53 protein-coding genes (1 of these 53 running past the window's edge) are annotated in these 57671 nt (G+C 35.2%); 25 read left to right on the top strand and 28 right to left on the bottom strand.

Annotation, left to right across the window (positions count from 1 at the left end; translation table 11 throughout):
- Positions 1-326 carry the 3' end of an MBL fold metallo-hydrolase gene (locus LBU54_RS14115; protein WP_224531354.1) on the top strand. It extends 640 nt beyond the left edge of the window, so 326 of the gene's 966 nt are visible here — the last part of the coding sequence; its start codon lies off the left edge, out of view; its stop codon occupies positions 324-326.
- A gap of 203 nt (positions 327-529) precedes the next feature.
- Complete coding sequence (locus LBU54_RS14110) at positions 530-3937, top strand: methylmalonyl-CoA mutase family protein (protein ID WP_224531351.1); 3408 nt, start codon at positions 530-532, stop codon at positions 3935-3937.
- Between the two features lie 178 nt (positions 3938-4115).
- Here LBU54_RS14110 and LBU54_RS14105 read toward each other — a convergent pair whose 3' ends face one another.
- On the bottom strand, positions 4116-4511 hold the full coding sequence (locus tag LBU54_RS14105; protein ID WP_224531348.1) for a hypothetical protein: 396 nt from the start codon (positions 4509-4511) through the stop codon (positions 4116-4118).
- 118 nt (positions 4512-4629) lie between these two features.
- Here LBU54_RS14105 and LBU54_RS14100 point away from each other — a divergent pair, with 118 nt between their 5' ends.
- Together LBU54_RS14100 and LBU54_RS14095 are read left to right on the top strand one after the other, a co-directional pair.
- The gene (locus LBU54_RS14100) at positions 4630-5064 is read left to right on the top strand and encodes an Lrp/AsnC family transcriptional regulator (protein ID WP_224531345.1); all 435 of its coding nucleotides are present in this window, start codon (positions 4630-4632) and stop codon (positions 5062-5064) included.
- A 77-nt stretch (positions 5065-5141) separates the two neighbouring features.
- Positions 5142-5696, top strand: a complete 555-nt coding sequence (locus LBU54_RS14095) for a DUF2846 domain-containing protein (RefSeq protein WP_224531343.1) — start codon at positions 5142-5144, stop codon at positions 5694-5696.
- On the opposite strand, the gene LBU54_RS14090 is transcribed toward LBU54_RS14095, so the two are convergent.
- Both LBU54_RS14090 and LBU54_RS14085 read right to left on the bottom strand, forming a co-directional pair.
- Positions 5697-7289 (bottom strand): amidohydrolase family protein, encoded by a 1593-nt coding sequence (locus tag LBU54_RS14090; RefSeq protein WP_224531340.1) that lies wholly within the window; start codon positions 7287-7289, stop codon positions 5697-5699.
- 39 nt (positions 7290-7328) lie between these two features.
- Positions 7329-8540: an MFS transporter gene (locus LBU54_RS14085; RefSeq protein ID WP_224531337.1), complete on the bottom strand. Its 1212-nt coding sequence runs from the start codon at positions 8538-8540 to the stop codon at positions 7329-7331.
- A 233-nt stretch (positions 8541-8773) separates the two neighbouring features.
- On the opposite strand from LBU54_RS14085, the gene LBU54_RS14080 reads away from it, so the two are divergent.
- Positions 8774-9376: a DUF1684 domain-containing protein gene (locus tag LBU54_RS14080; RefSeq protein WP_224531335.1), complete on the top strand. Its 603-nt coding sequence runs from the start codon at positions 8774-8776 to the stop codon at positions 9374-9376.
- Here the strand turns inward: LBU54_RS14080 and crcB are convergent, their stop codons facing one another.
- Positions 9377-9742 carry a fluoride efflux transporter CrcB gene (gene crcB / locus LBU54_RS14075; protein ID WP_224531332.1) on the bottom strand — a complete coding sequence of 122 codons (366 nt, stop codon included), beginning with the start codon at positions 9740-9742 and terminating at the stop codon, positions 9377-9379.
- A complete protein-coding gene (locus LBU54_RS14070; RefSeq protein WP_224531329.1) occupies positions 9743-10762 on the bottom strand; it encodes an SRPBCC family protein in 1020 nt (339 codons plus the stop codon).
- A gap of 94 nt (positions 10763-10856) precedes the next feature.
- Here LBU54_RS14070 and LBU54_RS14065 point away from each other — a divergent pair, with 94 nt between their 5' ends.
- Positions 10857-12884 (top strand): dipeptidyl peptidase 3, encoded by a 2028-nt coding sequence (locus tag LBU54_RS14065; protein ID WP_224531326.1) that lies wholly within the window; start codon positions 10857-10859, stop codon positions 12882-12884.
- Positions 12885-12974: 90 nt separating this feature from the next.
- Here the strand turns inward: LBU54_RS14065 and LBU54_RS14060 are convergent, their stop codons facing one another.
- Complete coding sequence (locus tag LBU54_RS14060; protein WP_224531323.1) at positions 12975-14291, bottom strand: DUF5723 family protein; 1317 nt, start codon at positions 14289-14291, stop codon at positions 12975-12977.
- Positions 14292-14603: 312 nt separating this feature from the next.
- Between LBU54_RS14060 and LBU54_RS14050 the strand changes: the two genes are divergently transcribed.
- Entirely contained in the window at positions 14604-14990 is a 387-nt protein-coding gene (locus tag LBU54_RS14050; protein WP_224531317.1) for a pyrophosphohydrolase domain-containing protein, read from the top strand.
- Between the two features lie 4 nt (positions 14991-14994).
- Here the strand turns inward: LBU54_RS14050 and LBU54_RS14045 are convergent, their stop codons facing one another.
- Complete coding sequence (locus LBU54_RS14045) at positions 14995-16059, bottom strand: branched-chain amino acid aminotransferase (RefSeq protein WP_224531315.1); 1065 nt, start codon at positions 16057-16059, stop codon at positions 14995-14997.
- Positions 16060-16178: 119 nt separating this feature from the next.
- Between LBU54_RS14045 and LBU54_RS14040 the strand changes: the two genes are divergently transcribed.
- From LBU54_RS14040 to LBU54_RS14025, 4 genes are all read left to right on the top strand, one after another.
- Positions 16179-16682 (top strand): DUF4920 domain-containing protein, encoded by a 504-nt coding sequence (locus LBU54_RS14040; protein WP_224531313.1) that lies wholly within the window; start codon positions 16179-16181, stop codon positions 16680-16682.
- Complete coding sequence (locus tag LBU54_RS14035; RefSeq protein WP_224531311.1) at positions 16660-17118, top strand: hypothetical protein; 459 nt, start codon at positions 16660-16662, stop codon at positions 17116-17118. The genes LBU54_RS14040 and LBU54_RS14035 overlap by 23 nt, the downstream gene beginning before the upstream one ends.
- Before the next feature lie 3 nt (positions 17119-17121).
- Positions 17122-17808, top strand: coding sequence for a tRNA (5-methylaminomethyl-2-thiouridine)(34)-methyltransferase MnmD (mnmD, locus tag LBU54_RS14030; RefSeq protein ID WP_224531308.1), 687 nt, complete (start codon positions 17122-17124; stop codon positions 17806-17808).
- 228 nt (positions 17809-18036) lie between these two features.
- Positions 18037-18942: a TIGR01777 family oxidoreductase gene (locus LBU54_RS14025; protein ID WP_224531295.1), complete on the top strand. Its 906-nt coding sequence runs from the start codon at positions 18037-18039 to the stop codon at positions 18940-18942.
- 117 nt (positions 18943-19059) lie between these two features.
- Here LBU54_RS14025 and LBU54_RS14020 read toward each other — a convergent pair whose 3' ends face one another.
- From LBU54_RS14020 to LBU54_RS13995, 6 genes are all read right to left on the bottom strand, one after another.
- Positions 19060-19794 (bottom strand): hypothetical protein, encoded by a 735-nt coding sequence (locus LBU54_RS14020; RefSeq protein WP_224531279.1) that lies wholly within the window; start codon positions 19792-19794, stop codon positions 19060-19062.
- 104 nt (positions 19795-19898) lie between these two features.
- Positions 19899-20687, bottom strand: a complete 789-nt coding sequence (locus LBU54_RS14015; RefSeq protein ID WP_224531277.1) for a PhzF family phenazine biosynthesis protein — start codon at positions 20685-20687, stop codon at positions 19899-19901.
- Between the two features lie 124 nt (positions 20688-20811).
- Entirely contained in the window at positions 20812-21222 is a 411-nt protein-coding gene (locus LBU54_RS14010; RefSeq protein ID WP_224531274.1) for a RidA family protein, read from the bottom strand.
- 213 nt (positions 21223-21435) lie between these two features.
- Complete coding sequence (locus tag LBU54_RS14005) at positions 21436-21810, bottom strand: GerW family sporulation protein (RefSeq protein ID WP_224531271.1); 375 nt, start codon at positions 21808-21810, stop codon at positions 21436-21438.
- A 10-nt stretch (positions 21811-21820) separates the two neighbouring features.
- Positions 21821-22321, bottom strand: coding sequence for a hypothetical protein (locus LBU54_RS14000; RefSeq protein WP_224531268.1), 501 nt, complete (start codon positions 22319-22321; stop codon positions 21821-21823).
- A 128-nt stretch (positions 22322-22449) separates the two neighbouring features.
- Entirely contained in the window at positions 22450-25089 is a 2640-nt protein-coding gene (locus LBU54_RS13995; RefSeq protein ID WP_224531266.1) for a cation-translocating P-type ATPase, read from the bottom strand.
- A gap of 237 nt (positions 25090-25326) precedes the next feature.
- Here LBU54_RS13995 and LBU54_RS13990 point away from each other — a divergent pair, with 237 nt between their 5' ends.
- On the top strand, positions 25327-25959 hold the full coding sequence (locus LBU54_RS13990) for a hypothetical protein (protein ID WP_224531262.1): 633 nt from the start codon (positions 25327-25329) through the stop codon (positions 25957-25959).
- Here the strand turns inward: LBU54_RS13990 and LBU54_RS13985 are convergent.
- The 3 genes from LBU54_RS13985 to LBU54_RS13975 all read right to left on the bottom strand — a co-directional run bounded on the left by LBU54_RS13985 (position 25956) and on the right by LBU54_RS13975 (position 28617).
- Positions 25956-27134 carry an MFS transporter gene (locus LBU54_RS13985; RefSeq protein ID WP_224531260.1) on the bottom strand — a complete coding sequence of 393 codons (1179 nt, stop codon included), beginning with the start codon at positions 27132-27134 and terminating at the stop codon, positions 25956-25958. The two genes, LBU54_RS13990 and LBU54_RS13985, sit on opposite strands and share 4 nt — an antisense overlap.
- 149 nt (positions 27135-27283) lie before the next feature.
- Positions 27284-28060: an anti-sigma factor gene (locus LBU54_RS13980; protein ID WP_224531257.1), complete on the bottom strand. Its 777-nt coding sequence runs from the start codon at positions 28058-28060 to the stop codon at positions 27284-27286.
- Positions 28060-28617: an RNA polymerase sigma factor gene (locus LBU54_RS13975; protein WP_224531254.1), complete on the bottom strand. Its 558-nt coding sequence runs from the start codon at positions 28615-28617 to the stop codon at positions 28060-28062. The genes LBU54_RS13980 and LBU54_RS13975 overlap by 1 nt, the downstream gene beginning before the upstream one ends.
- A 129-nt stretch (positions 28618-28746) precedes the next feature.
- Between LBU54_RS13975 and LBU54_RS13970 the strand changes: the two genes are divergently transcribed.
- Complete coding sequence (locus LBU54_RS13970) at positions 28747-29259, top strand: fasciclin domain-containing protein (RefSeq protein WP_224531251.1); 513 nt, start codon at positions 28747-28749, stop codon at positions 29257-29259.
- A 167-nt stretch (positions 29260-29426) separates the two neighbouring features.
- Here the strand turns inward: LBU54_RS13970 and LBU54_RS13965 are convergent, their stop codons facing one another.
- Positions 29427-30083, bottom strand: coding sequence for a YceI family protein (locus tag LBU54_RS13965; protein WP_224531247.1), 657 nt, complete (start codon positions 30081-30083; stop codon positions 29427-29429).
- 147 nt (positions 30084-30230) lie between these two features.
- Here LBU54_RS13965 and LBU54_RS13960 point away from each other — a divergent pair, with 147 nt between their 5' ends.
- From LBU54_RS13960 to LBU54_RS13920, 9 genes are all read left to right on the top strand, one after another.
- Positions 30231-30785, top strand: coding sequence for a nucleotide exchange factor GrpE (locus LBU54_RS13960; protein WP_224531244.1), 555 nt, complete (start codon positions 30231-30233; stop codon positions 30783-30785).
- A gap of 60 nt (positions 30786-30845) precedes the next feature.
- Positions 30846-31958: a molecular chaperone DnaJ gene (gene dnaJ, locus LBU54_RS13955; protein ID WP_224531242.1), complete on the top strand. Its 1113-nt coding sequence runs from the start codon at positions 30846-30848 to the stop codon at positions 31956-31958.
- A gap of 245 nt (positions 31959-32203) precedes the next feature.
- Positions 32204-33130, top strand: coding sequence for an ABC transporter ATP-binding protein (locus LBU54_RS13950; RefSeq protein ID WP_224531239.1), 927 nt, complete (start codon positions 32204-32206; stop codon positions 33128-33130).
- A gap of 2 nt (positions 33131-33132) precedes the next feature.
- A complete protein-coding gene (locus LBU54_RS13945; RefSeq protein WP_224531236.1) occupies positions 33133-34455 on the top strand; it encodes an ABC transporter permease in 1323 nt (440 codons plus the stop codon).
- A gap of 1 nt (position 34456) precedes the next feature.
- Positions 34457-35281: a mechanosensitive ion channel family protein gene (locus LBU54_RS13940; RefSeq protein WP_224531233.1), complete on the top strand. Its 825-nt coding sequence runs from the start codon at positions 34457-34459 to the stop codon at positions 35279-35281.
- A gap of 34 nt (positions 35282-35315) precedes the next feature.
- The gene (locus tag LBU54_RS13935) at positions 35316-36179 is read left to right on the top strand and encodes a DUF6268 family outer membrane beta-barrel protein (RefSeq protein ID WP_224531230.1); all 864 of its coding nucleotides are present in this window, start codon (positions 35316-35318) and stop codon (positions 36177-36179) included.
- 3 nt (positions 36180-36182) lie between these two features.
- Entirely contained in the window at positions 36183-37346 is a 1164-nt protein-coding gene (locus tag LBU54_RS13930) for a sigma-54-dependent transcriptional regulator (protein WP_224531228.1), read from the top strand.
- A gap of 7 nt (positions 37347-37353) precedes the next feature.
- Positions 37354-38232, top strand: a complete 879-nt coding sequence (locus LBU54_RS13925; protein WP_224531224.1) for a PPK2 family polyphosphate kinase — start codon at positions 37354-37356, stop codon at positions 38230-38232.
- Positions 38233-38234: 2 nt separating this feature from the next.
- Entirely contained in the window at positions 38235-39638 is a 1404-nt protein-coding gene (locus tag LBU54_RS13920; RefSeq protein ID WP_224531220.1) for a M20/M25/M40 family metallo-hydrolase, read from the top strand.
- A gap of 11 nt (positions 39639-39649) precedes the next feature.
- Here the strand turns inward: LBU54_RS13920 and LBU54_RS13915 are convergent, their stop codons facing one another.
- The 6 genes from LBU54_RS13915 to lysA all read right to left on the bottom strand — a co-directional run bounded on the left by LBU54_RS13915 (position 39650) and on the right by lysA (position 46661).
- Positions 39650-40459 (bottom strand): M23 family metallopeptidase, encoded by an 810-nt coding sequence (locus LBU54_RS13915; protein ID WP_224531217.1) that lies wholly within the window; start codon positions 40457-40459, stop codon positions 39650-39652.
- 112 nt (positions 40460-40571) lie between these two features.
- Positions 40572-40700 (bottom strand): hypothetical protein, encoded by a 129-nt coding sequence (locus LBU54_RS15390; RefSeq protein ID WP_262899750.1) that lies wholly within the window; start codon positions 40698-40700, stop codon positions 40572-40574.
- Positions 40700-43396 (bottom strand): S9 family peptidase, encoded by a 2697-nt coding sequence (locus LBU54_RS13910; RefSeq protein ID WP_224531214.1) that lies wholly within the window; start codon positions 43394-43396, stop codon positions 40700-40702. Before LBU54_RS13910 ends, LBU54_RS15390 begins: the two co-directional genes overlap by 1 nt.
- A gap of 309 nt (positions 43397-43705) precedes the next feature.
- Positions 43706-44461: a hypothetical protein gene (locus LBU54_RS13905; protein WP_224531211.1), complete on the bottom strand. Its 756-nt coding sequence runs from the start codon at positions 44459-44461 to the stop codon at positions 43706-43708.
- Positions 44462-44497: 36 nt separating this feature from the next.
- Complete coding sequence (locus tag LBU54_RS13900) at positions 44498-45229, bottom strand: hypothetical protein (protein WP_224531208.1); 732 nt, start codon at positions 45227-45229, stop codon at positions 44498-44500.
- 229 nt (positions 45230-45458) lie between these two features.
- Entirely contained in the window at positions 45459-46661 is a 1203-nt protein-coding gene (gene lysA, locus LBU54_RS13895; protein ID WP_224531206.1) for a diaminopimelate decarboxylase, read from the bottom strand.
- 218 nt (positions 46662-46879) lie between these two features.
- Here lysA and sucC point away from each other — a divergent pair, with 218 nt between their 5' ends.
- Both sucC and LBU54_RS13885 read left to right on the top strand, forming a co-directional pair.
- Entirely contained in the window at positions 46880-48070 is a 1191-nt protein-coding gene (gene sucC / locus LBU54_RS13890) for an ADP-forming succinate--CoA ligase subunit beta (protein ID WP_224531201.1), read from the top strand.
- 157 nt (positions 48071-48227) lie between these two features.
- A complete protein-coding gene (locus LBU54_RS13885) occupies positions 48228-48572 on the top strand; it encodes a hypothetical protein (RefSeq protein ID WP_224531199.1) in 345 nt (114 codons plus the stop codon).
- Positions 48573-48704: 132 nt separating this feature from the next.
- Here LBU54_RS13885 and LBU54_RS13880 read toward each other — a convergent pair whose 3' ends face one another.
- Together LBU54_RS13880 and LBU54_RS13875 are read right to left on the bottom strand one after the other, a co-directional pair.
- The gene (locus LBU54_RS13880; protein ID WP_224531194.1) at positions 48705-48947 is read right to left on the bottom strand and encodes a DUF1456 family protein; all 243 of its coding nucleotides are present in this window, start codon (positions 48945-48947) and stop codon (positions 48705-48707) included.
- Positions 48948-48955: 8 nt separating this feature from the next.
- The gene (locus LBU54_RS13875; RefSeq protein WP_224531191.1) at positions 48956-49738 is read right to left on the bottom strand and encodes an alpha/beta hydrolase; all 783 of its coding nucleotides are present in this window, start codon (positions 49736-49738) and stop codon (positions 48956-48958) included.
- A gap of 174 nt (positions 49739-49912) precedes the next feature.
- On the opposite strand from LBU54_RS13875, the gene LBU54_RS13870 reads away from it, so the two are divergent.
- Complete coding sequence (locus tag LBU54_RS13870) at positions 49913-50314, top strand: TerB family tellurite resistance protein (protein WP_224531187.1); 402 nt, start codon at positions 49913-49915, stop codon at positions 50312-50314.
- Here the strand turns inward: LBU54_RS13870 and uvrB are convergent, their stop codons facing one another.
- The 3 genes from uvrB to LBU54_RS13855 form a co-directional block, all read right to left on the bottom strand.
- Positions 50315-52321 carry an excinuclease ABC subunit UvrB gene (uvrB, locus tag LBU54_RS13865; protein ID WP_224531184.1) on the bottom strand — a complete coding sequence of 669 codons (2007 nt, stop codon included), beginning with the start codon at positions 52319-52321 and terminating at the stop codon, positions 50315-50317. It abuts the gene before it with no gap.
- 35 nt (positions 52322-52356) lie between these two features.
- Positions 52357-57210 (bottom strand): T9SS type B sorting domain-containing protein, encoded by a 4854-nt coding sequence (locus LBU54_RS13860; protein ID WP_224531181.1) that lies wholly within the window; start codon positions 57208-57210, stop codon positions 52357-52359.
- A gap of 131 nt (positions 57211-57341) precedes the next feature.
- The coding region (locus tag LBU54_RS13855; RefSeq protein ID WP_224531179.1) for a T9SS type B sorting domain-containing protein at positions 57342-57671 on the bottom strand (330 nt) is incomplete at its 5' end.

Raw genomic sequence — 57671 nt, 5'->3', positions numbered from 1 at the left:
CGGCGTTATTTATTCCCGATATTGATAAGTGGGAAACCTGGGATAAATCAATTATAGAAGAAGTAAAAAAGGTAGATTATGCTTTTTTAGATGCTTCATTTTTTAAGGATGGTGAATTAGATAGAGATATGAGTAAAATTCCGCATCCTTTTACAACACAAACAACAACATTGTTTGAAAATGAGTCCATGGAGACCAAGAACAAGATCTACTTTATTCATTTTAACCACACCAATCCTACAATAAGAGATAGTCATCCACTTAAAGATAGCATTCTAGGTCTAGGATTTAATTTTGCCCGAGAAGGCGCAATCTTTGGATTATAAACTTAGAACTATCAGAAAAAATCATAGTCTAACAATTATAAATCATTACCTACCCCATAGCATTGAATAGTAGTTTTGTTAATTCAAAAATAGAGAATCTGTCCTGTTGATTTTATTAAAACGATTTAGATTATCGTTAATTATGAATACAGTATTTTGATTATTCCTTAAATTTGCATCTTAAATAAGACATTTTTTTACGAATGGAACAAATTGCTCCTTATAAACCAAAACACAAAGTAAGAATTGTAACTGCGGCGTCACTTTTTGATGGACATGATGCAGCTATTAATATAATGCGAAGAATAATTCAAGCAACTGGTGTTGAGGTTATCCACTTAGGCCATGATAGAAGTGTTGAAGAAGTTGTAAACACAGCAATACAAGAAGATGCTAATGCCATTGCAATGACTTCCTATCAAGGTGGGCATAACGAGTATTTTAAATACATGTATGACTTGTTGCAAGAAAAAGGAGCAGGACATATAAAAATCTTTGGCGGTGGTGGTGGTGTAATTCTTCCAGAAGAGATAAATGAATTAATGGACTATGGAATAACGAGGATTTACTCACCAGATGATGGTAGGGAAATGGGACTTCAAGGTATGATTAACGATTTAGTAGAAAAATCAGATTTTGCAGTTGGAGATGCCTTAAATGGCGAAGTAAATGTTCTAAACAAAAAAGATCCAAAATCCATTGCAAGAGTAATTTCATCTGCCGAGAATTTTCCTGAAATAGCAAAGAACGCACTAGAAACGATTCATCTTAAAAACAGGAACTCAAAAACACCTGTTTTGGGCATAACAGGAACAGGTGGTGCTGGTAAGTCGTCCTTGGTTGACGAATTGGTGCGTCGTTTTTTAATTGACTTTCCAGAGAAAACCATTGGATTAATTTCTGTAGATCCATCTAAACGTAAAACAGGTGGTGCCTTACTAGGTGACAGAATACGAATGAATGCTATAAACTCTCCAAGAGTTTATATGCGAAGTTTAGCAACGCGACAATCTAATTTAGCTTTGTCAAAATATGTCAATGAGGCTGTTGAGGTCCTAAAAGCGGCAGAATACGACTTGATAATTCTTGAAACTTCTGGTATTGGCCAATCAGACACAGAGATTTTGGAGCACAGTGATGTTTCACTTTATGTAATGACTCCAGAATTTGGTGCAGCCACGCAACTTGAAAAAATAGATATGCTTGATTTTGCCGATTTAGTGGCTATAAACAAGTTTGATAAAAGAGGCGCATTAGACGCATTACGGGATGTTAAAAAACAATACATGCGCAACCACAATTTATGGCATGAAGATCCTAATACAATGCCTGTTTTTGGGACTATAGCATCCCAGTTCAACGATCCTGGAATGAATACGCTTTACAAAGCGATAATGGATAAAATCGTTGAAAAAACAGATGCAGATTTGAAATCCTCCTATGAGATTTCAAAGGAAATGAGCGAAAAGATTTTTGTAATTCCTCCTGCACGCACACGTTACTTATCGGAAATTGCAGAGAATAATCGTGCTTATGACGCAACTGCCGAAAAGCAAGTTGAAGTAGCAGAGAAATTATATGGTATTTGCAAAACAATCGAATCTGTTATCGGTAGTGCGCCACATTTAACAAAGTCAGGAATTGAGACAGGTGATATTGATAAGGACAACAAAGGATTCATAAAGTTATTACTTGCGGAATTCGATCGTGTTAAGATGGACTTGGATCCCTATAATTGGGAGATTATTACAGGTTGGTACGAAAAAGTAAATAAGTACAAGGCGCCAATTTATTCATTCAAGGTTAGAGATAAGGAGATAAAGATTGAAACACATACCAAATCATTATCGCATACCGATATTCCCAAAGTTGCTTTACCGAAGTATTCAGCTTGGGGTGATATACTAAGATGGAGCTTACAAGAGAATGTACCAGGTGAATTTCCTTATACTTCGGGATTATATCCATTTAAAAGAACTGGTGAGGATCCGACACGTATGTTTGCTGGAGAAGGTGGACCAGAGCGCACAAATAGACGTTTTCATTATGTAAGTCTTGGGATGCCAGCTAAACGATTGTCTACTGCTTTTGATAGTGTAACGCTTTACGGAAACGATCCGGATTACAGGCCAGATATTTATGGTAAGATTGGTAATGCAGGTGTAAGTATATGTTGTCTTGATGATGCCAAGAAATTGTATTCCGGATTTAATTTGGCTGACCCTATGACTTCCGTGAGTATGACAATTAATGGTCCCGCGCCAATGCTTCTTGGCTTTTTTATGAATGCCGCTATAGACCAACAATGTGAAATTTACATAAAGGAAAATGGTCTGGAGAATGAAGTGGAAAAGAAAATTGAAGCGTTGTATAAAGGAAAAGAAAGACCGAATTATAACGGAGATTTACCAGAGGGAAATAATGGTTTAGGTTTAATGTTGTTAGGTGTAACAGGAGACCAAGTGTTACCAAATGATGTTTATGAGGAGATTAAAGCAAAAACTATTGCTCAGGTTAGGGGAACTGTTCAAGCTGATATTCTAAAAGAAGATCAGGCACAGAATACCTGTATCTTCTCCACAGAGTTTGCCTTGCGCCTTATGGGTGATGTCCAAGAATATTTTATCGAGCACAACGTCAGAAATTTTTATTCTGTTTCAATATCCGGATACCACATTGCTGAGGCAGGAGCTAACCCTATTACGCAATTGGCATTAACCTTATCGAATGGATTTACTTATGTAGAATACTACTTGAGTAGAGGAATGGATATTAATAAATTTGGTCCAAACTTGTCATTTTTCTTCTCAAATGGTATTGACCCTGAATATGCTGTTATTGGTAGGGTAGCAAGACGTATCTGGGCTAAAGCACTGAAGCATAAATATGGTGCAAATCCACGAGCCCAAATGTTAAAATATCACATTCAAACCTCTGGACGCAGCTTACATGCTCAAGAGATTGACTTCAACGATATTAGAACTACACTGCAAGCGCTCTATGCAATTTACGACAATTGTAATTCGCTTCATACAAATGCTTACGATGAGGCTATTACTACACCAACAGAGGAGTCCGTAAGACGTGCAATGGCTATTCAGTTGATTATTAATAAAGAGCTTGGGCTCGCGAAAAACGAAAATCCATTACAAGGCTCATTTATTATTGAAGAATTAACAGATTTAGTCGAAGAAGCTGTCTTGGCAGAATTCGACAGAATTACAGAAAGAGGTGGTGTTTTAGGGGCAATGGAGACCATGTATCAGCGTTCTAAGATACAGGAAGAGAGTTTATATTATGAAACTTTAAAACATAATGGAGAATTTCCGATTATTGGCGTTAATACGTTTTTGAGTAGTAAGGGATCTCCAACAGTGCAACCAGCTGAAGTTATTAGAGCTACTGAAGATGAAAAAGAATTTCAAATTAAGACTTTAAAAAACCTGCATGAGTTTCATGATACTGAGCAGCTTCTCAAGGATCTGCAACATACAGCTGTTAATAACAAGAATATTTTCAAATCTTTAATGGAAGTCTGTAAAGTATGTTCGTTAGGGCAGATAACGAGTGCACTGTTTGAGGTTGGCGGTCAGTACCGAAGAAATATGTAGTTAGATTTTCAGCGTTTGAAAGTAAAGGAACTCAATACTTTTAAAATGTCTCAGCATAAATGTGTCTAAGATTTAATACATTAATTAGTAATACAGAAAAGCATCGAAATTACCATCGTCAACTAGTATGATAGCATGATTTAGCTAATAAAACTTTAAAAGAATTCAAGACAGTTAATTACAACGTCATCATCCAGCTACGCTGTAACTTTTTAAACTTTTTAAGCTCTCCACGAAGGATAGGTAAGTAATCTCTCCCATTACTTTTTGAGCGTTCTAAACGTCTGCAATTACTATACAATTTTGACGTAATCCTATTCAGGCGTTCAAAGTGTTTGAGTTTTTTATCAGAGTGGCGCTCACGCTCGGCATTTATTATTTCAGGTGCTAAGCTCGTTGATTGTTGCACTATATCTCCAGTAAAATAAATATTTGTGTCTTCAGTGCCGTCAGCATTTAAATAAGACAAATCTTGATTTAGGTACGTCGAAATGCTTCTTGAAATCAAAATAATATCCATAGCCTTCCTGTAGATAGGTAAATCTGAGAGATGCGATGGTAGGTTATAATTCATTTTCTATAGCAAGAGTCACGAAATTACATACTTATCTTATTAGCGTACCTTAAAAATTAAAGCAATTAAGTATATTTGCTTTAATAATTATATTTAATTATAAAAATACTTTAAGATAATGGATAATTTGAATAGAAAGATTCTAAAATGTCTTCAAGAAAATTCACGTATGTCAAATTCTGAGATTGGTAGGCGTGTAGGTATGTCGTCGCCAGCGGTAAGTGAGCGTATAAAAAAAATGGAAGATGCAGAAATTATAGAAGGGTATACGACCTTTGTTTCACCATTTAAGGTGGGATACCAATTAAAAGCGCTGGTAACATTAAGAGCCTTTATGGGAATGCTAAAGCCATTTTTAGAAAAGGTAAAAACATACGATGAGGTGGTCAATTGTTATAGAATTACAGGTAATGAGAATATTGTTATGGAAGTTGTCTTAAAAAACCAAAAACATCTCGAATCTTTTATTGATCAATTAATAACCTATGGTGAAACAAAAACGCAAATAGTTTTGTCTCATGTGGTAAAGCATAGTCAGATAAAACCTTTGTAATGCCAGTTGTTTTATTTAGGAAAATAAGTTTAGATTTTATTACTTTATTTTTAATTATGAGCATTAACATAAAATCAATGAAAACAATTCTATTTGTATCAGCCCTAATGCTAATATCAGCAACAAGTATAAATGCTCAAGAAACTATTATACCACCATCAGAAGGTAAGGCGGTCATTTATTTTTTAAGAACAACAAGTTTAGGGGCATTAATGAATTTTAGATTTTTTGATGAGGGAAATTTTATCGGAAAATTTAATGATAGAAATTATCTAAGATACCAATGTGACCCTGGTGAAAGAGTTTTTTGGGTAAAAGCTGAAAATATTGATGTACTAAAAACCAATCTTGAAGTGGATAAGATTTATTTAGTTGAGGCTAACGCAGTTATGGGAGCTATGTCTGCTGGTGTAAAGTTTAAGTTAGTAAACTTTGATAACGAGAAACAAATGAAAAGAATTAATAAGTTGTTAGAGACCAAAAAGGCTGTAGAATTTACCCAAGAAGAGTTAGAAACCGAGCAAGAGAAGAGTAAACTCGTAATTCAGCACGGCATGAAAACAGTGTCTAAGAAATTAAAAAAAGGGAAACGCCTAAAAATTATAACACCAGATATGGCTTATAAGCAATAATTAATCCTTTACACCAGGTTGTCTTAATTCCCAATCAGATTTTGCTTTTTCTTCATCAACCATTTGCTTTACTTCTTTGAGTAACTGTTTTGCGTCATAAATAATTCCATCTTTGATGGTATACTTCACACCTCCAACTCTAATCACTTGGTTGTCTTCGGTTAGTTTTATGGCACCTGTGCCATAAAGCGATTTAAGATTTTCTAGTGGATTTTCTTCAACGATAACAAAATCTGCCAGTTTGCCTATCTGTATGCTGCCAATTTTATCGTCCCAACCCAATGCTTCAGCACCATTTAGGGTTGCAGAGCGTATCACCTCGAGAGGGTGAAAACCAGCTTCCCGTAGTAACTCTAATTCTCTTACATAAGCAAATCCATAAAGTTGATATATAAAACCCGAATCGGATCCAGTGGTTACGCGTCCGCCTCTATTTTTATATTCATTTATAAAAGTCATCCAGAGTTGATAGTTCTTTTTCCACGCTATTTCCTGTTCTGTTCCCCAATAATGCCAATAACTGCCATGACTCACTTTACTAGGCTCATAGAATTTCCACAATGATGGTAAGGTATAATCCTCATGCCATTCGGCCCGTCTTGCCCTATGTAAATCCCTACTCGCCTCGTATATATTAAATGTAGGGTCTAAGGTGAAATCTAGTTCCAAGAGTTCATTCATGACCTTATTCCAGCGCTCGGAATAGGGCTGAGCGGCTTGTTCCCACAATTTGCCAGCTTCTTCAAAGCGATGTTGTTCATTCTGATAATTATAATCCAGAGGATAGTCCTGTACTGTTCTATCATCAAAAAGTGCTTCTGGTAATCCATACCAATGCTCCATACTGGTTAATCCAGCCCTTGCAGAATGCAATACGTTCCATCTCGCAACACTCAATTGAGCATGATGGCAGGCAGATCTGAGTCCTAGTTTTTTGTTTTCATCTAGTGCCGCAGCCATTATTTCTGGTTCTGCACCAAAAAATTTGATGCCATCAGCGCCATTTTTGGCATTTGCTCTAACCCATTGTCTTGCCTGTTCAGGAGTGCTGATCGGTGTATCATTTAGCGGATTAAAATCTTTAGTCGTTTGTCCAAAGCCTGTGTAAGCAAATATCCTAGGAGCTACAATTTCATTCTTTTCGCTTTTTCGTTTTAAATCTAGGGTCCAATCAATACTTCTGCCACTTGGTTCTCTTATTGTTGTGATACCATGAGCCATCCAAAGTTTAAATACGTAGTCCCAATCTGCACCTTGAGAAACACCGCCAATATGGCCGTGCATATCAATGAATCCTGGTAAAAGAAACATGCCGTTGGCATCCAATTCTTTACCGCCTGGCTTAAGTTTTGGTCTACTGCTCTCATTTATTTCTACACCTGGATAACCAACAACTTTCACATTGGTAATCTTATTTCCTTCAACAACTATGTCCACGGGTCCACGCGGAGGAGAACCATCTCCGTTAATTAGAGTGACACCTCTAATAATTAGTTGACTAAATGGTCCTTCACTATTGCTTTCTTGGGAAAAAGATAGACTGATAGTTGTCAGTAAAACTAAAAGGAACTTGAAATTTTTTAGGATTTTCATTCGAATTGCTAAGGATGGTTGTCGCATTAAAAATACAAATTATAAATGGTTGTTTATTCTATTAATTAGCCAATAAGATAAAATAATACCAACCAATCCATAGCTGCCCGTTACGAGCCAATTAATTTGATATCCAAATTCATTTACAATACTTAAACCAATTTTAGAACTAAAAATATGTGATAATGAAAAAGCTATGGCATAGAGAGCGAGATAACTCCCTTCAATACCTTTTTTGGCTCTATTTAAAGCAAATTTATTGGTAAAAGGGAAACCAAGCATCTCACCAAATGTTATAATAATCATGTTTACTATTAAAATTCCAATCCAAAAGTTTTGAAAAAGGATGAAGAAGCTAATACACATTAGCGTACAAGCCATCATAATATGTTTGGTTACCGGTATAAATTTCTTTTCTAGGAAATTAAGTAATGGCATTTCCAGAATAATTATAATACCAACATTGATAATCCACATTAGGCCAATTTGAAATTCATTCAGATCGAAAATTTCTTCATAGTATAAAGGCATGGTAACGATAAGTTGGAAAAATGCCATTCCCATAAAGAAACAGATCCCTATAAAAATCCAATATGTATTGTCTTTGTAGACAAAATTCTTATTTAGTATTGGCTCTTCAGTATTTTTTTCAGCAATTTCTTTTTTAGGTGGTGCCACTAAGTATCTGAATAAAATAATTGCAATTATACACGTGATACCATCAATCCAAAATAATAATCCATAGCCCTGGGTTACAATTATGAGACCTGCTACTGTTGGGCCAATAGCCATACCAGCATTGATGGCCAATCTTATTAAACCAATGGCTCTTGTTTGATTTTCTGTTGTAGTATAGGCTTTAATGGATACATAAATTGCAGGTCTAAAACAATCTGCTATGCTCATTATAATAAGTATGGCAATGCATAAGCCCCAAAATGATGTGATGTATTGTAACATTATGAAGCATAGACCTGTTGTTAGAAGGCTAAATGTCATTACTTTATAAAAGCCAAATATATCAGTAAGCTTACCACCTAACCAGCCACCAATAACGGAGCCAATGCCAAAGAAAGCTAGTATCCAACCCGCGTCATCTTTGCTAAAATCCAAGTTCTTAGTTAGGTATAATGACAAAAAAGGAATGACCATTGTACCTGCTCTATTTACTAATGAAATTAAAGCGATATACCAGATTTCGTTTGAAAGACCTTTAAAGGATTCAATATAATTTATGTAGAGTTTTTTCATTTTGGTTGTTCTATAAATTTAAAAAGTCCGACGATACCGTCGGACTTTTACATAGTGTATAATAGTATATCTGTATTGCTACAATAGATAATGCATCCGAATGTTTTCCGAAAAAATCACGGTGGTTTGTTTGGTATATCTATTGACTTGTCGCATTGTCTTTGTCATTAATTACTTCAAAGCTACAATAAATAGTGATAAGTTGTATTTTTGACATTTGGAATTTTGACTAGATGAAGTATTTATTTCTTTTACTAATTGTGTCAGTGTCTTTCAGTTGTTCTCAAAAGAAGCAAAGTCTAAAAGGAGAATCGGAATGGCAGAAGCAAAAAAATGCTGTTTTTAAGGATGCATCGAAAACACCACTAAAACCAAAGGATCTAAAGAATTTTACAGGGTTAGATTTTTTTAGTGTCGATTCTTCATTTGTTGTCAATGCGTATTTAGAAAGAACTCCTAATACGGATTGGTTTAATATGAAAACAACAGATGATAGGTTGTCTAAGGAGCGTGTTTACGGTATTTTGAACTTTGAATTAAAGGGTAAGCCAATGCAACTAAAGGTTTATCAAGGTGAGGAAAATATGCAAACTGAAGGCTATGAGGATTATTTGTTTCTTCCCTTTTTAGATGATACCAATGGCGAAAGCACCTATGGAGGCGGACGCTATATTGATTTAAGAATACCCAAAGGTGATGCTATAATTATAGATTTTAATAAAGCATATAATCCCTTGTGCGTTTATGATGAAAAGTACTCTTGCCCTATAGTACCTAGGGAGAACTATATTAATGTCAAGGTAACTGCCGGAATGAAAGATTTTAAAGGTTCCTAGTTACTTTACCAAATACATTCCAGCAAAAACGGCCATGAATCCAATTATGAAACTGCCAATTGTGTAGAGAGCAAAACTTGTGAAATCTCCTGATTTTAAAAAAACATGGTTCTCGTATGCAAACGTAGAAAAGGTTGTGAAGCCACCACAAAATCCAGTTGCCAATAATAAAGTTTGGCTTTGTGTAAGACTATCGTTTTTACTTGCTAAGCCCAATATAATCCCAATAAGTAAGCTTCCTAGGATGTTGGCCAAAAAAGTTCCATAGGGAATTCCATTACTTGTACTATTAAGCCATTTCCCAACAAGATATCTGAGAACACTTCCAACGCCGCCACCAAAAAAAACCAAGAGAAGCTGTTTCATTTAGTCTTTAAGTGGAATATAAATTTCGGTTATCCAGTCACCCGGATTAGGAAAATCACCCGGATCATTAATGTAAACCTCAAAAGGTTTCAAATCTGACTGAACTAGAGCATTTTCCGTCAAATGATTCATTGTAGTTTCCCATGCCTTTGATAGATTTGTATAATTGCCTTGTAGCGTGGCTTTTAAGACTTTGGTTTTAGGTATGTAGCCTAAGGATACATCTGCGTCATCTGGAATTGTGTGTCGCTCGTTTACGGGTAGGCCATTGCTCATTATTACATTATCTTCTTCCATAATGTTATAAACCGTCATTGGCATACCATAAGGAACTATACCATTACTACCCATAAATTGCATTACAGCTGCAAAATTTTCTCCCATTTTAGAACTAATATTTGTAGCATTGGCATTTGTAGTTTTATAGATGTAAAAACCACCACCATATTCGGTAATACCATTTATTTTAATATTATAACGTGCCATATCTTTGGTTACCAAACTATCTAACTTATATAAACCACGTTCAAAATTTGGTCCTGTTTCTGACTCAATGGAACCCATTACTGTAGTAAACAACTTAGATACAAAATCTTGTTTGCCATTCATTGCCCATGTTACTTTTGTGCCATCTTCTAAAGCTTCAAAAGTCCAGTTAATATTTGATTTGGCTTCGAACGGAGCCGTAAATTCAATTAACTGAGAAATAGACTTATCTGCTTTCACAGCAAGGGTAGTCATTTGGCCTTCACCTAAAATATCACCTTTCCACGAATAACTTGCATTTTCACCAATACTAGATTCTCCATAAAAAATATTAGCATCGGGGTCTTGTTCCATCCAAGGTGAAAAACTAGGCCACTCTTTATAATCATTCACTTTTTGATAAAGCAACGCCGCAGGAGCATTTATAGTGCGACTTCTTTCAAAACTAAATTCATTTGGCTGGACCGCCACATAAATGGAAAATCCAATAATAAAAATTAGAAGTAGTAAAATGATATACTTAAGTGCTTTCATTGATTGTTTATAATTAGTAGTAAATCAAAGATAGTAATTTTATGATATGTTAAGGAAATGTTACTTTTGTTTGAAACTAATAAATAACTAACTCATGAAAGTAAAATCATTCTTAAAATACTGTTTAATAGCACTACTAATTTTTGCTTGTAAAGAAGATGCAAAAGAGGATACTTTAAAGGTAGCAGAAACAGAATTTGATTATAATGTAGAGCAGTTTGCAGATGTTAAAATTCTTAGATATAAAATTCCCGGTTGGGAAAAGCTTTCCCTTAAGGAACAAAAACTGGTTTACTACTTAACCGAAGCTGGTCTTGCCGGACGTGATATAATGTGGGATCAGAATTATAGACACAACCTTAAGATTAGAAGGGCTCTTGAAAATGTGTACACTCAATATACTGGAGATAAAACCACTGACGATTGGAATAATTTTGAAGTTTACCTTAAACGAGTTTGGTTTAGTAACGGTATACACCACCATTACTCAAATGATAAATTGAAACCGGATTTCTCCAAAGACTATTTAAATGAATTGTTTATTGCAACCAACACGAAACTTGATGGTGAAGCGTTTGACGTAATCTTTAACGATAAAGATTCTAAAAAAGTTAACCAGGCCAAAGGTGTTGATAATGTTGCGTTATCTGCTGTTAATTTTTATGGTCCTAATGTCACCACTGAAGATGTTATCAATTTCTACAAAGCTAAGAAATCACCAGACCCAAAGAGACCCTTGTCTTTTGGACTAAATTCCCAATTAGTCAAGGAAAATGGTGTTTTAAATGAACGTGTTTATAAATTAGATGGTCTTTATGGTGAAGCCATAGAAGAAATTATAAAATGGTTGGGTAAAGCAAGGGAAGTTGCTGAGAATGATGCACAAGGCGAGGCACTAGATTTACTCATAAAGTATTACATGACTGGTGATTTGCAGACTTGGGACGATTACAATGTGGCTTGGACTAAAGCAACAGAAGGTAATGTAGATTACATAAACAGTTTTATCGAAGTTTATAACGATCCAATAGGGTATAGAGGTTCTTACGAAACAATTGTACAAATCAATGATTTTGACATGTCACAAAAAATGGCTGTCTTATCTGAAAACGCACAGTGGTTTGAGGACAATTCACCTTTAATGGAAGAACATAAGAAGAAAAATGTTGTTGGTGTAACCTATAAAGTTGTTACGGTTGCAGGTGAAGCAGGTGACGCTTCGCCAAGTACGCCTATTGGAGTAAACTTACCAAATGCCAATTGGATTAGAAAAGAAGTAGGTAGTAAGTCGGTCTCTTTAGGTAATATTATCGAGGCATACAATAACGCTGGAAGTACTGGGCGTTTAAAGGAATTTGTTCACGATGAAGAAGAATTGGAGCTTGAAGAAACGTATGGTCAATTAGCAGATAAATTGCATACAGCATTGCATGAGGTTATTGGTCATGCTTCTGGTCAGCTAAATCCTGGCGTTGGTGAGACCAAAGAAACCTTAAAGAATTATGCTTCCACTTTAGAAGAAGGAAGAGCAGACTTGGTTGGATTGTATTATTTGTATGATTCAAAGTTACAGGAGCTTGGTCTTGTTGAAGATTGGAAAAAAGTTGGTATGGCTGCTTACGATGGTTATATAAGAAACGGGTTAATGACACAGCTCATTAGATTAAATCTTGGAGATGACGTTGAAGAAGCACATATGCGAAACCGTCAATGGGTGTCTGCTTGGGTCTATGAACAAGGAAAGGAAGATAATATAATTGAAAAAGTAACACGTGACGGCAAAACCTATTTCAATATTAATGACTATGATAAATTACACGATTTATTCGGTCAGTTATTAAGAGAAACGCAAAGGATTAAGTCCGAAGGGGATTATAAAGCTGTTGAAGCCTTAGTAGAAGGTTATGGTGTAAAAGTAGACCAAGACTTACATGCTGAAATTCTAGAGCGTAACAAACAGTTTACTTCTGCACCATATAGTGGCTTTGTTAACCCAGTTTTAGTGCCTGAAACAAACGATGCTGGAGAGATTACAGCAATTAAAGTTACACAACCAAAAGGATTTCCTGAGCAAATGTTAGAGTATAGTAAAAAGTACAGTCATTTGCCTGATGTAAATTAACATATGGAATCATTACAATAAAAAAAGCAACCATTATGGTTGCTTTTTTTATTCCATAAAATGGAAGTCTTATAATTATAGAATTGAAATTTATTTTCTGTACAAAGGAATTTTAAGACCAAAAAACACATCAGCTGATTGTGTCGAGTCTGATAAAAGATTACTCAGAATTGAACCAGAGCCAATACTTAAAGGTCCAAAACGTAGACCGGCACCAGCATTAAAGCCACCATATTGCCTTAAACTCACAGGTGCATAAAGACTAAACCATTTGCTCTCAAATCTTGGCATTAAGGTAATCGTATTAGAAATGGCATTATTTAATTGCTCATCAGTGGCAACCACAGATAAGTCAGCCTGTGCGCTAATAAGCCATTTTTTGGCCAATCTGTAGTCTAATAAAAGATGAAGTGCGGTTGGTAGTTGAAAACTTGTACTCTGGCTTTGTATTGTACTATCATAATTGTTATCCAAAAATTCTTGAAGGTCATCTTCATATGTGGATGTATCAACTGTATTATTCATGTCATATGTCGTAACTTCGCCATTATCATAATTTATGGATCCGATATCTGTGATTGATACACCAATTTTTAGTTTATAAGGGTCTTGAAAGTACCGCGTTTCTTCATCTTTTCGGTTAGGATGCCACTCATAAACAAACCCTATATCTAAACCAAAACCAGCCGTTAAGTTATCAAACTCGATATCATCCAGGTCAAAATCACTAGATGTACCATAGGTGAGCAAGCCATTTGATTGCAATAACTCAGTAGACCCATTATAGTTACCCTCTAAACTATTCGCTTTAGTAAATGCACCGCCTGCTCCTTGTAAATATTTAACTGTTACTCCTCCAGTTAATAAATGTTTGGGTTTGCTTATCAAAATTCTACCATATGATAAACAGATCTCTGCCCAAGCGTGTGCTGTACCAACAAAATTTTGGTTGTCAAAGTCAAAATCATCCTCATCACCAAAATCATCGGCAATTGTCTCAAAAAGCTCACCGTTAATATTATTGATATTTGACATGACTCGAACCCTTGATGTAAAGGCTATACTGTTTTTTTTGTTCAAATTAAACATGAATGAGGGACCAAGGATATCTGCGTTAATATTGAAATTATTTGCATCGCTTTTAAATCGTTCCAGGCTATCATCAAATTCATCCCCAATATCCGCAATATTACCTATACCCAATCCCAAATAGTCATTATCAATTAGTACGCTAGTCGAAATTAAATTAATATCTGCTCTGAGATTTGAGGCTACCACATTTGCCGGATTGTAAATAACTCCATGAATGCCCGCGAAATTATCCACTGTATGCCCAGTATAGCTTTGGCTAAAAATCACAAGGGAACATGAGAATATTCCAATGATTGATAGAAATATATTTTTCATAAGTTTTTATAACATTGATTTCAAAGCTAGGCAATGTAGGAATTATTTCAGAAGTTGAAATAATAATCGTTTATCTACATAAAAATAAACTTAACCGCCGCAATAAGTCCAATAAAACTAATAAAGGCAATTAAGATCCAAACAGTGCCTTTATAATATCTTTTATGAAGGGGAAGATCTTTCCGGTATTGATATGCAATAACAATAACAAATGCTATAAAAAATAATATTCCAAAAATCAATTGACCAGTACTAAACATCTGCTTATTTTTATACAAAAATAATACTTAAGCCAAATATAAACCAACTACTATGCAAGATAAAATCAATGCTGTAAAAGCTTTTCATACCGCTTTTAAAATTGGACACAGAGAAACACCAAAAGCAAACTTAGGAATTGAAAAAAATATGTTGCGCTATAAACTAATGCGTGAGGAAAACGAAGAGTATTTAGAGGCAGCAAATGACGGTGATTTGATTGAGGTAGCAGATGCACTTGGTGATATGCTTTACATTTTATGCGGTACCATAATTGAGCACGGCCTACAGTATAAAATTGAAGAGGTTTTTGACGAAATACAACGCAGCAATATGAGCAAGCTCGGCGAAAACGGGGAACCTATTTACCGCGAAGACGGAAAGGTTCTAAAAGGGCCAAACTATTTTAAGCCACATATAAAAGAAATTCTCGAAAACTAAATTATTAGCAAACCTTTACGCGCCAGCCAAAAGGGTCTTCAATCTTATTGGTTTGTATATCTGTTATGCGCTTTTTAAGTCTAGCGCCAAAAGTATCCTTTAGTTCTGGTAATTTATAGTCTTTGCCTTTGTATCCAAAAGCAGAAATCTGTGAAACAACTGCAGCTGTTCCCGCACCAAAAAGTTCCATAAGCGAACCGTTTTCTGCAGCCTCAATTAATTCGGCAACTTTTATTTTACGCACCTCAACAGCAATACCTTCGTCTTCGGCGATTTTAAGAATACTTTTTCGGGTTACGCCATCTAAAATTCGTTCGCTAGTTGGTACTGTTAATAACGTATCATTAATACGAACAAATATATTCATTGCTCCAGCCTCTTCAATATATTCGTGGGTTGTATCATCAGTCCAAATAACTTGGTGGTAACCTCTTTCCTTAGCTAAATGTGTAGGGTAAAATTGGCCCGCATAGTTCCCGCCAGCTTTGGCATAACCAACACCGCCGTTTGCAGCTCTTGAATATTTTTCTTCAATAAGCACGTTAACCTTACCAGTAAAATAAGGTCCAGATGGTGCAAAAGCGATAACAAATTTATAGGTATCAGCAGGCGAAGCGTGGAAGCCGTGACCCGTAGCAAACATGAAAGGTCTTATGTAAAGAGCACTACCTTCAGCAGTAGGAATCCAGTCTTTTTCAATCTTAAGGAGTTCCTTAAGCCCGTTCATGAAATAATCCTCAGGAATTTCTGGCATGGCAAGGCGCTTAGCAGAAATATTCATTCGCTTGCAGTTATCCATTGGTCTAAATAGAAAAACACTGCCATCAGCGTCTCTATAGGCTTTCATGCCTTCAAAAATTGATTGGCCATAGTGAAAAATCTTTGCAGCAGGCTCTAACGAAAAGGGCTGGTAAGGTACAATTTTAGGTTGTTGCCATTTACCACCTTCATAATCGCAAACAAACATATGATCCGAGAAGATTTTACCAAATGCCAAATTTGAAAAATCGACATCATGGATTTTTGTGTTTGTTGCTCTTTCTACAAGTATTTCTTCAGTATATTCCATAGCTATTTCTCTCCTTTTCCGGTGGCAAAAATACGGAATCATTACCGTTAAAAAAAGGTAAAATATCCTTTAATTTTGTAAATTTGCACCTCGATAGAAATCAATTAAATAGAAATAAAATGAAAAAATTAATCTGGGTTTTCGTATTAAGTATAGCTGTAATTTCATGTAAAAACGAAACTAAAACTGCTGCAGCAGAAGTAGAGACGCAAACTAAAGAATTGGCCTATGCTTCATTTGGAATGGAAATCAACGATAATGATGCCTTAACAACTGACCGTATGATGGAACATTACAAAGGTTTAAAGGCTGGTGATACTGTAAATGCAAAAATGAAAGGGAAGATTGTAGAGGTTTGTTCTAAAAAAGGGTGTTGGATGACATTAGATGCTGGCAATGATGAAACAATCATGGTTAAGTTTAAGGATTATGGCTTCTTTATGCCACTTAATGCAGAAGGTGACGTTGTAATTAATGGAAAAGCTTATGTTGCAGAAACTTCTGTTGATGAGTTAAGACATTATGCAGAAGATGCCGGAAAGTCTAAAGAAGAAATTGAGGCAATTACCGCTCCTAAATTTGAATATCATTTTTTAGCTGATGGCGTACTTTTGCAACAGTAGGATTGTTTTGATTTTTGGTGTTTTAGTTTTCGCTTTTCAAAGTTGTAAAGAACAAGAAAAGGTTGAGCAAAAAACCGTTGAAAAGAAGGTTGAATATGAGATGTACACACCTTCTGAAATGGCTACGTTTATGAATGCTATGTACGCCTATAATGTGCAATTAAAGCAACAAATTATCAAAGGAGAAACACCTGTGGTAATGCCTTTGGATCTCATGAAAATGCATACTGCAGAGATGAGCAATGGGCACGGAAGAACACCTGTCTGGAATAGCTTTGTTAATGTTTTTATTGAAGCACAACAATCGGTTGCAGATACCTTATCTAATGTTGATTTAAAGGAGCGTTATAACGATGCCATTAACAATTGTTTGGCATGTCATAAAACAGAGTGCACAGGGCCTATACCCAAGATTAAGAAATTGTTGATTCAATAGGTCTTGAAACGAAGGATTATTACAACTTCAGACGGTTCTAAGACTATAAAAATTGAAGATTGGAATGAGCAATACCATTCCATTCACGGAGCAATAAATGAAGCAAATCATGTGTTTATAAAACATGGGTTGCTTTTTTGTTGTTCAAAGATTGAGGCTATTCAATCTGCCAGTATGAATATCCTAGAAATAGGATTTGGTACTGGATTAAATGCATTTCTGACTTTAATTGAAGCCGAAAAAAAGCGGATAAATATCAATTATGTTGGTGTAGAGGCCTATCCTGTTTCCAGGCAGGAGATTGAGCAATTAAACTATGTTGAATTGACTTCGGAATCACATCGGTCATCATTTAAAAAAATGCACGATTCGTCTTGGGAAGTATCGCATCAAATATCCAATAATTTCAGATTAGAAAAACAAAAGAAGTTTTTTAAGGACATAAAAGATGAAAGCACTTACGATCTAATCTATTTTGACGCTTTCGGTGCTCGTGTCCAGCCAGAATTATGGACTGAAGAGATTTTTCAGCTTATGTATAGATCATTAAAGCCAAAGGGTGTATTGGTTACGTATGCAGCTAAGGGCAGTGTTAGGCGAGCTATGCAGACTGTTGGTTTCGAGGTAGAACGACTTCCTGGGCCTCCTGGTAAACGTGAAATGTTACGTGCGCTGAAAAGGCGCAAGTAACATTCAACGAACATAGTGAGCTAAATGCCTGTTTAGCAGAAAAGGCGCAAGTAACATTCAGCGCGCATGGTGAACTAAATGCCTGTTTAGCAGAAAAGGCGCAAGTACCATTCAGCGCGCATAGTGAGCTAAATGCTTGTTTAGCAGAACCAGTTGACTAAACGTTAAATCCAATTTAAATTCCATTATAGCGGTTATGGCCTTTAGTATCTTTGCCAAAAAAGATAAATGACCGTTTTAGTAACAGGCGCGACTGGATTAATTGGAAAGGAAATTGTAAAACAATGTCACGACAAGGGATATAATGTACATTATCTAACTACTTCAAAATCAAAATTAGCAAACGAAAAAAATCATAAAGGATTTTATTGGAATCCGGACGATAATTATATAGATCATAAATGTTTTTCTGGCGTTTCAGCTATAATTAATTTAGTAGGAGCTTCTATTTCTAAGCGTTGGACATCCTCTTACAAAAACGAAATAGTAGAAAGTCGCACAAAAACTGCTCGGTTGCTTCAAGATACTATTAAGACTCATAATTATAAGATTGATTACGTTGTTTCTGCTAGCGCAATTGGGATTTATCCATCAAGCTTTACAAACTACTATGAAGAAGATAGTGATGAGCAGTCGGATTCGTTTTTAGGAAAGGTAGTAGAGCAGTGGGAAGTTGCTGTTGACGGCTTTACAGCATGTGGTTGCAAGCTTGCTAAAATAAGAATAGGATTAGTATTGTCAGCTAAAGGTGGTGCGTTGGCAGAAATTGTTAAACCTATAAAATTAGGTGCTGGAGCATCTTTTGGATGTGGTAAACAGTGGCAAAGCTGGATTCATATTGAAGATCTCGCAGGTATATTTCTTTATGCCTTAAACAATAAATTAGAGGGAATATATAATGGGGTTGCACCAAATGCGGTAACAAATAAAGAGCTAACAAAAATGGCTGCGAAGGTATTGCAACGTCCTCTAATTTTGCCCAATATACCTAAAGTGGTTATGAAACTAGTGCTGGGTGAAATGCATATTTTGTTATTTGAAAGCCAACGCGTAAGTTCTCAAAAAATTGAAACCAAAGGCTTTTATTTCAAATATGTAAATTTAAAACCGGCATTGGAGGATTTGTTGTTGTGATTTAGTTTAAGTGAATTTCAAGTTAGGGCAAGCCTCCTAGATGATTCCAGGAGGTTTTTTTATTAAAGTCCATTTAGTTTTTCCAGTTTATTCTTGCTCAATATTTTGCTATAATTATTAATCACATAAATATTCATAAGATTCTTCTCGATTAATACATTCTGCGGTATAACCGTCCTCGTTATAGGAATATTCATTTTGGTCAGTATATAAGCTACTGTTTACATTCAACACATTGTTATTTGAAAAAAATCTTGGTTCAGGAAGGTCATAAAAGAAAAATGTATGAAACGTGATATTTTTCCACGGATTGTTGTGATCATCATAGGAGTATGTCACATCATTTGTCAATTCTGATGAGTTGTCATCATTTATAGTGTAATACTTTACATTGATAATATTTCCACTCGAATTATAATAATAATCAGCAAAACGAATATTATATAGCAGACCATCGTAAAAGTCTTGCTTTACTCTTATTCTATTTGAATTGTATTCAAATGTATAAATGTTGTAAGTACCGCTATTGTAATAGTAATTTAACTGAACTAGTCTTTGATCATTATATTTCATGGAGACTAATGGATTCAGCTGACTTGTACCACTTTCATTAATTATAGTAGAGTCAACAGAAATACCAATGATATCAAAAGTTTGAGTGGTACCAACTGTTCGTTTTATCTGTAGTATCTTGTTTTGATTGTAAACAAATTCTAACTCATAAACATCACCTGAAATTTTTTTGATTTTGCAGGTGTCAGAAATGGTTTCATTATCACCAGATGTATCATCTTTTGAGCAACCACAGTAAATTATGGCGAAACTAATTAATATTAATATTCTTCTACTCATAGTATATTTTGAAGTTTTAATAGCACAGAATTTATTCATGTTTTTTCAACCAACTGTAACCGATAAGGCGATAGAAAATATAGTCATTATTAAAGATAGTTTTTCTATTTTATATTTATAGTTCCAGACATATAAAGCTTACCATGTCCACTTATTTCAACTCTAGGTTTTACATACTTGCATTTTAGATAACCTCTTCTATCTGACAGTTGTATGGCGGTCATTTCTAATTTACCTAGTTTTTTTGACCAGAAGGGCGTTAAGGTTGTATGTGCTGAACCTGTTACTGGATCTTCATTAATACCACATTGTGGCGTGAAAAATCTAGACACAAAATCAACTGTATCTCCTCTTGCCGAGACAATCACGCCACGACAGTCGAGCTTTCCGACTTTATCGAAATATGGCTTTAAGTTCTTAATATCATTTTCATGTTCATATACTAAAAGCAGGTCTGATTTACCTTTATACGCTTCTACAGGATTAAGGTCAAAGGCATCGAGCATATCTTGTGATAGCTCTATCTCTTCCGTTAAATCTTCTGGAAAGTTAAGGGTAAGCAAGTCTCCTTGCTTCGTAACCGTAAGTTCACCGCTATGTTCAGAATAAAAATGAATGGTATTTCCTTCATGATTTTCTAGATGGAACAATACAAACGCAGTTGCTAGTGTAGCGTGGCCACACAAGTCAACCTCTAGTGTGGGTGTAAACCATCTAATGTTGTATCGATTTCCTTCTTTTACATAAAATGCGGTTTCAGAAAGGTTGTTCTCCATGGCAATATCTTGTAATATGTTATCACCTAACCATTCTTTTAAGGGACAAACGGCTGCCGAGTTACCGCCAAAAACCTCACTTGTAAATGCGTCTATTTGATAAATATTTATATTCATTAATTTTGGTTTTATCTCATTTTTAATCATCAGATGTTATGGTAAAAACACAAACATCAAAAACAAGCCTAAACAAATAAAGTTATATTTAACTCTACTAACTATGCCGATTAGATTTGGTTTTTTATTCTTCAGGTATAAAAGCAATACCATCTATTTCTACTAAAAAATCTGGATGAACTAGTCCTGCGACAAATACTACCGTGATTATTGGTTGCTTTGTACTTTGTCCTAAATATTTTTGGGAAATCTGAAATCCTATTTTGGCATCTTGGCCTTGTAAGACATAAATGTTTAACTTGATAAGATGTTTAAAATTTGCTTTGCATGCCTTTAAGGCAATTTCCAAATTCTTCATTATTTGATCCGTCTGCTGTGCAATTTCGTTTTTACCTATTAATTCATGATTATCATTAACTGCATTTTGTCCACCAATATAAATTGTTTTTCCATTCCCCTTAGTTGTTACAATTTGGGAAAAGGATGGACTCTTAAAAAGTCCATTTGGATTAATATGTTCTATTTTGCTTTCCATTTTTTCTAACCATTGTTTTCAGTTTAATAATATGAATATTATAAACACAATGAAACTGTTAATTCTTTATGCTTTAAAAATACCCATAATTTAAGCACAATAGACTTGTTACAGAATTTAAAACAAGCTCCTTGAATTTTCAAGGAGCTCATCTTAACAAACGTCATGAAGAAACTTATCGTATTAATTGGTTTTTGATAGCTGTTAGGTCTTTTAATTGGCCATAGCTTCTTTTTCTTTGGTTCTATTGGTCGCGATTTTTTCAATTAAGTCTGGAACTTTTTCAAAAGCTGCAGAAAGACCGTGAGCTTTACCAGCTTCTATAAACGAGATATTATCACCTCTTGTAACTAAGAAACCAATAGGTTCGATACCCATTCCCGCTCCAGCACCAAGTCCTTCACCTCTGCCACCTTTGGCTTCTGCTCCTTCACCTCCTCCAGAACCAAATCCCATTCCTATTTTTATAACTGGCACACATTTAAATTCGCCCAATTCAAATTCTTTGCCAACTACAGTTTCGGTATTGGCCTCTGTTTTCATAAAGTCAGTAATTCTTCCTAATAATTCTTCAAAATGTAAATCCATGATTAAAATTTTAAATGTTAATATATGATCGTATAAGTCGTATAGGTTTGTTTTCAACAACTAAAACCAAAGTGTTCTGTCCGGTAAAGTTTATATGAAAACCACCTATGTAAAAATTCAGAAAGGCAAATGCAGGATAAAGTTTTGCATTGCCAATACAATCTCCTGTATCTAGATTAAGATAAAACTGCTTTATCTTAAATGTTCTTATAAGTCTTACGATTGTTTTAAACTGAAAGCGATTCTTGGATGGTTTTTTCTCTACAGAACTTGTTTTTTTGGTTGCCTTAGGTCTTTTTGTTTTTAGAGGGTGTAAATAAAGCTCAAATCCGAGAATACGCATCTGGATTTTAAAGACCTCTTGGTCATCTGCTAAAACAGAAGCGCTTATTAGTCCTTTTAACCGTACCGAATAATTATTGGTTCTTGTGTCAATGACAAGTAAAATTGGCACAAACAGCAGATACAAAACTAACGTCAGAAGGATAATGAAAATAATGGTGAGAACCATAATCTAAAGTTTGTTCAAAGGAACTTAAAGGATTACGGCAATACAATGATATTCATCAATTTAAAAACAATTTAATCGTTATTTAATAACGAGATTTTTTTGAGGAATAAATTCCACAGTATAATCTACTAGACTGTACCTCCCAAACGTTTAATTAATTGAATTAATAGTAATGAGCTCATGCCAAAGACACAAACGATTATAAACTGCTCAACTGTTATTTTTACTAGAGAGAGTACGGTTTGAAGAATTGGCATATAGTAGGCAATTACAACAATTAATAAAGAAAGCGCTATGGCTATCCAAACCCAAAGGTTTGTAGTAACTGCATTTTTGAAGAATGAAAATGAGCGGTTAGGCATATTAAAGACATTTATTAGCTGAGCCAAAACTAGTGTATAAAATGCCATATTATTTACCACTTCATATGACCATGATTTTATAAAATGTGCGTAAATGGTGACCCCAAGGACTACTGCTGTTATTGAAAGGCCATAAATAAAAGTGGAAATCCAAAGCTTTTTGGATATAATGGGTTCATCTGGATGTCTAGGTGGTTGTTCCATTATTCTAGCATCACCTTTACCCATGCCTAGAGCTAAGGCAGGAAAGACGTCTGTTACTAAATTTAGAAATAGAATTTGCAATGGTAGCAGAGGCAATGGCAACTTAGACAATGAAGCAATAGAGACCGCAATAATTTCAGCTAGATTACAGGATAACAAATAGACTACAAAATGCCTGATGTTTTCATAGATTGTGCGTCCCTGTCGGATGGCTAATTCAGTTGAAGTAAATTTATCGTCCATTAGAATTACATCTGATACTTCTTTAGCTGCTTCAGTGCCGCGAATGCCCATCGCTATGCCAATATCTGCTTTCTTTAAAGCAGGAGCGTCGTTAACACCGTCACCAATCATACCAACAACAGCATTGTGTTTTTGGTAGAATTCTACTAAATCTAGTTTTTGGCTTGGAACCATTCTGGCAAAAACCAAAGCATTCATAATTGCTTTTTCTTGTTCCTCGTCTTTCCCTTCATAACTTTCTAATTCCGAACCTCGGATAACACTTGCTTCACTGTTGTTTATAGATAGCAATCCAACTTCTTCGGCAATTTTGCGTGCGGTATTAGGATGGTCACCAGTAATCATAACTACTTTGATTCCAGCGTTTTTGTAGGTTTGTATAGCTTGTTTTACATCTTCGCGTGGTGGGTCAAGAAATCCAATACAACCAACAAAAGTAAGGTCTTTTACAAGTTCGTTCTCAATAGGTTTTATATTGGTTTCACGATAGGCAAAGGCCAACAGTCGCAATCCTGTGGCAGCAAATTTATTTATATCCTCATTCCATTGGTTCTTGTTTTTAATAGGCTGGATACCATTATTCCCTAAAATATATTTACAAGAAGACAGTACTTGTTCTATAGCGCCTTTAACACAGACAATATAATTGTTCTTAAATCGGTTAAGTGTAGCCATTATTTTAGTATCAGTGTCAAAAGGGATTTCTGCTAGCCTGGGATACTTGTTTTGTATTTCAATAGGGTTATAATCTATTTTTTTAGCAAAATCTACTAGAGCATTTTCAATAGAATCACCATTGGACAAATTGTCCTCGCCATTATAATTATTACATAGAACAGCAACTCTAATTAGATATTTAAAAGCATCATTTTCTTTTATTTGATCACATTGTGTTTTGATATCCCTATTAGTCCATTGGTTATCATTCAAAATGATATGATGCACACTCATTTTATCTTCTGTGAGTGTTCCTGTTTTGTCAGTACAAACAATAGTAGTTTCTCCAAGGGTCTGAACTGCCTCTAGTTTTTTAATTATCACTTTTTGCTTAGACAACCTCACCATACCTCTTGCTAAGGCAATAGTTGCAACTATAGGTAAGCCTTCAGGTATTGCTGCGACTGCAAGAGCAATGCCTATTTTAACCATAAGGAATAAATCTCTACCCTGAAAATAGCCACTAATTGTAATTATGATGGCTAATACTAATGTAAATAAGATGAGCCATCGACTCAGTTTGTTAAGGCGTTTTTCTAGAGGTGAATGCTCTTTTTTGGCTTTTTGAGTTAAGCGGTTGATCTCTCCAATTTCGGTATTACTTCCAATAGCTGTGACAATTGCTTTTCCGTAGCCTCTTGCTATAATGGTACCACTAAAAAGCATGTTTTTACGTTCTGCCAAGATTGAGTTTAAAGGGATTACATCATTGCTTTTTTCAATTTGATTACTTTCTCCTGTGAGCACGGCTTCTTTTGTTGCCAATCCTCTGTGTTCAATAATACGTGCATCGGCAGGTACTACATCTCCTGACTGGAGAAGTATGATGTCCCCAGGAACCAAAAAACGAGCTTTTATTGATTTAATCTTGCCCTGTCTTAAAGTATTGGAAACGGTCTGCGCAATTTTTTGAAGTGCTTCAACGGAACGTACCGCTTGGAGCTCCATAAAAAAACCAATCATAGCAGTAAGTAAAATTACTGCCAGTACAGCAAAACCCTCTACCCATTCTTGAAATGCGAAGGCCAAAATCATAGCAACACCTAAGACATAAATGATAGGATCAAGAAATTGTTCAAAAGCAATGCGCCATGCGCTTTTGGTACGATCTTCACTCAACCGATTCATACCATAAGTCGCTCGACGTTTTCTGGCTTCTATGGTCGATAATCCCGTATGGGGATTCACGTTCATTTTTTGAACTACTTCTGTAACTGGTATGGCATGAGGGTTTTTCATCATTGTTGCCAATTTCGGTGGTTACTGAATATTACCCTAGCTTTTAAGCTAGGCCTATCAGCCCAATATCCAAAAGGGCTTCTTGTTGTGTTTTCTCAGGTTCGACTTCGGTAAATTAAAAATGGCTTCCGTTTATAAATTCGCTCTAAGTACGTCAATAAATTGAAATCTCTAAATGATTTAAGTCATTGATTATAATTATTATAAGGGTTTATTTTAATGTATATCATTCATAAAACTGTGTCTAAATCCTCATATAATAGCAGGCCAAAATACATTCTAATCCCATTATTTGGAATGGGTCTCTTTGTGGTGCTATATATTTTAGCATCGCTAAATTACCCTGGTGGATCTTGGAACGATGTTAATCATAAAGGTTTTAGTTTTTGGAACAATTATTTGTGCGATTTACTGGATAAATATGCTATCAATGGCGCATTGAATAGTGGACGTTATTATGCTAGAGCTGCCCTAGGTGTTCTGTGTTTGAGTTTATTATTCTTATGGCTAAACTTACACAAACTAGTCACTGAAAGTATAAATACCAAAATTATGACCTATTCTGGTGTATTGGCTTTATTAACAACATTTTTCCTTGCTTCAAATACGCATGACATTATAGTACGCATATCTGGTGTTTTTGGGGTTGTGGCAATTCTAAGCTTGACCGTTGAGCAGTTTAAAATGCATTATATTAAACTCGGATTACTAGGGGTAACCTGTATTGTTATTTTTTTGATTAATTACTATGTCTATGAAACGGGATTTTATTTGAAATGTCTACCCATTATCCAGAAATTCACTTTTGCTGCTTTCATGGTGTGGTTCTCAATACTAAATGCTATGCTCTACTGCAAAAGCGATAAGGTTTAAGTTGTTTTAGCTTTCTTTTCATACAATGCTATTAAACCTAAAATAGGTCCAATTGCTAAAAGCGTATAAATGTATGTAGGATTAATTATGCCTTGTATTACATTAAGGATTTGGATACTGATAATTGTTATTGAGAAACCAATACAATTTACAATTGTAAGAGCCGTGCCTTTTATTTCTGCAGAAGCATTTTGGGCCACTAGAGTTGAAAAAAGAGGTGAGTCTGCTATAACCACCATTCCCCAAAAAATGAGAAAACCAATAAATAATTCTACGGAATTAGTCATAAAGATAAGAGGTGAAACTAGGCAACATAAACATGAAAAGAATAATGCCATGCGAGCTACTTGTTTTGTTCCGAATGTTTGAGAGATATACCCTCCAATAATACAGGCCAATCCACCCATACCTATGACTATAAAAGACAATAATGGAATTTTAAGTGTTGCTTCGGGGTGCACTACTCCATAAGTAGTTAGTATAATGGGCACAAAAGCCCAAAAGGCATACAGTTCCCACATATGTCCAAAATAACCGAAAGCGACAGAACGAAATTTCCGATTTCGAAACACGCTAAAAAATGCAGTTGTATTTAGTGCACTTACGGCTTTTCTATATGGGCCGTTGGGAACTAATAGTACCATAAGGACACCTCCAGTTAGAGCAATAGATGACGTGAGAAATAGAACGGATTTCCAAGGAAATGCTTCAGTGATTTCTTTTGCCAAATGAGGAAAGGCTGTACCAATAACCAATGCGCCAACTAAAAAACCAAGAGACTTGCCGAGTCCTTTTTCATAATAATCGGCTGCTATTTTCATTCCAACTGGATAAATTCCTGCAAGAAAGAAACCCGTAGTGAAGCGAAGCAGGAGAATACTTGCCAAATTATTTTGTTCCCATATTATCCCAATATTAAATAGGGAGCCAAAAATGGCACAAGTTAAAAACACTTTTGAAGGCGAAAAACGGTCGACAATAGTTAAAATTGCAAAAATCAGTGTTCCAAAAATAAAACCGAATTGGACGGCAGACGTTAAATGACCTAATGCACTTGTGTTTAGATTAAAATTTGCGATAAGTTCATTCATTATACCATTTCCTGCAAACCAGAGAGAAGTACAACAAAATTGAGAGAATACAATTACAGGAAGTATCAGCTTAGACTTTTTCAATTTTGGTTTTTTAATTCAATCTAGAGTTTTGATTACCTACATTAAAGATCACACAATCTCCTGCAATTATAGTTATAATAGACTATGGCTTATGACAAATAAAAAAATGAAAAAACAATCTTTACGATACATTAATGAACCTTTTTATCTTAGTTAAGATACACATTGGTCACCAACCGTGATACCGTAGGATGGTCGTTACCACCAGCAGCTTCTATGGTTATGTTTAAGGATTCTGCTTGGTCTATATAATTCATAGCCAATAATTTTTCGTTTTTAGATATAACACCCATATTTATCATTTCACCTTCTACATCTGCCCACATTTGGTAATCATGGTCGGCATCCAATTCCGGTAATTTTTCTGCATTAATTACAACGGACTTTGTAGTATGGTTAACATAGCTTATCAATTTACCTTCTGGCATCAAGGCATTGCCCTTAAGAATATATTGTTCTGTATCAGGATGTGAGAGTGTTGCAAATAATGCGTTGTTTCTGTTTAAGTTGTTGTTTAGTTGGTCTATGGTATTGTTCAACTCGCCATTTTTAGATTCTACTGTTTTTAATTGCTGTTGTACATCGTTAAGTTGTGAATACATCCAAAAGCTTCCTATGAGTAATAAAGTGGCGATACTCGCTGCAACTCCTAGTAAGTACCTTGCTTTTTTTGAGGAATCATTAGTGTTAGAGTTTGATGTGCTTGCAACAAATTGCATCAAATTTGACTTTACCTGTACTGGTGGTGCGATTGCGTTCTCCAATCCTAAGGTTTCAAAATCTTTCTCAATGGCATATAATTCGGCCTTTAATTCTGAATCAGAAGCAAGAACCTTCTCAATTTCTGCTCTTTTGTTCAGATCAAGTTCTCCGAGCACATATTGCTCTAATAAACCATTTTCTAATATCATCTTCTTATCCATCATCACATCACATTTAATATCAGTATGACCATGCTAATCAATTCACTGTAAGACTTTCTAAGTAATAGCAATGCTTGTCTAACATATGATTTAAACGTACCAAGAGGTACACCCATTACCTCATGTGCCTCCCTGTGGGTTAAACCTTTAAAATAGACTAATTCTATAGCATTTTTATGGTGCGTCTCTAACTTAGACAAAGCGCCTTTTAGTTCTAAAAAATCAGGGTCTAAACTAATTGTATCGTCCTCTTTATTTTTATATACACTTAAATCTTCGGTTTGGATGAGTATGTCTGTTTTTCTCAGAACATTTAATACCTTGTTTTTCGCAATACGGTAAATCCATGTGTAAAATCTACCCTTGTCTGCATTGTATTGATGGGACTTGTCCCAAACTGTGATAAATGTTTCTTGAAGTAAATCCTGTGCCTTACTTTCATCTTTAACCATTTTTAAGATTACACTGTAAATAGCACCAGAATATTTGTCGTAAAGCATAGATAGGGCACGCTCATCCTTATTTTGAAGTTGTCTAATGAGCAGTGTATCGTTTTGCATGTCTGTTAAAGATTTCCCAAAAATAAAGGGCTACTCATCTGTAGCCTTTTTGCTATTGTAAATATAAATGAAAGCACTTCAAAATTAGAACAATAGTGCATTTAATTGTATAACCAATAATTTAAAATTATGAAAAAGTTAGTTTTTATTTTAACAACGTTTGTAGCGTTATCATTTAACCAGACTGCTACAGCACAGAACACAATTGTTGACGCAGCCGTTAGCAATGAAAATTTCTCAACATTAGTAGCAGCTTTAAAAGCAGCCGATTTAGTAGGTGCCTTACAAGGCGATGGGCCATTCACAGTATTTGCACCAACAAACGATGCTTTCGCTAAAATAGACCAAGACGCATTAGCAAACCTATTAAAACCAGAAAACAAAAAAGCTTTAACAAACATATTAACATACCACGTTATACCAGCAAACTTAATGGCGAGTGATGTAGTTGCAGCATTAAAAAAGGGTAATGGAAAAGTAGAGGTAAAAGCATTGAACGGTACAGTATTAACTGTTATGCAAAAAGATGGAAAGATTTGGTTGAAAGACCAAGCTGGTAATTACAGTGAAATCACAGCGACAGATGTTAAAGGAAGTAATGGAGTGATTCACGTAATTGATACTGTAGTAATGCCTAACTAGTGAGTTTTAGTGTATTAATAGATAGAATCATTACTGCAGTGCTATTAATTGACATTTTGGTTGATGGTGGTTGATTAATAGCAGTAGCAATATGAATAATGTTGCTATGAAAAAGAAAAGCACTTACCGCTTGGTAAGTGCTTTTTATTTTGGATTAATTTGAGAAGTTAAGCTTTATTAGCTACAAGAGTAACTTTAAGCTCAATTTCATCATTGATGAATTTATCGCCTAAGTTATCAAAGAATGATTTTGAACCATACTGAACATTCCACTTTGAACGGTCAATTGTGAATGTTTCACTAGTTAATTTCATCATGTCCCCTTCCATTGAAGTGGTAACAGGGATGCTGATGTTATTTGTTTTTTCTTTCATTGTTAAGTTACCAGAGAGCATTGTTTTTCCTTCTTCAGTAGAGATGCCAGTTACTTCAAATTTTGCAGTTGGGAATTTCTCAACATCAAAAAAGTCTGCACTAGTAAGGTGACCTCTTAGCTTAGCATTACCTTCATCTTCAACGGGAATATCGGTAACTACAATGCTATTCATGTCAATGGTAAAGTTACCGCTTTCAATTGCATCACCATTTACACTTACCATACCTTCTGATATAGATATTGTACCAGTGTGTGAGCCTGTTGGTTTGAATCCTTTCCACTCAATCATAGAGTTTTCAGAGTTTGCTTGGTAAGTTACCGCAGTTTCCTTCGCAACAGCTGCCTCTGTAGCTTCAGTTGTCTCAGCTTCCTTTGCTTTATTATCACCACAGTTTGTAAACGAAACTAGGGCAATAACTGTAAAAATTTTAAAAAATTTTGTTTTCATGATAATGTGTTTTCTGTTTTAGTTTGCAAAAATAGGGATAACTTATACCACGTAGTTATAAAAAAATGTTAATGACAATTTGACATTATAATAAGAATGGCAGTACTTTTGCCAATTCTAAATCAAAGATTTAAAAACACAGCTCAAATGAGTAAAAAAGATAAAAGTAAAAAAGTAGAGGATCCTCAGATAGAGGATACCGCAACTGCAACGGCAGAAGCAGATGTAGAAACAAAGGAAGAAACAAAGTCACCAGAAGAACAGCTTAAAGAAGAGTTAGCATCTGAGAAAGATAAATTTATGCGCTTGTTTGCAGAGTTTGAGAATTACAAAAAACGCACAACAAAAGAGCGTATAGAACTTTTTAAAACCGCCAGTCAGGATCTAATGTTGTCCTTATTGCCAATTCTTGACGATTTTGAACGTGCTTTAATGCACATTGAAGAAGATAAAGAGGCAGAAGAGCTCAGAAAAGGGGTTTTATTAATTTACAATAAACTGGTATCTACTTTAGAACAGAAAGGATTATCAAAAATAATGGTCGAAAAAGGTGATGTATTTAATGCTGATAATCATGAGGCTGTTACCCAAATCCCAGCTCCAAGCGATGATTTAAAAGGTAAGATTATTGATGTTATCGAAAAGGGCTATAAATTGGGAGATAAGGTAATTCGTTTCCCAAAAGTGGTCATAGGACAGTAAATTTTAAGACCTTCAAACATTAGCAATTAAAAATTCACCCAAACCATTCGGGTCAAAAATATGAAAGAAGACTATTACGACATCTTAGGCATAAGCAAAGGCGCTTCAGAATCTGAAATCAAAAAGGCCTATCGTAAGATGGCATTAAAGTATCATCCAGATAAGAATCCAGATGATAAAGAAGCTGAAGAAATGTTCAAGAAAGCAGCCGAAGCATACGAAGTTTTGAGTAATCCTGAAAAAAAAGCTAGATACGATCAATTTGGTCATCAAGCCTTTGAAGGAGCAGGTGGCTTTGGTGGCGGTGGCATGAATATGGATGACATATTCAGTCAGTTTGGCGATATATTTGGTGGTGCCTTTGGAGGTGGTTTCAGTGGATTCGGCGGAGGTGGCAGACAACGTGTTGCCAAGGGAAGTAATTTGCGCATTAGAGTCTCACTAAGTTTAGAAGAAGTTGCTAATGGTGTTGAAAAGAAAATTAAAGTAAAGCGTAAGAAACAAGCACCTGGAACTACCTATAAAACGTGTACCACATGCAACGGTTCGGGACAAGTTACTAGAATAACCAACACTATTTTAGGTAGAATGCAGACTGCTACAACGTGTCAGACCTGTGGTGGCTCTGGACAAATCATCGATAAAAAGCCTGCCGATGCAGATGCACAAGGTATGAAAGTAACGGAAGAAACGGTTTCTGTTAAGATTCCTGCAGGTGTAGTAGATGGTATGCAACTCAAAGTTACTGGTAAAGGAAATGACGCACCAGGCAATGGTATAGCAGGAGATTTATTGGTATTAATTCAAGAAGAGGAACATCCAACCTTAAAACGTGAAGGGGATAATTTGCATTACGATATGTATGTTAGTTTGCCTGATGCTGTTCTGGGAACCTCAAAGGAAATAGATACCGTTACCGGAAAAGTTAGAATAAAGATTGAAGCAGGTGTTCAATCTGGTAAAATATTGAGATTAAGAGGGAAAGGTATTCCAAGTATCAACGGATATGGTAAAGGTGACTTATTGGTACACGTAAATGTTTGGACCCCAAAGACTTTAAGTAAAAAACAGAAAGACTTTTTTGAAGAGATGAAAAACGATGAACATTTTGAGCCTAAACCGGAAAGTTCTGATAAATCTTTTTTTGAAAAGGTAAAAGATATGTTCTCGTAAAACAGTCTCGTTTAATAAAAAATATTATCTTTGACTTATCGCTAATGCTAATTAGCGGTAATTTTTCTTTTTCATAGCAATTTTTTCCCATCCTTATTTAGTTATAAGGGTGGGTTTTGTTTTTATAGTAGAGTGAGTAAAATAAATTAAGCCAAACTGCTCTAATTTGTATTACTTAAAAATCATTAAACTATCTTACATTTAATATATTTACGTTCTAACCAAAATATAAAAAACCATACCTTATGAGCCACTTATTGGTTGCTGAATCCGTATCAAAGAATTTCGGAGAATTTAGAGCACTTAACAAAGTTTCTATAGCTGTACCCAAAGGTAGTATTTTCGGGCTATTGGGACCAAATGGAGCAGGCAAAACAACACTGATTAGAATTATAAATCAAATAACCATGCCAGATGATGGTAAGGTATTTTTAGATGGTCAGCCTCTAAGACCAGAGCATATTAAGGATATTGGTTATTTGCCTGAAGAGCGCGGGCTTTATAAATCAATGAAGGTAGGCGAACAAGCACTGTATCTTGCACAGCTTAAGGGCATGCCAAAGTCAGAAGCAAAAAGCAGATTAAAGTATTGGTTTGATAAACTAGAAATAGGAGATTGGTGGAACAAAAAAATTCAGGAACTAAGTAAAGGACAAGCACAAAAAATTCAATTTATTGTTACAGTTTTACATCGGCCAAAACTTTTAATTTTTGACGAACCGTTTTCTGGGTTTGATCCTATCAACGCAAATCTCATAAAGGATGAAATTCTAAAATTGAGAGAAGAAGGAGCAACAGTCATATTCTCTACTCACAGGATGGAGTCTGTCGAAGAACTTTGCGATCATATTGCGTTAATACATAAGTCCAATAAAATACTTGATGGGAAACTTAACGACATTAAATATAAATTTAAGACCAATACATTTGAAGTTGGTTTGCAATCCATTAATAGCCAGGAGGTTTTATCAGATATCAAAAAATCCTTTGAAGTATTACCAGCAACCTTCAAGAATTTACATGATGATATTAAGCTTAATATTAAAATTGACGATAAGACGTCACCTAACGATTTGTTGTCATTCTTAACTTCAAAGGCAGAAGTGCATCATTTTGTTGAGGTTATCCCAACTGCAAATGATATTTTTATTCAAACTGTTCAAAGCAATTAAAAATGAATCATCTACCCCTTATAATACAGCGCGAATATTTAACAAAGGTTAAAAATAAATCCTTCATAATTATGACGTTTTTAAGTCCCTTAATTATGATTGCACTTATTGCCGTTGTCTCCTATTTAAGTCAAATTAACAATGATAAAAAACGGACAATTTCGGTATTGGACGAAACAGGTTACCTGACCGATATTTTTGAAAGTACCGAAAATACAACGTATCTAAAATTAAATGGATTGAACTTAAAGGATGCTAAAGAAATTGTCAAAGAAAAGGAGGATTATGGGCTATTACACATTGCTAAGGTTTCTGCTGTAGAAGAAATAAACGATAATATTAAATTTTATTCCGAAGAAGCGCCTTCGCTAACCGTAATTTCGGGACTTGAAAGAAAGATTGAGAAAAAACTACGTGAAATAAAACTGCAAGAGGATGGTGTATCGTTAGAGCAAATTGAAGCGTCCAAAATCTATATAGATATCTCACAGGAGAGTTTTGAAGGTGAAAAAAGCTCAAAGATTGACAATGTTGTAAAATTGGCTTTTGGAGGTATAGCCGGTTACCTTCTATTTATGTTTATTATCATTTATGGAAACATGATTATGAGAAGTGTCATTGAAGAAAAAACAAGCCGTATTATTGAGGTGATAATATCTTCAGTCAAACCCATTCAGCTTATGATGGGTAAGATTATAGGTACTTCTCTGGCAGGAGTCACACAATTCGCTATATGGGTTGTTTTGGGTGGTGTTTTGCTGGTAATCGTGTCTGCTATTTTTGGTATTGATATGGCGCAGGTAAATACGCCTCAACAGGAAATTGTTAATCAGGCAATGACAGGGCAAAATGCGGACCAAGCTCAAGCTATGGCAGAAAACATCTTAACAGCTATTAGCAATTTACCAATGACCAACTTGGTTATTGCTTTTATCTTGTTTTTTGTTGGTGGTTATCTTTTATACAGTTCACTTTATGCGGCTATTGGCGCAGCTGTTGATAATGAGACAGATACGCAGCAATTTATGCTACCAATATTAATGCCACTGATTTTGGCGGTTTATGTAGGTGTTTTTACTGTAATTGAAGATCCACATGGAACAGTTTCTACAGTTTTTTCCTTCATACCGCTAACATCACCAGTAGTTATGCTTATGCGTATTCCATTTGGCGTGCCGCTTTGGCAACAAGGTTTGTCACTATTGCTTTTAGTTGGCACTTTTATATTAGCGGTTTGGTTTGCTGCAAAAATTTATCGTGTTGGTATTCTTATGTATGGTAAAAAGGCGTCTTACAAAGAATTGTTCAAATGGTTAAAATACTAGTATGGAAGGTTTAAACGAGTTATTAAAATACAGGTTTACCTTTACAGATAACATTTCTATATCGGTAAAAGGTCTCCTGTTTGTAATCCTTGTTATCGTTGTAACGTCAATAGTTTTGCGACTTTTCAGACGTATTCTTACTAGAAATTTACCAAAAGACGACAGGGCAAAATTTGATACTGTTTTTTCTTATGGTAAATGGATTGTTTATCTCATCTTCCTTCTAATAACACTTAATGCCATTGGTTTTAATGTCACTGGTATTCTTGCAGCTTCAGCAGCGTTACTTATTGGTGTTGGTTTAGCCTTGCAAACCTTGTTTCAGGATATAATTTCCGGTGTTTTTATTTTATTGGATCAAACGGTTCATGTTGGGGATATTATCGAGTTAGATGGTAAGGTAGGAAGAGTGGAAGAAATTAAGCTTCGAACGACTAGGGCTGTAACTATTGATAATAAAGTACTAGTTATTCCAAACCACTTATATCTTACAAATTCACTGTTTAACTGGACCCAAAATGGCACACTAACGCGGGAGCACGTTACTGTTGGCGTAGCCTATGGTAGTGATGTGCAGTTAGTAAAAAAATTGTTGCTACAAGCTGCAAACTCTCATCCTCAAGTTTTAGATGTACCTGAACCAATTGTTGTTTTTACGGATTTTGGAGATAGCTCCTTGGACTTTATGTTAATTTTTACGCTGAACGATAGTTTTAAAGCAACATTTCCAAAAAGTGACATCAGATTTGAAATAGATCGATTATTTAGAGAAAATAATGTAACTATTCCGTTTCCACAGCGCGACGTTCATATTAAAAATCAATAATGAGTAAATGATTAAATGGCGGTCAAAATGTTTAGTGCTTCAAGTAATTTTGATATTTTGTTGCACACATATTGTTCAGGCCCAATTAACGGATTTAGCTAAACTAGAATATTCGTTTATTCCTAGTAGCAGATCAGAAGACCAATACACCAGATTACGAGCTTCACTCAATTATCCTATAAAAATTAAAGACACCGATTATTTGCTAGTTGGTGGTGAGTACAATAGAATACTACTAAACCTTGAAGATGAGTATCCCTTTAATACGAATGAGTTAAAAATCCTTCATGTTATCGATTTTAACTTAGGCTATACTTTTAAATGGAATAACGATTGGCGACTTGGGTTAACTGTTAACCCGAGAATTGCATCAACTTTAACTACTACTCTAAAAGGAGACGACTTATTTTTAAATGGTGGTATATTTGCAATCAAGGATAGAACGGATGCTACAGATATTGAACGTCCATATCGGTTGGTCTTAGGATTAACCTATAATACAACTGCTGGTATACCTTTTCCATTACCATTTGTAAGTTATTATAGAAAAGTTAATGCGAAATGGTCGTTTAATGCCGGAATACCAAAATCTAATCTGAAGTATTTTTTTGATGAAAAAAATATGCTTCAATTATTTTCAGGTTTAGATGGTTATTTTGCAAATATTCAGCAACCAATTGATGTTAACGGTCAATTAGTAAATAACATTTCACTTTCTGTTGCTGTTGCAGGAGTTGGGTATGAATATTTTTTTACTAAGAACCTTGTAGCATATACCTATTTTGGGTATACGTTTAGACTTAGAAATGTGTTAAGGAATAGGGATAGAGAAGAAATATTTGGGCTAAATGAGCTTAATGCCTTTTATTTGAGAACAGGAATAAAATTTAAAATATAAAATATGTCAAAAATTTTAATCATTGAAGACGAAGCGGCCATTAGAAGGGTTTTGGTAAAAATACTGTCAGAGGAAAATGACACTTACGTTGTTGATGAGGCTGAAGATGGATTAGTCGGTATTGAAAAAATTAAAAAAGATGATTTTGACCTTGTTTTATGTGATATAAAAATGCCAAAAATGGATGGTGTCGAAGTGTTGGAAGCGATTAAAAAAATAAAACCTGAAACACCTGTTGTTATGATCTCAGGACATGGTGATTTAGATACAGCAGTAAACACCATGCGTCTTGGCGCTTTTGACTACATATCGAAACCACCTGATTTAAACAGGTTATTAAATACCGTGCGTATAGCCTTAGACAGAAAGGAGCTTGTAGTTGAGAACAAAAGGCTTAAAAAGAAAGTTAGCAAGAACTATGAGATGATTGGTGAAAGTGACGCTATTGAACGCATAAAGGATATGATTGATAAAGTAGCACCGACCGATGCAAGGGTTTTAATTACGGGTCCAAACGGAACGGGTAAAGAACTTGTGGCGCATTGGTTGCACCAGAAAAGCAATAGGTCAAAGGGTCCAATGATCGAGGTGAATTGTGCAGCAATACCGTCAGAATTAATAGAAAGCGAATTGTTTGGGCATGTTAAAGGTGCATTTACTTCGGCAAATAAAGACAGAGCAGGTAAGTTTGAAGCTGCCAATGGTGGAACCATTTTCCTTGATGAAATTGGAGATATGAGTTTGTCTGCGCAAGCAAAGGTATTACGTGCACTTCAAGAAAGCAGAATACAACGTGTAGGTAGCGATAAAGACATAAAGGTAGACGTACGAGTTGTTGCTGCAACCAATAAAAATCTTATGAAAGAGATAGAAGAGGGTAAGTTTAGAGAGGATTTATATCACAGGCTTGCGGTAATTTTAATTCAAGTACCTGCGTTGAACGATCGTAGAGAAGATATTCCACTTTTGGTAGATTATTTTGCCGATAAGATTTCTCAGGAACAAGGAAATGCAAAAAAGGCATTTTCAGAGAAAGCACTTAAGTTGTTACAAAACTATGACTGGACGGGTAATATTAGAGAACTGAGAAATGTTGTAGAACGCTTAATCATTTTAGGTGGCAAAGAAGTTAGTGAAAACGATGTGAAATCGTTTGCATCAAAATAATTGATATATGAATACTATAAACATTGAAGACTTTCTAATTTCCGGTAAAATAAACATTAAGGAATTACCAACTAAGTATAATTTAGACGCTGGTAAAAAGACTATTGAAAAGGAATTACGGCAAGTCAGTGAAAATCTTGCCGATATCCAAAATACTATGTATGCGCATGGAAAATATGCAGTGCTATTTTGTATTCAGGGTATGGATACCGCTGGCAAGGATAGTCTTATCCGAGAGGTTTTCAAGGAATTTAATGTTAGGGGAATTGTGGCGCATAGTTTTAAAAAACCTACCCCACTTGAGTTAAAACACGATTATCTATGGAGGCATTATATCGCACTGCCAGCTAGAGGTAAGTTTGGTGTTTTTAATAGAACCCATTACGAGAATGTGCTAGTAACTCGTGTACACCCCAATTATTTAAAGTACGAGAATATGCCTGATATAAAATCAGTGAAAGATGTGACAGATAAATTCTGGGACAGGCGTTTTGAAGAAATAAATAATTTTGAAAAACATATTGCTACAAATGGCACTATAATTTTTAAATTCTTTCTAAATATATCAAAAGAGGAACAAAAAAACCGTTTGCTTCGCCGATTGAATAAACCCAATAAGAATTGGAAATTTTCTTCAGACGATTTAAAAGAACGCAAACTTTGGGATAAATACCTGGCGTGTTATGAAGATATTCTAAATCGCAGTTCTAAAGCACATGCACCTTGGTTTAATATTCCTGCAGACGACAAACCAACTGCCAGATATATTGTAGCAAAAATTTTATATGATACCTTAAAAACCTACACAGATATTAAGGAGCCAGAATTACCAGAAAAAGAAAAGGCAAGTATTAGTCTTTATAAACAAGAATTAGAAAACGAATAACTATGCGAATCATAAAGTATTTTTTCATTTTTTTAATAAGCGGTCTATTAAGTTATGCCCAAACTGACGAGGAAGTTGTAAAAACTATTTACAATACCTCGTTAACCAATGGAAAGAGTTATGAGTGGTTGGATTATTTGTCCAATACAATCGGTGGAAGATTGTCGGGCTCAACTAATGCACAACTCGCTGTTGACTATACAAAATCAGAATTAGAAAAATTGGGCCTAGACAAGGTTTGGTTGCAACCTGTAATGGTCCCAAAATGGGTTAGAGGTGAAAAGGAAATGGCCTACTTTCAAACCGAAGAATCTTTTGAACGCATAAATATTTGTGCTTTAGGTGGCTCAATCGCAACTCCTGAGGGTGGTGCAGAGGCAGAAGTTATAGAAGTTAGTACATACAAGGATATTGCAACACTAGGTGAAGAAAAAGTTAGAGGTAAAATAGTCTTTATCAATAGGGCCTTACAACCAGAATTAATAAATACGTTTGAAGCTTATGGTGGTTGTTCTTCAGAACGTTACCGAGGTGCTCAAGAAGCAGCCAAATATGGTGCTGTAGGAACAATAGTGCGCTCTCTAAGCTCAAGACAAGATGACTATCCGCATACAGGTAGCATGAGTTATGGCGACTTACCAGTTGAAAACCGCATTCCTTCAGCTGCGATAAGTACAAACGATGCTGCGAAATTAAGTGAAGCTTTAAAGAAGCATCCTAATCTTAAATTTCATTTCGAACAAAGTTGCCAGCAATTTGATGATGTAGTGTCTTATAATGTGATTGGTGAAATAACGGGCTCTCAGTTTCCAGATGAATATATCCTTGTAGGGGGTCACTTAGATTCTTGGGATTTAGGAGATGGTGCTCACGATGATGGTGCTGGTGTAGTGCAGTCAATGGATGTTTTACGTTTACTAAAAGAAAGTGGTATTAAGCCAAAACGAAGTATAAGAGTTGTTCTTTTTATGAATGAGGAGAATGGTTTGAGGGGTGCAAGAAAATATGCAGAAGTTGCCAAAGAAAAGGGCGAAAATCACATTTTTGCTTTAGAAAGTGATGCAGGCGGATTTACACCAAGAGGTTTTTCGTTTAATACGAACGAAGCCAATTTTAATCAAGTGCTAAAATGGAAATCCTTGTTTAAGCCTTATTATATTCATTATTTTGAGCTCGGTGGGAGTGGTGCAGATGTGAGACCTTTGCAATCAGAAGGTAACGTTGTTGCTGGTTTAAGACCAGATTCACAACGTTATTTTGATCATCATCATGCGGCAAATGATACCTTTGAGCATGTTAACAAACGTGAGCTCGAATTAGGAGCAGCAACAATGACGTCTCTAGTGTATTTGTATGACAAGTATGGTGTAAATCCATTACCAGAGCAAAAGAAGATAAAAGATTAGTTTTTTTACAATTAATGTTTACGTCTGTAGTATTTACCTTGTTTAAGCTTATTGGTTTTTTGTCCTTTAAACTTAAATGGTATTGAAATACCTCCCGCTTTAAAAAGAACAAAATGTAAATGTGGCGTTGTAGTAAATCCTGTCATGCCAGATAATGCGATAGCCTGGCCTTCTTCAACTTTATCGCCTGTTGCTACAAGAGCACCGTTTTGTTTTAGATGTACATAGTGCGCCATGGAACCATCATTATGCAGAATCAATACCTTATTACCTTTATCGACGCATTTCCGTGTTCTGCAATATTCATTGGAATCTTCTTTGACATAGAATACTGTTCCGGATCTTGACGCTGTGATAGTGTCACCAATTTTGGTGTTGAAATCTATTGCATATCTTGATTGAGGTCGATTATGCGAAAACTTGCCTCCAAAAGATTGAACAATTTTGTAACGCTTACCTTTAGAATAGGGTAGTGAATAGCGATATTCGGAATCTACAATGGAATTTGGATTACCAAAACTTCCCTTAAATGTAACGTAGTCGGTGCTAATTATTGAAGACGTATCTTTTACCTTGGATTGCGGAATTACCAATGCATTAGTAAATGTGCCACTTTGTTTTAAGAGAGCGTAGGGTTTGACCTTAATAAAGTTCTTAGTGCTGTCTAGTGGCGTTAAGTTAATTTCTATCGGAGCAATAAACGGATTAACAAAATCTAAATACACAGAATCATTCTCAAAACGGGTATTTATTTTAATTGTCTGGGCATTTAAATGGGATAAAGGCCAAATGAGAACAATAACAAATATCAAAAACTTCATTTCGCAGAAATTAATTTTTATGAACTAACTACATAAAAAGGACATTATTTTAAGAGTCTTTTTTATTTTCATCATTTTCTTTTTAATTTATTTATTACATTATTACTTAGAATTAATCGCCAACTTCCGTTTCGTCTGATTTATTTTCTTTTTTCATTTTAATATATTGAGACACTAGGCGTAATCCTAATCTTGCGAAGAGAATAACAGCAATCACCATTACTATGTCTACACCACTCATTAGTCTTTTATTACTCTAATACCAACATATACACTTTCAACAGGTTTATTACTATTAGGGTCAACATAGTCGTATGCGCTAAAGCCATAAATTCCATTTTCATGATACTCAGCAACATTACCACCAAGGTCATAAACCATAGCATTACCAATCTTGACAGCTTTAAACTGGCCTATTTCTTTAATTAAATCAGGTTTTTTGTCATCGATTTTTAATTTTAATTTTTGGTAGTCGCTTGGTACAAGATCGTAACCTGCCCAATAATTGAGTGTGTTCTCCTTTGTTGCAACTTTCTTAGCTGATTTATGAAATGCTTTACCTTCTTTAGAGGTTGGTAATCTATAACTCGAGCCTGTTTGTTGCGAGAGCCAATTGACATATTTTTTAGCCATATCAATTGAAACCAAAACAGGATAGTTGTCTTTGCCTACGTCGTAGTTATGATCATTGTCATATGCTTTAAATTGGGCATTTGTTACTTCAAACCTACCGATGGATATAGAGTCCTTTTTAATGGCAACAGTTTCTGGAACTAATATCCCATTTACGTCTTCACCATACAATCCTTTGGTTTTTTTTACGGATTGCAATTTCAAGATGTAATCTAAAGGACTACCCTTCTTGAACGCTTCATTTTCGGAATTTGGTTTATCAAGTAAATAGGTATCTATCCAAGCGATTTCTTCTTTCATTTTTCGCAGTTGATGGGTAATTTTTTGTAAACCATGTGGTTGACCTGGAAACCAAAGAAAGCGGACAGGTGCTTTACCAACTTGTTGTAGCCCTCTGTAGTATTCCCAACCTTGATCTCTTGGTACAGCTCTATCTTCACTACCGTGAAATATTATCGTTGGGGTTTTTATTTTTTCAATTTCAAATAATGGTGATTTTAAAATATAATTCTCGTTGTAGGATTTACCATTGGTATCGTCCCAAGGAGCACCTCCAAAATAGTGCTGATCAAAACTAACTCCAAATCTACATGTACCATAGTCTGAAGTCCAATTAACATCGCCTGCTCCAGGTGCTGCTACTTTAAACATATCCGGATAACGAACAGTCAACATTGTACTTATTATAGCGCCGTTAGACCATCCCATTGTACCGAGTTTATCCTTATCTATTTTACCTTCATTATGCAAGACGTCTATACCTTTAATGATATCTTCCATTTCAGGTTCATAATAATTTTCTTTTATGCTTTCTACATAAGAAAGACCATGATTTGCAGAACCGTGATAGTTTGGTTTTAAAACAAACATACCACGTTGTGCCAAAAGATTAGGATAAGTACTCCAGCGTTCTGACCACATATCTAAATCCTGACTTGCAGGTCCGCCGTGAATTGACAGCATTAAAGGATATTTTTTCCCTTCCTCATAATTTTCTGGATAATAAAGAATACCAGTAACATCTTCGTTGTTATAGCCTTTCCAGACCATTACTTCACTTTTTGTTATCGATTTTTTTGAGAGTTTTTTATTGAGTTTTACCAATTCACTCTCGTTAGAGAATTTATCTCCCTTTAAGTCTGATATATAAAAACTAGGAATTCGCGACGCTGTTGAATACGTATAAACAATTTTATTACCGTCTTCAGAAACGTTGGCTACGGAAACATGATCGTTTTTTTCACCTAAATTTATCTTCTTTTTTGTCCAGGTATTATCATTCTTTTTATAATAGGCCAATCGTCGAGTAGCTCTATTGGCCAGTGAAACAATAATATCATTTTCAACGACATAGTAGCCTCCGGCATGACCTAGTTCCCAGTCTAGATTTACTTTTGTGTGTTTCATTGATTGTAAATCAAAATAGTACAATTCGTTAATCCCAGAGCCATTGTATTGTGGATTGGATCCATATTCTGAAGAAAAATAAAATCCCTTATGGTCATTAGTAAACTTGAAGCCATATGTTGGATATCCAAATTCTGAAAGTATTCTTTGTGTTTCGCCTGTCTCTAAATTTTTCAAATATTGATATGGATCAAGTTGTGCATCGGATGCGTAGCTTATGTTGCGTTGTTCACCATAAATAAGCCACTTTCCATCCTTTGATATTTGATAACCCGTCAGGGGTTTTTTGTTAGAGGTTAATCGTTCTGTAGTTTTTTCTTTTACATTATATGCATATACATGATTGGGCTTCCAGTGCAATGAGTCTTCAACTACAACAACATTGTCTTTTTTCTCTTCCTTGGTGCTTTCATACAAAGTTTTACCGTCATTAGATTGATACAACAATGTTTTTTCATCTTTCCATTGAAGATTTGAGATACCATTTTTAAATTCTTTAACTTCCAAGGCCTCACCACCATAGATACTCATTTTCCATAGTTTCTTACCTTTTTCCCTAGATGAAAGAAAGTAGATATACTCACCATCTTTAGAAAAAATAGGACTAGAATCGTTTTCATCGCCATTAGTTAGCTGAATTGTTTTGAAGGTGTCATCTTCTTTGAGATCTAGTCTGGTTAAATATATATCCGAAACAAAGCGGTCTTTCTCCTTAACACCTTTACGTTTTGTCCATACCACCATAGTATTGTTTGGTGATATAGTAACAGATCTCACGTATTCTGTATTTATTATGTCTTCTGGAGTCCACCGTGAGGGGTCCGTTTCACTTTGTGAATGTATAGCTTGTGTTAAGCTCAAAAAAACTAAAATAAGCACGTTTATTAATTTGTTCATACCATTTTTTGATTATAAGTTTAATTGGCCTAAAGTTACAAATAACCATCTACCACTTTCGTATTTTTTATTTTAAATAAAAGTCGAGTTAACTCTTCAAGGCATTCTAAATCTATAGTAATAAAAAAAGCGTTACTAAATTGTAACGCTTCCCATTTAACGGTTTAAGTTGATAGCTTAATTAACACCATATACTAAACTTGATTTTATAACTTCAACACTAAAACTAACGAAGTTTAAATCAATTTTGAATTGCTAATGCGGTTATACCATTCCGTTAAATATATTGCAAAACTTTGCAGAGTTTTATCAATTGGATGTATATGCAAGGTCTGGTCTCATATAGCCTTCCATTTCTTCGATGCTCAGAATGGTTTGAAACATTTCAAACATCATGTTTTTACCATCTTCTCCCATAAGATCTTCATGGGCTTTGCCTTTTTCTGCCATATGCATTTCATCTTTTGCAGCAACGGAAACAAGATAGTATTCCGATTCGGTTCCAAAACCACTTTTATAGACCCTGTAGTGCATTTTAGAATTATTTTTAGTAAACATTGCTTTTATCTTTTCTAACTTTTCTTTTACCACAGCTCTATTGCTGGGTGTTACATATAGCTTATAATGCTCTCTATAATCCTCGCCTTCAGGTGTTAATGTTAAGCCATTTGGCATATACGATAACTCGGCATCCAAGGTGATAATGTAGTTGCGTTCAACATCATAACATTTATCCATCCTAGTAAATAAAGGCCATACTTTATCTTCGCCAGCTTTTTTAGCAAGCTTTGCCACTGGAGAAGGTTTGTCCAAATCTGCCATTGATGCTATTGGCGATATCCAAAAGTAATGGTTGCTGCTCGATTGAAACACCATCATATTGGTATCTTCAATGGGGTTAGATTCTAATAAAGCGCCAACCTCGGATAGAACAGCTTCATACTCTGCTGTCATCCCTGGTTTAACAATATCTTCGTGTACATGATACATCTGTTGGCCCATTACATTAAGTTGGATTGAACCTAAGGCCAAGGCACAAAACAAGATTGATTTAATAGTTTTCATTTTATTATAGGTTATTAGTAGTGATAAGATTTATTCTTATTCTGTCTTAGACATATCCATATTTTTACTATAAATATAAGACCATCTTCCATCTATGGATTTATCAAATTTAGCACGCATTTCATCTGTCTTCTTTTTGCCATTTGCCTTCTCGTAAACAGTCCAAACACCGTCCATATCCTTATCTAATTCGGCATAATTTTCAAAGGGCCAGGCGACAAGGTAATCTGCATCTTGTTCACCTCCTCCTTGTGCACCATACCAATAAGCGCGTTCGTCACCTTCAGCTTTTTTCACTGCTCCAGATACAGCCTTAACAACATCCATAAAGTCGCTGGAATTGCTAACTCTGAAATAAGTTACCCAGACATTTGCAGATGGTTCTGTGGAATCGTTGCTTATCTCAGGCATACTTTTGGTAATCATGTAGTCCATTTTTTCCATGTGTGGGAGTATAAAATCAGAAAACAGATATCTACATTTACTGCCTGCTTCATCTGGACCTTCATCCATTTCGGCCCAGTTTTCCATCGTATCGGTTACAGCATAAACAGAGTTAGCGCCTTGTACACGGTTCCAAAAGTTCCATGTGCCTTCGCCTCCGTTTTCGGCATAGCACTTTTTGTACATTTTAACGCCTTCCATAAATTGGGCATCGTGGCCCATTTTCACCTTAATGTGTGTTACATTGTTAATTACAGATGAATTGTCATTTTGTCCCATAAGAAAGAATGGAACAGCAAGTAATAGAATACTTAATTTTCTCATAATGTGAATGATTTAGTTGATTAATTAATAGCCAACCAAAACATAGACTATCCAATAGAAACTATAGGAATTATCAGAGATCAGTCACATGTAGCTAGGGAGCAGTTTATGCGATTATACTTGCTAGGTAGTTTATTTATAAGGAAATATAGGATGTAAGATAGTGATATTTTCGGATTAAGTGTGAAAAATCCGATAAAAAATTAAATAGCTTTCAATTGTTATAAGTTTATAGAGTTATCTCTATTTGATTTTGCAAAATGTCGTCGAAGGTTTCTCGTTTTCTAATGAGTTTAGCTTCACCATTATGTATAAGGACCTCAGCCGGTCTATAGCGCGAATTATAATTGCTTGCCATAGTGAAACAGTAGGCGCCAGCATTTTTAAAACATAATATATCGCCTTCTTTTATCTCATTTATACGTCTGTTATTTGCAAACGTATCCGTTTCGCAGATGTAACCAACTACCGAATAAAAACGTTCTCTTCCGGTTGGATTTGAGATATTAATAATTTCGTGTTGAGAGCCGTAGAGCATTGGTCTGATTAAATGATTAAAACCAGAATCAATTTGAGCAAAAACCGTAGAGGTAGTTTGTTTTACAACATTGACTTTAGCTAAAAAGACACCAGCCTCGCTTACCAGGAATTTGCCAGGTTCAAAAGCAAGTGTAAGTTCTTTACCATAATCCTTGCAAAATGCATTAAAACGGTTAGATAATTTTTTACCTAATTCTTCGATATTCGTTTCAATATCACCTGCCTTATAGGGCACTTTGAATCCTGAACCAAAATCTACAAATTCTAAATCCTTGAAATGCTTAGCCGTTTCAAATAGTATTTCACTAGCATACAAAAACACATCAATATCCAAAATGTCGCTTCCTGTATGCATGTGTATACCGTTAATGTTCATTTGCGTATTTTCTACAATCCGCAATAACAATGGTATCTGATGAATAGAAATACCAAATTTACTGTCTATGTGGCCAACCGAAATGTTAGTGTTACCACCGGCCATTACATGCGGATTAATACGAATACAAACCGGTATATCTTGATGCTTTGTTCCAAATTGTTCTAAAATTGAAAGATTGTCTATATTTATTTGGACACCGAGTTGGGCAACAGTTTCTATTTCTTCTAAAGACACTCCGTTTGGTGTATAAATGATGTCTTCAGGGTCAAAACCCGCTTTTAGACCCAGCTGAACTTCTTGAATTGATACTGTATCTAATCCAGATCCTAAAGAATTGAATAGTTTTAAAATCGAAATATTAGATAATGCCTTGACAGCATAATTCAATTTTAGTTTGTTTACACTGCTAAAGGCATCAGTCAATCGATTATACTGCTTAATTATAGTTGATGTATCATAGACATATACTGGGCTACCATAGTCCTGGGCAATGTTTAGAAGATGTTCAGACATTTCAGTAAATTTTATTCAAAGATATTTTTTTGACGCCTCAAAAGCATAATTCTCTGAATAAATATCAATTTTTAAACAAAAAGTTAAATAATTAACATCTTATTCTATGGCAATCATAGATTTATGTTTATAATCATTGGCAAACAAAATCGATTTTAATTTGAGAAACGTTTGACTATCATTATTTTTGTGCCACCAAAAATAATATCGCAAAACAAATGAATTTACACGAATATCAAGGTAAAGAATTACTTAGTAGTTTTGGAGTACGCATACAAAGAGGTATTGTGGCACAAAGCGCCAAGGGAGCAGTAGAAGCAGCCAAACAATTAACTGCAGAAACAGGTACATCATGGCATGTTATCAAAGCACAGGTCCATGCTGGTGGTCGTGGAAAAGGCGGTGGTGTGAAATTGGCGAAAAACCTCCAAGAAGTGGAAGAACTTGCTGGTAACATTATAGGGATGAATCTTGTAACACCTCAAACCTCTGCCGAAGGTAAAAAAGTACATCAAGTTTTAATTGCTGAGGATGTGTACTATCCTGGCGATAACGAACCCGAAGAATATTACATTTCGGTATTACTAAACCGAAGCACAGGTAGAAATATGATAATGTATTCTACTGAAGGTGGTATGGATATTGAGCAAGTGGCAGAAGAAACACCACACTTAATATTTACTGAAGAAATTGATCCTGTTTTAGGTATTCTTCCCTTTCAAGCACGTCGTGTTGCATTTAATTTAGGCCTCTCTGGTACTGCTTTTAAAGAGATGACCAAGTTTGTTACAGCATTATATACGGCCTATGTAAAGTCTGATGCTTCCTTATTTGAGATTAATCCTGTATTAAAAACAAGTGACGATAAAATATTGGCAGTAGATTCAAAAGTTACATTAGATGACAATGCACTTTATAGACACAGAGATTTAGCACAATTACGAGACTTAAGAGAAGAAAATCCTATCGAGGTGGAGGCAGGAGCCTTAGGTCTTAACTACGTTGATTTAGATGGAAATGTTGGTTGTATGGTAAATGGTGCTGGTCTGGCAATGGCAACAATGGATTTAATTAAACAGGCAGGAGGCGAACCAGCAAACTTTTTAGATGTTGGTGGTACGGCCGACGCGGCAAGAGTAGAAGCAGCCTTCAATATTATTTTAAAAGACCCTAATGTAAAAGCTATTTTGATAAATATTTTTGGTGGAATTGTACGATGTGACAGAGTAGCACAAGGTGTGATTGACGCATATAAAAATATGGGTAATATTAATGTTCCAATTATTGTAAGATTACAAGGAACAAATGCTGACATTGCTAAAGACCTAATTGATAATTCTGGATTAGACGTTTTAAGTGCAACCGAATTTCAAGAGGCTGCGGATAAAGTGCAGCAGGTATTGTCTTAGTCATTCATATAAAAAGAAAAAAAAGCACCTTTTTTAAAGGTGCTTTTTTTTGCTCAATGTTAAATTTCTGCAAATCATCGTTAAACAATGTTAATAAGTGTAACTATTCAGGGTAACAAAAGTCTATTCAGTATCAATCTTATAAAAGCGAATAATTATGAAAACATTAAAGATGTTTGTGCTAGCCGTAGCAGTTACGTTTAGCGTTTCACTTTCAGCAAGTGAAAATCCGATCAAAAATGCTGAACCAAAAACAGTAACCGAGACAGTTGGAGATTTATTGAAAAATCCCGATTTACAGTTAACTTCTGAGGTTAATGCCATTGTCGATTTAGTAATTAATGAAAACAACGAGATGGTAGTATTAAATGTAGAAACAGATAATGAGTCTGTTGAGAATTACATTAAGTACCGATTAAACTATAAGAAGTTATCTAAGGAGGCCATTGGTTTTAACAGGGCTTTTAGGGTACCAGTAAAACTTATTCAAACGGATTACTAGAATCAGCTTTAGTAAAATAATTAAGCGCCTATTTAAGGCGCTTTTTTATTGCCACAAACTTAATTCTATCTCACTGTTTGTCATTTTGATAGGTGTTTAAATGAATGACGTTCCAAACAGTTTGAGATAATATTAAGGTTTCTTCTTTGGATTTTTTGGCATTGGACCTCTTAAATAAATGATTAATCCGTTTAGGAAATTTCGAAGAATCTGGTCACCACATTCCATATATTTTGGATGATCTTCACGTCTGAAAAAGGCATTTAGCTCACTTTTTGAAATCCTAAAATCAACTAAGGCTAATATTTTTACAATGTCATCGTCACGCAATTGATGTGCTACTCTAAGTTTTTTGAAAATATCGTTGTTGGTCATAATTAATATTAGTTTTTATCGCCATTGGAAAGGAGCCACTGATAAGCTTTGGGAAAGTGTTCGGACCAAAACTGTTCGTTATGTTCTCCATTTTCTATGATGTTGTTTGAAATATTATTGCTATCTATACCCTTATCTAGTAACAGAGATACCATTTTATTTTGGTTGGGTACCATTGATTCGCCTTCTGCGGTGCCAACCAGAAAGTAAAATCTACTGCCTATAGGTATAGTGGCTGATTTGACTAAGTCATATACTTCTGGATTAATCCAAAATGCAGGCGAGAAGACAATTGCATTACCAAAGGTTTCAGGATATTCTATAGCACCATAAAACGAAATTAAGCCTCCAAGGGATGACCCAAATAGAGTTGTATTATTTACATCACCGAGCGTTCTGTACTTTAAATCAATAAGTGGCTTCAATGTGTTTACGATAAATTCCAGATACCTATCACCAAGACCACCTCCATATTCTTCATGCTTAAATGGCGTTAATTCATCTATGCGTTTTTCATTCCCGTGTGCTATACCTACAATAATACTCTCGGAAGTTTCTAAACTATCCAAGTATTCGTCAATTTTCCATTCGCCAACATAGGATGTTTCGTTATCAAATAAATTCTGTCCATCGTGCATATAAATCACTGGATAGCGGTTTTTAGAATTTTTATAATTCTTTGGTAAACAAACCCAGATTTTCTTTTCGGTCTTTAGTTGAGGCGCTTCAATAACAAAAGTTGTAACTTGTTTAGAAGCAGTGCTTTGCGAATAAAATTTAGTTGATAACAATAGAAAAAAATAAAATAAAAAACGCTTGTAAGGCATGCTATTGTTGGGATTTCAAATGATGAACGTGCTAAAAACACGACCAATTACACACAAATTTTCGACAAGATACATTTTATCAACGACAATAGATTATCGTACCTCTTTAACTTTACATAAGACAAAATTCCCTCAAAAATGATAAACCGTGCTGAAAAATTGAGCCTTCTATCGGAGATGATCGCCTTCGCTCAAATAGATAATAATATTAAGACCATTGAATATAATTTCTTATTTAGTATAGCCAAGCAACTAGATATTTCTAAAGAAGATTTTGAATACTTGTTCCAGCATCCAGTGACATACGTTCACTTAAAATCACATAGTGAACGAATAGTACAATTCCATAGGCTCATTTTATTAATGAATTTAGACCATAAAGTGTCAGAGAAACAATTGGTTAAAATTCACAATTTTGGCTTACGGATGGGATTAAGTCACGAATCTATAAATAGAGTACTTGATCTAATGGACAGTTTTCCGGATAAAATTGTACCTCCAGATTTTCTTATCGACATTTTTAAAGTGCAGTACAATTAACTACTTCACTTTTAATTTTTCAAGTTTTTCTTGGTAGGCGGTTATTTCGTCCCTGAAACGAGCAGCTTCCATAAAGTCTAAGGCTTTGGCGGCTTGTTCCATTTGCTTTCGTTTTTCGCGGATTTTCTTTTCAAGCTGACTTTTAGATAGATATTCGCTCTCAGGTTCTGCAGCTAATTTCGCTTCTAACTCTGTTCTGTAAGTACTTACTGAGTTCTTTGCTAGAGCACTATCCAAACTCTTGTTTAACGCTTTAGGAGTAATGTTATTTGCTGTATTGTAAGCGATTTGTTTCTCTCTACGATAATTGGTTTCATCAATGGTTTTTTGCATACTTTGAGTAACGGTATCTGCATACATAATGGCCATACCATTTAAGTTACGGGCAGCTCTACCAACAGTTTGCGTAAGTGAACGATTAGACCGTAAAAACCCCTCTTTATCCGCATCCAATATTGCTACTAGTGATACTTCAGGTAAGTCTAGTCCTTCTCTTAGCAGGTTTACACCTACCAAAACGTCGAAGATTCCTTTACGGAGATCTTGCATTATCTCAACTCGTTCTAGAGTATCGACATCACTGTGTATATAGCGACAGCGAATAGATATTCTCGTTAGGTATTTTACCAACTCTTCAGCCATACGTTTTGTAAGGGTTGTTACTAATGTCCGTTCATCTTTTTCAACCCGCTCCTGAATTTCTTCAATTAGATCATCTATTTGGTTTAAACTTGGCCTAACCTCAATTTTAGGATCGAGAAGTCCAGTTGGTCTTATAACCTGTTCTACGTATATACCACCTGTTTTTTGCATTTCGTAGTCTGCAGGTGTTGCACTGACATAAATTACTTGATTCTGAAGCGCTTCAAATTCTTCAAATTTTAAAGGTCTATTGTCCATTGCAGCAGGTAATCTAAAGCCATACTCAACTAGATTTTCCTTACGACTGCGATCACCGCCATACATGGCATGAACCTGAGAAATGGTAACATGACTCTCGTCTACTACCATTAAATAATCATCTGGGAAATAATCCAACAAACAAAATGGTCTGGTACCAGGGGCTCTTCCATCTAAATACCGCGAGTAATTCTCGATACCAGAACAATAACCCAGCTCACGTATCATCTCAAGATCAAATTCGGTGCGCTCCTTAAGACGCTTTGCTTCCAAATGTTTACCTATGTCCTTGAAGTAATCATGTTGTTTTACCAAATCATCCTGAATCTCAATAATTGCGTTCTGAAGTACATCTGGTGAGGTTACAAACATATTTGCAGGGTAAATATTTAGTCTATCATAGCGTTCTATAACTTCATTGGTTAGGACATCAAAAGCTTCAATTTCCTCAATCTCATCACCAAAAAAGTGTATTCTAAAAGCATTATTGGCATAGCCCGGAAAAACATCTACCGTATCACCTTTTATCCTAAAGTTTCCATTTTTAAAATCAGCTTCGGTTCTAGAATACAAACTCTGGACCAACTGATGAAGGAGCTTGGTACGTGATATTACCTGATCTCTTTCTAAAGTGATTACGTTTTTTTGAAACTCAACAGGATTACCAATACCGTATAGACAAGAAACAGAAGCTACTACCAGAACATCTCTGCGGCCAGAAAGTAGGGAAGAGGTGGTGCTTAACCTCATTTTTTCTATTTCTTCATTTATTGATAGATCTTTTTCAATATAAACACCAGAAACCGGTATGTAAGCTTCAGGTTGATAATAATCGTAGTACGAAACAAAATACTCTACAGCATTATTTGGAAAGAACTGCTTAAATTCCGAGTACAATTGAGCTGCCAATGTTTTATTGTGCGCTAGCACTAAAGTAGGTCGCTGAACTTCTTCAATTACATTAGCAACGGTGAACGTTTTACCAGAACCAGTTACACCTAAAAGTGTTTGATATTTCTCATTTTGAAGAATACCTTTTGCTAATTGATCAATGGCTTCCGGCTGATCTCCGGTGGGTTTAAAGTTTGATTCAATTTTAAATCGCATGAAGCAAAGTTACGATAAAGAAGAGTCTAAATCAATTATCTTCTAAGTGCAAAATGTCCTTTTATTTGGAAGGATTCTCCATTCTGAATTACATCTGCGATGTACCAGTAATCACCAGCTGGTTGTGCTGTGCCATTAAAGGTGCCATCCCAGCCTAATGAATTATGATTCAGTTCTTTAAGAAGCTTACCATATCGGTTAAAAATCCTAACTATTGTACCGGGTAAAGTTTCCGCACCAGTGATATGCCAAGTATCAAAATCACCATCGTTATTAGGTGTTAAGTGTTTTGGTGTGTCTATGACCAAAACTTCTCTAGTTGTTCTATCGCATCCATTTTGATCTATGACCGTAATTGTGTTGTAACCGATAGGAACGTTGTTGAATGTATTTGAAAATTGTGGTGGCCCATCATTCAAGATATAAAGATAGTCGCCAATACCGTTGATGGTAACCGTTATATTGTTTGGATCAGAAAAGTCAATGGTTTCAACAAATTCAATAATAGCAGATTCAGATTCTGTTACGTTAAACGTACTCGTTTTAGAACATCCATAGGTATTAGTTATAGTAACAGAGTAGGTTCCTATTTCAGTAATTTCAATCACAGAGGAGTTTTCATTAGTAGACCATTGGTAAGTGTCACCTGGATTATTAGTTTCGGCTGAAACAAGAAGTGGTAAATTGTTTAAACATAATACCTGGTCTTGAATTGAAGCAAAGGGCAAAACGTTTATGATTATTTCAAAACTGGTAATAGCAAAGCATCTAGTTTCTATATGTTCAACGCGCGCATAAATAATTTCATTGTTTGTGGCAGTGTATTGGACTTCTAGATGGTTTGTGTTTTCAATAGCGTCAACTTCAGTTATGAAGTAAGTTACTTCAAATTCATTTGGATTTTGGCCATTTAAAATAGATGCTGTTTGTTGGTTTAAATCAACTGTAAGTAACCCATCGTTGTCATCATCACATTCTTCAATATTATTGGGCTGAAACGCAACAGGATTAGGTACAATGTTTAAGGTAAATGGATGAACCGTATAACATTTTGTCGTGCTAAATGCTACTCTTGCGAAAAGCAGTTCTGAATTATTATTATAGTTGAAATCGTAATTTAAAGCATTTTCATTGTTGTCTGCATCTTCTTGATTACTGTGATAACTAATCACTACATTAAAATTTATATCAACTAAATGACTGTTTATATTACCTAAATCAATGTTGTTTGATTCAGTTTCACAAGCTGTATAGGATTCAATTTCATTAATGGCTGGTGGTAAATTAATGTTTAAATTGAAAGGAACAATAATGAAACAACTCGTTGAGACATTTCTGACTTTAGTATAGATGGTTTCGTTTAGCCCATTACTAGTGTAATTTTCCGGATCTGTAATAGGATTGATTTCATTTTCTGCATCTGCTTCTGAATGATAATATGTAAAATCAACATTGTACTGTCGGCCGTCTAAAATATCGAGTTCAATTTCAGTCAAATCCCATGGTAAATTTGATTCAAAATAGTTGCCACATTTAGTCAGGGATTGATTAAAATTAACATTGGGCAAATCAAGAATATTAATATTAAATGTTTCAATGCTATAGCAACCTGATGCATTATTTACTATTCTAGCATATAGTTTCTCGGGATTACTGGTACTCGTGTAATTGAGGTTAACTGGATTTGTACCCAAATTAGCGTTGAGTTCAGTTGTATGAAAACTAATATTTAATTCAAGAGGACTGCCTAAGGAAATTTCATCAACTTTCTCATTCAAATCTATTTGATACGGTCCACTTCCATTTGTGCCACAAACAGGTATATTTGTTGGGCTATTATAAACAGGAGCTTGCCTTATTTCAATTTGCATTGGGGAAATGGCGACGCAACTGTTCTGATTCTCATTTTCTACCCTAACAAAAATGGTTTGAGGGTTTGAAGTGTTTTGGTAGGGCAGTGTTTTGTCTATAGGATTTATGCTATTAATTGCATCAGTCTCATTCTCATAATATGAAACTTGCATATCTTCCTGTCCGTTGATAATAGAGTCATCTTTTTCTTGGAAAACGAAACCCGAAACTTCATTAAGATCTATTTGACATTCAATAAAGTCTTGAATTTCAACATTTTGAGGATTGTTAAATACTCTGACTTCGAAATCAACTATGGCAAAACAGTTTAATTCTGCACGTTCAAGCCTTACAAAAATTGTCTCCGTTTCAGAAGCATAATTACTTGGGTTAGTGATTGGATTTCTATCTCCAAAAGCGTCACCAAAAGAGGTGTAAAATTGAGTTGTGAAATCGTCCAATTCTGTTGAAATAGTTGGTAGAACATTAAATAAGTTTATAGTTGTAAATCCATCCTGATCATCGTCACAGAAAATTAATGGTTCTGGAGACTGAAAATCTAGACTTTCTACCACATTTATATCGAGAGTTGTTATTGAATAGCATCCTGTTAAACTATTGGAGACTCGAGCAAAAAACTGTTGTGAATTACCTAATATGTCATACGTCTCTGTGATCTCGTTTTCATCATTATCCGCATTTTCATATGTTTCGTAGAACTTTACAGATGGTGAGGGTGTGTTTTGAGACATAATATCTCTATAATACCGTAAGTTCACGGTAGTTGTGCCATCATTAGGATTAAAACTACCACAGGCATCGGCAGTTTGGGGTTCTAATGTTGGTACGTCGTTGACTCTTAATGTTACTGAAGCTAAATCTTCACATTCATTTTTATACTTAACTTTTAAAAAGAGTTCAGTGTTATTTGTGTTTATTGTAAATGGGGTATTAATATCTAAAGGATTGGTGCCATTTTGTTGGTCTTCTGCTGTCTCATAGAATATGAGAGTAAGGTCGGCGTAACCACCAATTAACTCTTCGGTTACCACATTTAAATCAAAATCAAAAACACCATCATTTGAAGGATCATCGCATCGATTCACAATTGTGTTTGGACCAATAACATTTCTAGTAACATTTTTGTGCAGTTCAAGAGGAACAATAGAAGTACAATAGCCACCTTGTTCTGCTATAGTCATATATATTGTGAGCTGATTCGTGGTTAATGTTAAAATTGGATCGCCAACAAATAAAAATGCATTGGTTTGGGATAAGGCATCTTCAACGGAAGGGAAATAGTTAACCCTTGGTTCTGGTATCCATTCCGTTATTTGTTCAACTGCTTCATTTAGATTATAGATTTCCTCTGCATCTTCATAGAACTCGTCAATGGGCGTACACTTATTAATTATAAATCTGTCTTGGCCAACAAAAGGACTCTCATTAAACTCCATGGTGAAAGGGACAACAGAATGACATCCGTTAAAATCGTCTACAACCCTCGCATAAAGCGTTTCAGTTTGTTCTGGATATGGATAAGGTGAAGGAATAGCATTTTCACCTAGTTCTGCCTCTTCTTCGGTATAATGAAAGGTTACGGTTCTATTAAACTCAAAGTCTGCCACCCAGAAATCATAAAACTCAAAATCAACACTAGAAATAGATGGAATATATAGCTCTTCGCAAACGATAATAGGATCTATAATTCTTGTATTTGGAGCAGGCTTTATTATAACATCAAACGAACCGATTTGTAGACAGCTATCATCCAAACTTTCAATCCTAAAATAAATAGTTTCAAAATCCTCGGTATTTTGGTAAATTCCATCAATTCCATTGTTATTTGTTTCTGCATCTTCTAATGACGTGTAATATGAAATAATATAATCTTCAGATAGTAGATTGTCAAAAATGTCGTCATTTCTAAGTGTAAAATCAAAATCATAAATACCATCACTTGGTGCTGGATCACAAACTGTCATATCTGGTATGGGAGCTGCGCTTTCAAAACCTAAGACATCAATTTCAATTGCATCTTCCAATGTACAGGTTCCCCCAGCAATAGGTAAGGTGATTTCAACATCATATATACCACTTTCTGTGACTTGAAGTGTTGGAGTATTGGCATCATTAATTTGTACGCCATTTCGATACCATGCATAAATGGCCTGATTATTATTTATGTCTGCATTTAATACCAATTCATTACCACATACTGCTTGGTCAGGACCAAGATCTATTGCATCGCCGAAGCTATCTGCTTCAATGAAAACAGCCGAGTCAAATCGTTGATCAATATGATCAGCAATTACAAACTTCATGTCGTACATTGCACCAGGAATAACACTGGTTGTTGCTGTTAGTACAGTTGTACTTGCATTAAAATTTGTACCAATTGGATCATACCCTAAAAAATAAGCTTCATTTTGCGCCTCACAAAAACCATCGATATTAGGACGTATTGAACTTGTACTGACCTCAATTGCTGTATTCGGGACAAGCGCAATATTTGTATATGGTTCATTGCTTCCGGTTGGTCTTATCAGTATGGCGAAAACATCCTGAAAGCTACATGGATAATCTTGCTGATACTCATCTGATGCAAATAAATACTTAAATGCAACAAAACTATTTGCTGCAACTAAATTGAACTCTATAGAAGTTGCATTTAGTGTTTGATCAATACCTAAAACATTCTGAATCTCTGGATCTGTATTCCAATTGATTTCGCCTTCGCTTAAGGATTGAGGTATGAAAGCATTTCCGGTAGAGTTAACGCTTCCAGTAGATAGTACCAAGCCACTTGCAAGAGGAAAATTAGAATTCCCTCTTTCAAAAGAGCCAAAACTACTTATGTTATTAACTTGTCCGTTGAAGTTTGAAGAGACATTGGTCGCTATGATACAACTTTCGCCAATAAGATCATTTATTAATTGTTGCGGCTGTAAGGAGCTATCTGTAACGATTTGTTGCGCAAATACCAAAGTAAGATGCGCAAAAAAGAAGAGAAATATGTAAATACTTTTCTTTTTCATTCGGTAAAACAAAAATAAACAGCAATAAAGAGAGGTCCTTAGTCTTCTTTTTTGGTTTTAAAGATAACAAAAATGAAATGAAACGTCGATTTTTATTGTAGTTCTAAGTCGTTAAAAAGGATTGCAAAAACCTAACGTCTTAAGGTAAAATGACCTTTAACTTCGAAAGCCTCATTACCCTGCTGAATTTTTGCGACGTACCAATAATCTGTTGCAGGCATTTTGTTACCGTTGTATGTACCGTCCCAACCAGGTGTACTTGAACCCAATTGTTTTATAAGTTTGCCAAAACGATCAAAAATATAAACGATACTTCCTGGTAAGGTTTCAATACCCACGATGTGCCATGTATCAAAATCCCCGTCGTTATTGGGTGTCATGTGCTTAGGTGCATCGATGACTATAACTTCCTTAGTTACATCCGCACAACCGTTTAGATCTATTATGGTAATGGTATGGTA

Origin of the sequence: Winogradskyella alexanderae (assembly GCF_020166335.1) — a bacterium.
GTDB lineage: Bacteria > Bacteroidota > Bacteroidia > Flavobacteriales > Flavobacteriaceae > Winogradskyella > Winogradskyella alexanderae.
This window is presented reverse-complemented; position numbering and strand designations above follow the sequence as displayed.

Bases quoted from the DNA above. Each gene is read 5' to 3' on its own strand.
- LBU54_RS14090 (WP_224531340.1), bottom strand. From the start codon at position 7,289: ATGAAAATCCTAAAAAATTTCAAGTTCCTTTTAGTTTTACTGACAACT.
- LBU54_RS13900 (WP_224531208.1), bottom strand. From the start codon at position 45,229: ATGAGAAAATTAAGTATTCTATTACTTGCTGTTCCATTCTTTCTTATG.
- LBU54_RS13910 (WP_224531214.1), bottom strand. From the start codon at position 43,396: ATGAACAAATTAATAAACGTGCTTATTTTAGTTTTTTTGAGCTTAACA.
- LBU54_RS13945 (WP_224531236.1), top strand. From the start codon at position 33,133: ATGAATCATCTACCCCTTATAATACAGCGCGAATATTTAACAAAGGTT.
- lysA (WP_224531206.1), bottom strand. From the start codon at position 46,661: ATGTCTGAACATCTTCTAAACATTGCCCAGGACTATGGTAGCCCAGTA.
- LBU54_RS13930 (WP_224531228.1), top strand. From the start codon at position 36,183: ATGTCAAAAATTTTAATCATTGAAGACGAAGCGGCCATTAGAAGGGTT.
- LBU54_RS14035 (WP_224531311.1), top strand. From the start codon at position 16,660: ATGGCGTACTTTTGCAACAGTAGGATTGTTTTGATTTTTGGTGTTTTA.
- LBU54_RS13915 (WP_224531217.1), bottom strand. From the start codon at position 40,459: ATGAAGTTTTTGATATTTGTTATTGTTCTCATTTGGCCTTTATCCCAT.
- LBU54_RS14040 (WP_224531313.1), top strand. From the start codon at position 16,179: ATGAAAAAATTAATCTGGGTTTTCGTATTAAGTATAGCTGTAATTTCA.
- LBU54_RS14050 (WP_224531317.1), top strand. From the start codon at position 14,604: ATGCAAGATAAAATCAATGCTGTAAAAGCTTTTCATACCGCTTTTAAA.
- uvrB (WP_224531184.1), bottom strand. From the start codon at position 52,321: ATGCGATTTAAAATTGAATCAAACTTTAAACCCACCGGAGATCAGCCG.
- LBU54_RS14080 (WP_224531335.1), top strand. From the start codon at position 8,774: ATGAAGTATTTATTTCTTTTACTAATTGTGTCAGTGTCTTTCAGTTGT.
- LBU54_RS13960 (WP_224531244.1), top strand. From the start codon at position 30,231: ATGAGTAAAAAAGATAAAAGTAAAAAAGTAGAGGATCCTCAGATAGAG.
- LBU54_RS14025 (WP_224531295.1), top strand. From the start codon at position 18,037: ATGACCGTTTTAGTAACAGGCGCGACTGGATTAATTGGAAAGGAAATT.
- LBU54_RS13905 (WP_224531211.1), bottom strand. From the start codon at position 44,461: ATGAAAACTATTAAATCAATCTTGTTTTGTGCCTTGGCCTTAGGTTCA.
- LBU54_RS14015 (WP_224531277.1), bottom strand. From the start codon at position 20,687: ATGAATATAAATATTTATCAAATAGACGCATTTACAAGTGAGGTTTTT.
- LBU54_RS13860 (WP_224531181.1), bottom strand. From the start codon at position 57,210: ATGAAAAAGAAAAGTATTTACATATTTCTCTTCTTTTTTGCGCATCTT.
- LBU54_RS15390 (WP_262899750.1), bottom strand. From the start codon at position 40,700: ATGAGTGGTGTAGACATAGTAATGGTGATTGCTGTTATTCTCTTCGCA.
- LBU54_RS14070 (WP_224531329.1), bottom strand. From the start codon at position 10,762: ATGAAAGCACTTAAGTATATCATTTTACTACTTCTAATTTTTATTATT.
- LBU54_RS13940 (WP_224531233.1), top strand. From the start codon at position 34,457: ATGGAAGGTTTAAACGAGTTATTAAAATACAGGTTTACCTTTACAGAT.
- LBU54_RS13980 (WP_224531257.1), bottom strand. From the start codon at position 28,060: ATGATGGATAAGAAGATGATATTAGAAAATGGTTTATTAGAGCAATAT.
- LBU54_RS13970 (WP_224531251.1), top strand. From the start codon at position 28,747: ATGAAAAAGTTAGTTTTTATTTTAACAACGTTTGTAGCGTTATCATTT.
- dnaJ (WP_224531242.1), top strand. From the start codon at position 30,846: ATGAAAGAAGACTATTACGACATCTTAGGCATAAGCAAAGGCGCTTCA.
- LBU54_RS14000 (WP_224531268.1), bottom strand. From the start codon at position 22,321: ATGGTTCTCACCATTATTTTCATTATCCTTCTGACGTTAGTTTTGTAT.
- LBU54_RS13870 (WP_224531187.1), top strand. From the start codon at position 49,913: ATGATAAACCGTGCTGAAAAATTGAGCCTTCTATCGGAGATGATCGCC.
- sucC (WP_224531201.1), top strand. From the start codon at position 46,880: ATGAATTTACACGAATATCAAGGTAAAGAATTACTTAGTAGTTTTGGA.
- LBU54_RS14045 (WP_224531315.1), bottom strand. From the start codon at position 16,059: ATGGAATATACTGAAGAAATACTTGTAGAAAGAGCAACAAACACAAAA.
- LBU54_RS14100 (WP_224531345.1), top strand. From the start codon at position 4,630: ATGGATAATTTGAATAGAAAGATTCTAAAATGTCTTCAAGAAAATTCA.
- LBU54_RS13925 (WP_224531224.1), top strand. From the start codon at position 37,354: ATGAATACTATAAACATTGAAGACTTTCTAATTTCCGGTAAAATAAAC.
- LBU54_RS14110 (WP_224531351.1), top strand. From the start codon at position 530: ATGGAACAAATTGCTCCTTATAAACCAAAACACAAAGTAAGAATTGTA.
- LBU54_RS13950 (WP_224531239.1), top strand. From the start codon at position 32,204: ATGAGCCACTTATTGGTTGCTGAATCCGTATCAAAGAATTTCGGAGAA.
- LBU54_RS13920 (WP_224531220.1), top strand. From the start codon at position 38,235: ATGCGAATCATAAAGTATTTTTTCATTTTTTTAATAAGCGGTCTATTA.
- LBU54_RS13995 (WP_224531266.1), bottom strand. From the start codon at position 25,089: ATGATGAAAAACCCTCATGCCATACCAGTTACAGAAGTAGTTCAAAAA.
- LBU54_RS14005 (WP_224531271.1), bottom strand. From the start codon at position 21,810: ATGGATTTACATTTTGAAGAATTATTAGGAAGAATTACTGACTTTATG.
- LBU54_RS14085 (WP_224531337.1), bottom strand. From the start codon at position 8,540: ATGAAAAAACTCTACATAAATTATATTGAATCCTTTAAAGGTCTTTCA.
- LBU54_RS14095 (WP_224531343.1), top strand. From the start codon at position 5,142: ATGAAAACAATTCTATTTGTATCAGCCCTAATGCTAATATCAGCAACA.
- LBU54_RS14010 (WP_224531274.1), bottom strand. From the start codon at position 21,222: ATGGAAAGCAAAATAGAACATATTAATCCAAATGGACTTTTTAAGAGT.
- LBU54_RS14105 (WP_224531348.1), bottom strand. From the start codon at position 4,511: ATGAATTATAACCTACCATCGCATCTCTCAGATTTACCTATCTACAGG.
- LBU54_RS14060 (WP_224531323.1), bottom strand. From the start codon at position 14,291: ATGAAAAATATATTTCTATCAATCATTGGAATATTCTCATGTTCCCTT.
- LBU54_RS13965 (WP_224531247.1), bottom strand. From the start codon at position 30,083: ATGAAAACAAAATTTTTTAAAATTTTTACAGTTATTGCCCTAGTTTCG.
- LBU54_RS14020 (WP_224531279.1), bottom strand. From the start codon at position 19,794: ATGAGTAGAAGAATATTAATATTAATTAGTTTCGCCATAATTTACTGT.
- LBU54_RS14065 (WP_224531326.1), top strand. From the start codon at position 10,857: ATGAAAGTAAAATCATTCTTAAAATACTGTTTAATAGCACTACTAATT.
- LBU54_RS13885 (WP_224531199.1), top strand. From the start codon at position 48,228: ATGAAAACATTAAAGATGTTTGTGCTAGCCGTAGCAGTTACGTTTAGC.
- crcB (WP_224531332.1), bottom strand. From the start codon at position 9,742: ATGAAACAGCTTCTCTTGGTTTTTTTTGGTGGCGGCGTTGGAAGTGTT.
- LBU54_RS13975 (WP_224531254.1), bottom strand. From the start codon at position 28,617: ATGCAAAACGATACACTGCTCATTAGACAACTTCAAAATAAGGATGAG.
- LBU54_RS13880 (WP_224531194.1), bottom strand. From the start codon at position 48,947: ATGACCAACAACGATATTTTCAAAAAACTTAGAGTAGCACATCAATTG.